57 protein-coding genes (2 of these 57 cut by a window edge) are annotated in these 56,140 nt (G+C 71.9%); 38 read left to right on the forward strand and 19 right to left on the reverse strand.

From position 1 onward, the window contains the following. Together O3597_RS02920 and O3597_RS02925 are read left to right on the forward strand one after the other, a co-directional pair. Window positions 1–1,254, forward strand: partial view of a cobyric acid synthase gene (locus O3597_RS02920; protein ID WP_164447467.1) — the 3' portion only. The gene continues 288 nt to the left of window position 1, outside the view; only the last 1,254 of its 1,542 coding nucleotides appear in the window; its start codon lies off the left edge, out of view; the stop codon is at window positions 1,252–1,254. A gap of 32 nt (window positions 1,255–1,286) precedes the next feature. Continuing rightward, complete coding sequence (locus O3597_RS02925; protein WP_281603187.1) at window positions 1,287–1,904, forward strand: hypothetical protein; 618 nt, start codon at window positions 1,287–1,289, stop codon at window positions 1,902–1,904. A 28-nt stretch (window positions 1,905–1,932) separates the two neighbouring features. Here O3597_RS02925 and O3597_RS02930 read toward each other — a convergent pair whose 3' ends face one another. Continuing rightward, window positions 1,933–2,334 carry a rhodanese-like domain-containing protein gene (locus O3597_RS02930; protein ID WP_164447898.1) on the reverse strand — a complete coding sequence of 134 codons (402 nt, stop codon included), beginning with the start codon at window positions 2,332–2,334 and terminating at the stop codon, window positions 1,933–1,935. Between O3597_RS02930 and O3597_RS02935 the strand changes: the two genes are divergently transcribed. The 4 genes from O3597_RS02935 to O3597_RS02950 all read left to right on the forward strand — a co-directional run bounded on the left by O3597_RS02935 (window position 2,269) and on the right by O3597_RS02950 (window position 6,542). Further along, window positions 2,269–3,051 carry a hypothetical protein gene (locus tag O3597_RS02935; RefSeq protein WP_348650355.1) on the forward strand — a complete coding sequence of 261 codons (783 nt, stop codon included), beginning with the start codon at window positions 2,269–2,271 and terminating at the stop codon, window positions 3,049–3,051. The two genes, O3597_RS02930 and O3597_RS02935, sit on opposite strands and share 66 nt — an antisense overlap. 166 nt (window positions 3,052–3,217) lie before the next feature. Beyond that, window positions 3,218–4,564, forward strand: a complete 1,347-nt coding sequence (locus O3597_RS02940; protein WP_281604456.1) for a dipeptidase — start codon at window positions 3,218–3,220, stop codon at window positions 4,562–4,564. A gap of 70 nt (window positions 4,565–4,634) precedes the next feature. Further along, window positions 4,635–4,841 carry a hypothetical protein gene (locus tag O3597_RS02945; RefSeq protein ID WP_093410448.1) on the forward strand — a complete coding sequence of 69 codons (207 nt, stop codon included), beginning with the start codon at window positions 4,635–4,637 and terminating at the stop codon, window positions 4,839–4,841. Between the two features lie 114 nt (window positions 4,842–4,955). Then, window positions 4,956–6,542, forward strand: coding sequence for an ATP-dependent DNA ligase (locus O3597_RS02950; protein ID WP_281603188.1), 1,587 nt, complete (start codon window positions 4,956–4,958; stop codon window positions 6,540–6,542). Between the two features lie 4 nt (window positions 6,543–6,546). On the opposite strand, the gene O3597_RS02955 is transcribed toward O3597_RS02950, so the two are convergent. Continuing rightward, window positions 6,547–7,365 (reverse strand): SURF1 family protein, encoded by an 819-nt coding sequence (locus tag O3597_RS02955; RefSeq protein ID WP_164447464.1) that lies wholly within the window; start codon window positions 7,363–7,365, stop codon window positions 6,547–6,549. A gap of 284 nt (window positions 7,366–7,649) precedes the next feature. On the opposite strand from O3597_RS02955, the gene O3597_RS02960 reads away from it, so the two are divergent. Continuing rightward, complete coding sequence (locus O3597_RS02960; RefSeq protein WP_281603189.1) at window positions 7,650–9,131, forward strand: cobyrinate a,c-diamide synthase; 1,482 nt, start codon at window positions 7,650–7,652, stop codon at window positions 9,129–9,131. Between the two features lie 3 nt (window positions 9,132–9,134). On the opposite strand, the gene O3597_RS02965 is transcribed toward O3597_RS02960, so the two are convergent. Next, window positions 9,135–11,267: a transglycosylase domain-containing protein gene (locus tag O3597_RS02965; RefSeq protein ID WP_164447462.1), complete on the reverse strand. Its 2,133-nt coding sequence runs from the start codon at window positions 11,265–11,267 to the stop codon at window positions 9,135–9,137. A gap of 31 nt (window positions 11,268–11,298) precedes the next feature. Here O3597_RS02965 and cobC point away from each other — a divergent pair, with 31 nt between their 5' ends. The 3 genes from cobC (at window position 11,299) to cobA (ending at window position 14,943) form a co-directional block, all read left to right on the forward strand. Further along, the gene (gene cobC, locus O3597_RS02970) at window positions 11,299–12,471 is read left to right on the forward strand and encodes an Rv2231c family pyridoxal phosphate-dependent protein CobC (RefSeq protein WP_281603190.1); all 1,173 of its coding nucleotides are present in this window, start codon (window positions 11,299–11,301) and stop codon (window positions 12,469–12,471) included. Beyond that, a complete protein-coding gene (gene cobT / locus O3597_RS02975; protein ID WP_281604457.1) occupies window positions 12,471–13,577 on the forward strand; it encodes a nicotinate-nucleotide--dimethylbenzimidazole phosphoribosyltransferase in 1,107 nt (368 codons plus the stop codon). The genes cobC and cobT overlap by 1 nt, the downstream gene beginning before the upstream one ends. 109 nt (window positions 13,578–13,686) lie before the next feature. Then, window positions 13,687–14,943 (forward strand): uroporphyrinogen-III C-methyltransferase, encoded by a 1,257-nt coding sequence (cobA, locus tag O3597_RS02980; protein ID WP_281603191.1) that lies wholly within the window; start codon window positions 13,687–13,689, stop codon window positions 14,941–14,943. 352 nt (window positions 14,944–15,295) lie between these two features. Here cobA and O3597_RS02985 read toward each other — a convergent pair whose 3' ends face one another. The 3 genes from O3597_RS02985 to O3597_RS02995 form a co-directional block, all read right to left on the reverse strand. After that, window positions 15,296–15,898: a hypothetical protein gene (locus O3597_RS02985; RefSeq protein WP_281603192.1), complete on the reverse strand. Its 603-nt coding sequence runs from the start codon at window positions 15,896–15,898 to the stop codon at window positions 15,296–15,298. 778 nt (window positions 15,899–16,676) lie between these two features. Continuing rightward, window positions 16,677–19,238, reverse strand: coding sequence for a trehalose-phosphatase (gene otsB, locus O3597_RS02990; protein ID WP_164447897.1), 2,562 nt, complete (start codon window positions 19,236–19,238; stop codon window positions 16,677–16,679). A 41-nt stretch (window positions 19,239–19,279) separates the two neighbouring features. Beyond that, the gene (locus tag O3597_RS02995) at window positions 19,280–20,680 is read right to left on the reverse strand and encodes a trehalose-6-phosphate synthase (RefSeq protein WP_119579773.1); all 1,401 of its coding nucleotides are present in this window, start codon (window positions 20,678–20,680) and stop codon (window positions 19,280–19,282) included. A gap of 343 nt (window positions 20,681–21,023) precedes the next feature. Between O3597_RS02995 and ettA the strand changes: the two genes are divergently transcribed. From ettA to O3597_RS03015, 4 genes are all read left to right on the forward strand, one after another. Then, window positions 21,024–22,700 (forward strand): energy-dependent translational throttle protein EttA, encoded by a 1,677-nt coding sequence (gene ettA, locus O3597_RS03000; RefSeq protein ID WP_164447461.1) that lies wholly within the window; start codon window positions 21,024–21,026, stop codon window positions 22,698–22,700. Window positions 22,701–22,714: 14 nt separating this feature from the next. Then, window positions 22,715–23,158: a thioesterase family protein gene (locus O3597_RS03005; protein WP_164447460.1), complete on the forward strand. Its 444-nt coding sequence runs from the start codon at window positions 22,715–22,717 to the stop codon at window positions 23,156–23,158. Continuing rightward, window positions 23,155–23,835 carry a hypothetical protein gene (locus O3597_RS03010; protein ID WP_281603193.1) on the forward strand — a complete coding sequence of 227 codons (681 nt, stop codon included), beginning with the start codon at window positions 23,155–23,157 and terminating at the stop codon, window positions 23,833–23,835. Before O3597_RS03005 ends, O3597_RS03010 begins: the two co-directional genes overlap by 4 nt. A 130-nt stretch (window positions 23,836–23,965) precedes the next feature. Continuing rightward, window positions 23,966–24,550, forward strand: coding sequence for a YbjN domain-containing protein (locus tag O3597_RS03015; RefSeq protein WP_164447459.1), 585 nt, complete (start codon window positions 23,966–23,968; stop codon window positions 24,548–24,550). A gap of 42 nt (window positions 24,551–24,592) precedes the next feature. Here O3597_RS03015 and O3597_RS03020 read toward each other — a convergent pair whose 3' ends face one another. The 3 genes from O3597_RS03020 to O3597_RS03030 all read right to left on the reverse strand — a co-directional run bounded on the left by O3597_RS03020 (window position 24,593) and on the right by O3597_RS03030 (window position 27,731). Then, a complete protein-coding gene (locus tag O3597_RS03020) occupies window positions 24,593–25,021 on the reverse strand; it encodes a globin (RefSeq protein WP_281603194.1) in 429 nt (142 codons plus the stop codon). A gap of 63 nt (window positions 25,022–25,084) precedes the next feature. Next, the gene (locus O3597_RS03025) at window positions 25,085–26,455 is read right to left on the reverse strand and encodes an MFS transporter (protein ID WP_281603195.1); all 1,371 of its coding nucleotides are present in this window, start codon (window positions 26,453–26,455) and stop codon (window positions 25,085–25,087) included. Window positions 26,456–26,678: 223 nt separating this feature from the next. Further along, complete coding sequence (locus O3597_RS03030) at window positions 26,679–27,731, reverse strand: mechanosensitive ion channel family protein (RefSeq protein WP_281603196.1); 1,053 nt, start codon at window positions 27,729–27,731, stop codon at window positions 26,679–26,681. Between the two features lie 250 nt (window positions 27,732–27,981). Between O3597_RS03030 and O3597_RS03035 the strand changes: the two genes are divergently transcribed. After that, window positions 27,982–28,515, forward strand: a complete 534-nt coding sequence (locus tag O3597_RS03035) for an HNH endonuclease (RefSeq protein WP_164447455.1) — start codon at window positions 27,982–27,984, stop codon at window positions 28,513–28,515. Window positions 28,516–28,709: 194 nt separating this feature from the next. Here the strand turns inward: O3597_RS03035 and O3597_RS03040 are convergent, their stop codons facing one another. The 3 genes from O3597_RS03040 to O3597_RS03050 form a co-directional block, all read right to left on the reverse strand. Beyond that, the gene (locus O3597_RS03040) at window positions 28,710–29,543 is read right to left on the reverse strand and encodes a class F sortase (protein WP_281603197.1); all 834 of its coding nucleotides are present in this window, start codon (window positions 29,541–29,543) and stop codon (window positions 28,710–28,712) included. A 12-nt stretch (window positions 29,544–29,555) separates the two neighbouring features. Continuing rightward, entirely contained in the window at window positions 29,556–30,101 is a 546-nt protein-coding gene (locus O3597_RS03045) for a hypothetical protein (RefSeq protein WP_281603198.1), read from the reverse strand. A 73-nt stretch (window positions 30,102–30,174) separates the two neighbouring features. Further along, window positions 30,175–30,654, reverse strand: coding sequence for an Lrp/AsnC family transcriptional regulator (locus tag O3597_RS03050; protein WP_164447453.1), 480 nt, complete (start codon window positions 30,652–30,654; stop codon window positions 30,175–30,177). A 148-nt stretch (window positions 30,655–30,802) separates the two neighbouring features. On the opposite strand from O3597_RS03050, the gene O3597_RS03055 reads away from it, so the two are divergent. From O3597_RS03055 to O3597_RS03130, 16 genes are all read left to right on the forward strand, one after another. Next, window positions 30,803–31,696 (forward strand): tryptophan 2,3-dioxygenase family protein, encoded by an 894-nt coding sequence (locus tag O3597_RS03055; RefSeq protein WP_281603199.1) that lies wholly within the window; start codon window positions 30,803–30,805, stop codon window positions 31,694–31,696. Window positions 31,697–31,712: 16 nt separating this feature from the next. Continuing rightward, window positions 31,713–32,996, forward strand: coding sequence for a kynureninase (gene kynU / locus O3597_RS03060; RefSeq protein WP_281603200.1), 1,284 nt, complete (start codon window positions 31,713–31,715; stop codon window positions 32,994–32,996). Next, the gene (locus tag O3597_RS03065) at window positions 32,993–34,324 is read left to right on the forward strand and encodes an NAD(P)/FAD-dependent oxidoreductase (RefSeq protein WP_281603201.1); all 1,332 of its coding nucleotides are present in this window, start codon (window positions 32,993–32,995) and stop codon (window positions 34,322–34,324) included. The genes kynU and O3597_RS03065 overlap by 4 nt, the downstream gene beginning before the upstream one ends. A gap of 20 nt (window positions 34,325–34,344) precedes the next feature. After that, a complete protein-coding gene (locus O3597_RS03070; RefSeq protein ID WP_281604458.1) occupies window positions 34,345–35,826 on the forward strand; it encodes a 2-hydroxymuconic semialdehyde dehydrogenase in 1,482 nt (493 codons plus the stop codon). Then, window positions 35,823–36,617, forward strand: a complete 795-nt coding sequence (locus O3597_RS03075) for a fumarylacetoacetate hydrolase family protein (protein WP_281603202.1) — start codon at window positions 35,823–35,825, stop codon at window positions 36,615–36,617. Before O3597_RS03070 ends, O3597_RS03075 begins: the two co-directional genes overlap by 4 nt. Next, a complete protein-coding gene (locus tag O3597_RS03080) occupies window positions 36,614–37,543 on the forward strand; it encodes an acetaldehyde dehydrogenase (acetylating) (protein WP_281603203.1) in 930 nt (309 codons plus the stop codon). The genes O3597_RS03075 and O3597_RS03080 overlap by 4 nt, the downstream gene beginning before the upstream one ends. After that, a complete protein-coding gene (dmpG, locus tag O3597_RS03085) occupies window positions 37,540–38,595 on the forward strand; it encodes a 4-hydroxy-2-oxovalerate aldolase (RefSeq protein ID WP_281603204.1) in 1,056 nt (351 codons plus the stop codon). The genes O3597_RS03080 and dmpG overlap by 4 nt, the downstream gene beginning before the upstream one ends. Next, complete coding sequence (locus O3597_RS03090; RefSeq protein WP_164447447.1) at window positions 38,592–39,365, forward strand: fumarylacetoacetate hydrolase family protein; 774 nt, start codon at window positions 38,592–38,594, stop codon at window positions 39,363–39,365. Before dmpG ends, O3597_RS03090 begins: the two co-directional genes overlap by 4 nt. A gap of 192 nt (window positions 39,366–39,557) precedes the next feature. Then, on the forward strand, window positions 39,558–39,989 hold the full coding sequence (locus tag O3597_RS03095; RefSeq protein ID WP_164447446.1) for a RidA family protein: 432 nt from the start codon (window positions 39,558–39,560) through the stop codon (window positions 39,987–39,989). Beyond that, the gene (locus O3597_RS03100) at window positions 39,986–40,510 is read left to right on the forward strand and encodes a 3-hydroxyanthranilate 3,4-dioxygenase (RefSeq protein WP_281603205.1); all 525 of its coding nucleotides are present in this window, start codon (window positions 39,986–39,988) and stop codon (window positions 40,508–40,510) included. Before O3597_RS03095 ends, O3597_RS03100 begins: the two co-directional genes overlap by 4 nt. Beyond that, entirely contained in the window at window positions 40,510–41,538 is a 1,029-nt protein-coding gene (locus O3597_RS03105; RefSeq protein ID WP_281603206.1) for an amidohydrolase family protein, read from the forward strand. The genes O3597_RS03100 and O3597_RS03105 overlap by 1 nt, the downstream gene beginning before the upstream one ends. 28 nt (window positions 41,539–41,566) lie before the next feature. Beyond that, window positions 41,567–41,785: a type II toxin-antitoxin system VapB family antitoxin gene (locus O3597_RS03110; RefSeq protein ID WP_164447443.1), complete on the forward strand. Its 219-nt coding sequence runs from the start codon at window positions 41,567–41,569 to the stop codon at window positions 41,783–41,785. Beyond that, window positions 41,782–42,210 carry a PIN domain-containing protein gene (locus O3597_RS03115; protein ID WP_164447442.1) on the forward strand — a complete coding sequence of 143 codons (429 nt, stop codon included), beginning with the start codon at window positions 41,782–41,784 and terminating at the stop codon, window positions 42,208–42,210. The genes O3597_RS03110 and O3597_RS03115 overlap by 4 nt, the downstream gene beginning before the upstream one ends. Window positions 42,211–42,267: 57 nt before the next feature. Beyond that, window positions 42,268–43,731, forward strand: coding sequence for an amidase (locus O3597_RS03120; RefSeq protein ID WP_281603207.1), 1,464 nt, complete (start codon window positions 42,268–42,270; stop codon window positions 43,729–43,731). A gap of 70 nt (window positions 43,732–43,801) precedes the next feature. Further along, window positions 43,802–44,086, forward strand: a complete 285-nt coding sequence (locus tag O3597_RS03125; protein WP_281604459.1) for a hypothetical protein — start codon at window positions 43,802–43,804, stop codon at window positions 44,084–44,086. Continuing rightward, window positions 44,073–44,486, forward strand: coding sequence for a DUF5130 family protein (locus O3597_RS03130; RefSeq protein WP_164447440.1), 414 nt, complete (start codon window positions 44,073–44,075; stop codon window positions 44,484–44,486). Before O3597_RS03125 ends, O3597_RS03130 begins: the two co-directional genes overlap by 14 nt. A 78-nt stretch (window positions 44,487–44,564) precedes the next feature. On the opposite strand, the gene O3597_RS03135 is transcribed toward O3597_RS03130, so the two are convergent. The 3 genes from O3597_RS03135 to pepN all read right to left on the reverse strand — a co-directional run bounded on the left by O3597_RS03135 (window position 44,565) and on the right by pepN (window position 47,756). Next, entirely contained in the window at window positions 44,565–44,933 is a 369-nt protein-coding gene (locus tag O3597_RS03135) for a Uma2 family endonuclease (protein ID WP_281603208.1), read from the reverse strand. Further along, entirely contained in the window at window positions 44,885–45,127 is a 243-nt protein-coding gene (locus O3597_RS03140; protein WP_281603209.1) for a hypothetical protein, read from the reverse strand. The genes O3597_RS03135 and O3597_RS03140 overlap by 49 nt, the downstream gene beginning before the upstream one ends. A gap of 79 nt (window positions 45,128–45,206) precedes the next feature. Continuing rightward, on the reverse strand, window positions 45,207–47,756 hold the full coding sequence (gene pepN / locus O3597_RS03145) for an aminopeptidase N (protein ID WP_164447438.1): 2,550 nt from the start codon (window positions 47,754–47,756) through the stop codon (window positions 45,207–45,209). Window positions 47,757–47,971: 215 nt separating this feature from the next. On the opposite strand from pepN, the gene O3597_RS03150 reads away from it, so the two are divergent. The 4 genes from O3597_RS03150 to O3597_RS03165 all read left to right on the forward strand — a co-directional run bounded on the left by O3597_RS03150 (window position 47,972) and on the right by O3597_RS03165 (window position 50,948). Continuing rightward, on the forward strand, window positions 47,972–48,595 hold the full coding sequence (locus tag O3597_RS03150; protein ID WP_281603210.1) for a disulfide bond formation protein DsbA: 624 nt from the start codon (window positions 47,972–47,974) through the stop codon (window positions 48,593–48,595). 168 nt (window positions 48,596–48,763) lie between these two features. Next, a complete protein-coding gene (locus O3597_RS03155; RefSeq protein ID WP_164447436.1) occupies window positions 48,764–49,102 on the forward strand; it encodes a hypothetical protein in 339 nt (112 codons plus the stop codon). A gap of 112 nt (window positions 49,103–49,214) precedes the next feature. Next, a complete protein-coding gene (locus tag O3597_RS03160) occupies window positions 49,215–50,411 on the forward strand; it encodes a DUF1015 family protein (protein ID WP_164447435.1) in 1,197 nt (398 codons plus the stop codon). A 69-nt stretch (window positions 50,412–50,480) separates the two neighbouring features. Further along, a complete protein-coding gene (locus O3597_RS03165; RefSeq protein WP_164447434.1) occupies window positions 50,481–50,948 on the forward strand; it encodes a ribose-5-phosphate isomerase in 468 nt (155 codons plus the stop codon). A 66-nt stretch (window positions 50,949–51,014) separates the two neighbouring features. Here O3597_RS03165 and O3597_RS03170 read toward each other — a convergent pair whose 3' ends face one another. Both O3597_RS03170 and O3597_RS03175 read right to left on the reverse strand, forming a co-directional pair. Next, the gene (locus O3597_RS03170; protein ID WP_164447433.1) at window positions 51,015–51,341 is read right to left on the reverse strand and encodes a hypothetical protein; all 327 of its coding nucleotides are present in this window, start codon (window positions 51,339–51,341) and stop codon (window positions 51,015–51,017) included. A gap of 28 nt (window positions 51,342–51,369) precedes the next feature. Further along, the gene (locus O3597_RS03175; RefSeq protein ID WP_281603211.1) at window positions 51,370–52,599 is read right to left on the reverse strand and encodes a GNAT family N-acetyltransferase; all 1,230 of its coding nucleotides are present in this window, start codon (window positions 52,597–52,599) and stop codon (window positions 51,370–51,372) included. A 110-nt stretch (window positions 52,600–52,709) separates the two neighbouring features. Between O3597_RS03175 and O3597_RS03180 the strand changes: the two genes are divergently transcribed. After that, on the forward strand, window positions 52,710–53,249 hold the full coding sequence (locus O3597_RS03180) for a hypothetical protein (RefSeq protein ID WP_281603212.1): 540 nt from the start codon (window positions 52,710–52,712) through the stop codon (window positions 53,247–53,249). Window positions 53,250–53,472: 223 nt separating this feature from the next. On the opposite strand, the gene O3597_RS03185 is transcribed toward O3597_RS03180, so the two are convergent. Continuing rightward, entirely contained in the window at window positions 53,473–54,147 is a 675-nt protein-coding gene (locus tag O3597_RS03185; protein WP_164447430.1) for a DUF1028 domain-containing protein, read from the reverse strand. A 122-nt stretch (window positions 54,148–54,269) separates the two neighbouring features. Here O3597_RS03185 and O3597_RS03190 point away from each other — a divergent pair, with 122 nt between their 5' ends. Continuing rightward, complete coding sequence (locus O3597_RS03190; RefSeq protein WP_164447892.1) at window positions 54,270–54,599, forward strand: PadR family transcriptional regulator; 330 nt, start codon at window positions 54,270–54,272, stop codon at window positions 54,597–54,599. Beyond that, the gene (locus tag O3597_RS03195) at window positions 54,596–55,654 is read left to right on the forward strand and encodes a hypothetical protein (RefSeq protein WP_281603213.1); all 1,059 of its coding nucleotides are present in this window, start codon (window positions 54,596–54,598) and stop codon (window positions 55,652–55,654) included. The genes O3597_RS03190 and O3597_RS03195 overlap by 4 nt, the downstream gene beginning before the upstream one ends. Window positions 55,655–55,677: 23 nt before the next feature. On the opposite strand, the gene O3597_RS03200 is transcribed toward O3597_RS03195, so the two are convergent. Then, window positions 55,678–56,140, reverse strand: the 3' portion of a protein-coding gene (locus O3597_RS03200) for a response regulator transcription factor (protein ID WP_164447428.1). Its footprint extends 173 nt past the window's final position; only the last 463 of its 636 coding nucleotides appear in the window; its start codon lies off the right edge, out of view; its stop codon occupies window positions 55,678–55,680.

Here is a 56,140-nt window from a genome sequence, read left to right on the forward strand (position 1 = left end):
GGTGAGGCGGTCGACACGATCACCGCCGGCACCTTCCGGACCCTGCGCCCCCGGCTTGCCGAGACCGCGTACGCGGCCCTGGCCGAGCTGCGCTCGGAGTACGACGTGGTGATCTGTGAGGGCGCCGGCAGCCCGGCGGAGATCAACTTGCGCGACGGCGACTACGTGAACATGGGGCTGGCCCGGCACGCGCGGTTGCCCACGATCGTCGTCGGTGACATCGACCGGGGCGGTGTGTTCGCCGCGATGTTCGGCACCCTCGCCCTGCTCGACCCCGCCGACCAGGCCCTCGTCGCCGGCTTCGTGGTCAACAAGTTCCGCGGCGACAGGGGTCTGCTCGCCCCCGGGCTGGAGATGCTGCGGCAGCTCACCGGACGCCCGACGTATGGGGTGCTGCCCTGGGCGCTGGACCTGTGGCTCGACGCGGAGGACTCCCTCGCCTACGGCCGGGTGCTCGGTCGCCCGGCCGCCCCGCACGGCACCGACTGGCTCGACGTGGCCGTGCTGCGGCTGCCCCGGATCAGCAACGCCACCGACGTCGAGGCGCTGGCGACCGAGCCAGGGGTGCGGGTACGCCTGACCGTCGAGCCGGCCGAACTCGCCGCCGCCGACCTGGTGGTGCTGCCCGGCTCGAAGTCGACAGTGGCGGATCTGGCCTGGCTGCGCGAGACGGGCCTCGCCGACGCCGTCACGGCGCACGTGGCGGCGAACCGTCCGGTGCTCGGCATCTGCGGCGGCTACCAGATGCTGGCCCGCGTCATCCACGACCCGGTGGAGAGCCGGCAGGGCACGGTGCCCGGTCTCGGCCTGCTCCCCATCGAGATCACCTTCGATCGCGGCAAGACGGTCCGGCCGGCGGTGGGCAGCGCCGAGGGCGACCTTCCGGTCCACGGCTACGAGATCCACCACGGTCACGTCTCGACCGCCGACCCCCGGTTGGTCCCGTTGCTGCGGTACACCGGTGGCGCCGACGAGGGTGCCATGCACGGCGTCGTGCACGGTACCCACTGGCACGGCACGTTCGAGTCCGACGAGTTCCGTCGCTGGTTCCTCACCCGGGCGGCCCGCCTCGCCGGACGTACCGGCTTCCGGGTCGCGCCGGACACCTCCTTCGCCGCCGCCCGGGAACGCAATCTCGACCTGCTCGGCGATCTGGTCGAGGAGCACCTGGACACCGACGCCCTGTGGCGACTCGTCGAGGACGGGCCCCCGACCGACCTACCGTTCGTCCCACCCGGCGCTCCGCCGGGCTGATCCGCACCGCGTAGTCATGGCAGGATCTCGCCGTGACGTTGCTCGTTCGTCGGCGCCGGCCCGCTGCGCTGCCGTCGGTGTTGCTTGCCGCTCTGCTGGCCGGTTGCGCCAGCTCGCCATCCGAACCGGTTGCCCCGCCAGCGCCGCAGACCGGGTACCACCTGGTCGAGGAGTTGTGCGCGCAACTGGACCCGCAGCCGTTGGTGGCTTTGAACGGCGGCACCCCGAAGACACGTGAGTGGCCGCCCCGGCCGGACCGGCGCATGAGCAAGTGCACGCTCGGGGCGAGCCGACGGGACCCGGTCTCCATGCACGTCCTCACCGTCTCCGTGTCGCTCGCCGAATCCCCGGAGCGAGCCCGGGAAGGACTGCCCCGGCAACCGAAGCCGCAGGCTCGTGGCACCTGGCACGAGGTGCCGCAACTCGGTGACGGCGCCTGGGTATGGATCCTGCCGGTCGACCAGGGGTTGGAGATTCTCGATCTTCGCGAACCGGTGGCGGCACGTCATGCGACGCTGCACGTGGCACGCGGCGAGGTGTCCGTGATGCTCGATCTAATGTCCACGGCAACCGAGGTGCCCGACGAGGCCGAGGCGGAAGCGTTGCTGGTCACCTACGCGGAGGAGGCGCTGTCGTTGATGGCGGCCTGAGCGCATCCTCGTGCGGGCCGCATCCGGCTCAGTAACGGACGTCGGCGGGTTGGTCGGAGAAGGGCAGGCCGGCCGACCGCCACGCCTCCACTCCGCCGATCATGTCGGTCGCCCGGTGCAGGCCCAGGGCGCGCAGGCTCGCGGCGGCGAGGCTGGAGCTGTACCCCTGCCGGCACATCACCACGATCTCAAGGTCGTACCCGGTGGCCTCGGGGATCCGCCAGTCGCTGGCCGGGTCGAGTCGCCACTCCAGCACCGTCCGGTCGATCACGATGACGCCGGGCAGGTCGCCCTGTTCCCGACGCTGCGCGTCGGTGCGCGTGTCGATCAGGAGTGCACCACGGCTCGCGGCCTGCACCGTCTCCTGCGGGGTCAACCGGGTCATGCCCGCGCGGGCCTGTTCCAGCAACGCCTCGACGCCGGGACTCATCACGGAATGGGACACGCCACGAGCATGCCGCCCGGCGCCCGGGCGTGCGATCCGAAGTGGCCCGGGACAACCCGATCGGTAACGTCGGTGTCCGTGGTGGTGGTCTTCGAGGCGTACGCCGGACTGGCCCGACGGGTGCTGGCGGGGCCGGCCCGGCTGGGGCGTACCCGGTTGGTGGCCGTCGACGGGCCCAGCGGCGCCGGCAAGACGGTCTTCGCGGCCCGTCTGGCCGATGCCCTCGCCGGTGCGACGCCCGAAGCGACCCGGCCACCGGTGGTGCACACCGACGACCTGCTCGACGGGTGGGACGACCAGCTCACCTTCTGGGAGCGGCTGGAGGAGCAGGTGCTGACGCCGGTACGCGCCGGGCGGCCTGGCGCCTACCGGCGGTACAGCTGGGTACGCCGGCGTTTCCTGCCCACGCCGGTGCCGGTGCCGGTCGCGCCGGTGCTGATCGTGGAGGGGGTCAGCGCGGCCCGGACGGCCGCCGTGGCGAGCCTGACCCTGGCGGTCTTCGTCACCGCCCCACAGCCGCTGCGGCTGGACCGGGCGGTGGCCCGCGACGGCCCGGCGATCCTGCCGGAGCTGCGTCGTTGGCACGTCACCGAACGCGCCCACTTCGCCGCCGACGGCACCGAGGCCCGCGCCGACCTGGTCGTCGAGGGCGCACCGGTCCTGCCGCACGCCGCCGAGCGCTACTACTGCCGACGCGGCTGACCACACCGACCGGACCGCCTGCTGACTCCGGTCGCGCCACGGTGCTCGGTCGCGCCGCGGTGCGCCGGCCTGTCGCTCCGGGTTTGCGATGGTGCTCCGAACCAGCCACGCCCGCAGCGCCGTCGGGTAAGGCCGGAATACGATGCCGGTCATGACCACACCGATCATGACCGAGTCCGACCTGCGGGAGGCCGTCGCGCGGGAGTTGCCCGGCGTACGGGCCGATCTGGAGCGCCTCGTCCGCATTCCCGGCATCGCCTTCGACGGCTTCGACCACGCGCACGTGGAGCGCTCCGCCGAGGCGGTGGCCGAGTTGCTGCGCGGCTGCGGCCTCGACGTGGAGGTGGCGCGGGCCGGTGGTCAGCCCGCCGTCATCGGCCGTCGGGCGGCGCCGCCCGGTGCCCCGACGGTGATGCTCTACGCCCACCACGACGTGCAGCCGATCGGCGACCCCACGTTGTGGGAGACCGACCCGTTCGAGCCGGTGGAGCGCGACGGCCGGCTGTACGGGCGGGGTGCCGCCGACGACAAGGCCGGCATCATGGCGCACGTCGCGGCGCTGCGCGCGTTCGGCGACCGGCTGCCGGTCGGCGTGGTCGTGTTCGTCGAGGGGGAGGAGGAGTACGGCTCCGACTCCCTGGAGCGGCTGCTCGCCGAGCACCGGGACAAGCTCACCGCCGACGTCATCGTGATCGCCGACTCGACCAACTGGGATGTCGGCGTACCAGCGCTGACCACGTCGTTGCGCGGCATCGTCAACTGCTTCGTGGAGGTGCGCACCCTGGACCACGCCGTGCACAGCGGCATGTTCGGCGGTGCCGTCCCGGACGCGCTCACCACCCTGGTCCGGCTGCTCGCCACGCTGCACGACGACGCCGGCAACGTGGCGGTGGCCGACCTGGTCGGCCGGGAGGCGGCCCGCGTCGACTACCCCGAGGACCGGTTCCGCGCCGAGGCCGGGCTGGCCGACGGCGTGCGGCTGTTCGGCACCGGCCGGATCACCGACCGGCTGTGGACCAAGCCGGCGCTCGCCGTGCTCGGCATCGACGCCCCGGCCACCGGCGAGGCGCCGAACGCGCTGGTTCCGGCGGCCAAGGCCAAGCTCAGCGTACGGCTGGCGCCGGGCGACGAACCGAAGCGCGCGTACGCGGCGCTCCGCGCCCACTTGGAGCGGCACGCACCGTGGGGCGCACAGGTCGAGGTGACCTTCGAGCACGACGGTGCCCCCTGCGTCATCGACGCCAGCGGCCCGATGTTCGACGCGGCCCGATCGGCCTTCCGGACCGCCTGGGACGGCACCGACGCGGTGGAGATCGGGGTCGGTGGCTCCATTCCGTTCATCGCCACCTTCCAGGAGATGTTCCCGCAGGCGGCGATCCTGGTGACGGGGGTGGAGGACCCGCACGCCCGTGCCCACGGACCGAACGAGAGTCTGCACCTCGGCGAGTTCGCCCGGGTCTGCCTCGCCGAGGCGTTGTTGCTGGCCGGAGTGGCTGAGGTGGGTCGCGGGTGAACCCGTAACTTCGCACCGCCGGTAGCCGTTTCCGGTGTGTCGGACGCGGGGCTGTTGTAGCCTCTCGAACATGCGTACGAACGAGGTTCTGGCCCGCCTGGAGGCCGCCGTCATCGCTCTGGGGGACGTCGACGTCTCCGCGTGGCCCGAGGACACGCTGAAGGAACAGCTCGGCGAACTGTCCGCCGCGCTGGTCGCCCTGGATGCGTCGCTGTCGCGCATCGCCGACGGTGTCCGCGCCCGGGGGCTGCGGATCGAGGAACCGGTGCCGGCCTGACGTCGGCGACCGCCGGGTGGTGGGGTGGCCGTCGGGACCACGGAGAAAGGTCGCGCCGGTCGGGTCCGTCCGCAGGTGGCGCCGGTTGTCGGTGGTGGCTGGCAGGATGAGGTCGTGCGGTTCCTGGACCTGGCTGCCACCTCCGCGGCCGTCGGCGCCACCAGCGGTCGGCGGGCCAAGGTGGAGCTGCTCGCCGATGCCCTGCGGCGGCTCGACCCGCCCGAGGTGGCGGCGGGCTCCGGTTGGCTCGCCGGCGAGCTGCGCCAGCGGCAGACCGGGGTCGGCTGGGCCAGCCTGCGCGACCTGCCACCGCCGGCGACCGAACCGACGCTCAGCGTGTCGGCGGTGGACGCCGCGATCGACGAGATCGCGGCCGTGCACGGCGCGGGCTCGCAGGCTCGCCGTCGGGCCCTGGTGCACGCCCTCTACGCGGCTGCCACCGCCGACGAGCAACGCCTGCTGACCGGCCTGTTCCTCGGCGAGCTGCGGCACGGTGCCCAGGCCGGGCTGCTCGCCGACGCGATCGCCCGGGCCGCCGAGGTGCCCGTCGCCGTCGTACGCCGGGCGCTGCTGCTCGCCGGCGACCTGCGGGCGGTGGCGGTGGCCGCTCTCGGCGGCGGGGCGAGCGCGCTTGCCGAGTTCGGTCTCCGGGTGGGCCGGCCCCTGGCGCCGATGCTGGCGCAGAGCGCGTCCACCGTCGACGAGGCGCTCGCCGCCACCGGGGTGCCCGCCGTGGTCGACGTGAAGCTCGACGGCATCCGCATCCAGGTGCACCGCAGTGGTTCCGACATCGCCGTCTTCTCCCGCAGCCTCGACGAGATCACCACCCGGGTGCCCGAGGTGGTCGCCGCCGTGCGTGCCCTGCCCGCCCGGGAGATCGTCCTCGACGGGGAGGCCATCGGGCTGGACGCCGCCGGCCGGCCGCTGCCGTTCCAGCAGACGTCCAGTGCCGCTGCGCGCCGGGCCGGGTCCGCCGGTCCCGCCGCCGGGGCACCGGTCGCACCGGCGGTGCGCGCCGCCGCCGAACGGACCGGTGCGACCGTGCTCACGCCGTACTTCTTCGACCTGCTGCACCTCGACGGGGTGGATCTGATCGACCTGCCGGGCCGGGAGCGGTGGGCGGCGCTGCGCGGCACGGCCGACGCGTCGCTGCTGGTCGGGCGGATGGAGGTGGACGACCCGGAGCAGGCCGGCGAAGCCTTCGCCGCCGCACTGGACGCAGGCCAGGAGGGCGTGGTGGTCAAGGCGCCCGGCGCGCCCTACGACGCCGGCCGGCGCGGCGCCGCCTGGGTCAAGGTGAAGCCCCGGCACACCCTCGACCTGGTCGTGCTCGCCGTGGAGTGGGGCAGTGGCCGACGCACCGGGTGGTTGTCGAACCTGCACCTGGGCGCCCGTGACCCGGGCACCGGCGGGTTCGTGATGCTCGGCAAGACCTTCAAGGGGCTCACCGACGAGCTGCTGCGCTGGCAGACCGAACGCTTCCTCGGGCTCGCCGTGGACCGTGGCGACTGGGTCGTCCGGGTCCGACCCGAGCAGGTCGTGGAGATCGCGTTCGACGGCGTGCAGAGCAGTTCGCGCTATCCCGGCGGGGTGGCCCTGCGGTTCGCCCGGGTGGTCCGCTACCGGGACGACAAGACCGCTGCCGAGGCCGACACCATCGACGCCGTCCGGGCGATCCACGCGGGCCGCCCACCCGGCTGAGTGGTCAGGTGACGGCGGGGGTGCCGGAGTCGGCGGCCCGGTCGCGGGGGCGTTCATCGACCACGCCGGCGAGCCGGCGGGCCTCGCGGCGAGCGATCCAGCCGTAGCCGACCAGGGTCATCGCCGCGAAGATCCACCACTGGACGACGTAGCCGAGGTTCTGCCAGTTGTTGGTGTGGCCGATCGACACCGCCCGGAACGTCGGGTCGGCGGCCGGAGTCTGCTCGTCGAGAAGGACGTACGCGCCGTGCACCGGGTAGGGCAGCTCGCCGGCGAGCTGAGGCACGGACACCCGACGACTCTCCAGGCGGCCCTCGCGGCGGGACACCTTGGCGTCGCCGCTCTCGCTCGCGTGCACCCGACCCTCGACGGTCACCTCACCCGCCGGCGTCGGTGGCACGTCCGGCTGTGCCACCGCCCCGCCGGGGGCGGGCGGGATCCAGCCTCGATCCACCAGGACGGCGGTGCCGTCGGCGAGCAGCAGCGGGGTGACCACCTCGAAGCCGACCCGGCCCTCAGCCGTGCGGCCCCGCACCAGGACGATGTTGTCGGTGTCGTACCGGCCGGTCACGGTGACCCGGGTGAAGGTTCGCTCCTCCGCCGGTGGGGCACCGACGGCGCCCGGGCCGCCAGTCGGCGCGGGCAGCGCCTCGCGCAGCGGCACGGGATCCATCCGCAGGCCGGCGTCGATGCGTTCGTTGATCGCGGTCCGGCCGTGGTAGCGGTCCAGCTGCCAGTTGCCGAGCAGCACCATCACCACGGCGGCGGCCAGGGCCAGCACGAGCAGGCCCAGCCAGCGCGGGGTCAGCAGGAACCGGTACACGCCACGAGGTTACCCGTGTGACCGCCGCCACTGTGCCGAGCCGTCGCGACGTCCGCGCGCCGTTGTCGGCACCGAGCCGCCGCAGGCAGCGGCCCCGACCGGAACCCGGCGCCGGGGACCTCGTCGTGGCGGAGCGTACCCGCGTCGGGGCGGTCCGCCACCGACCGGCTGACCTGGCCCGGACGGGATGGCGGAGGGTGCGTGTACGGCGTCCGGTTCAGCTATCGTCACGCGGGCGGAGCGCGCCGACGGTCGGCACGCCGACCGCTCGCGAGGAGTCGATGATGACCGTCGTGCCGCGTCTGGTGCTCAGTGCCCCCTCCTCGGGACACGGCAAGAACGCGCTGGCGATCGGTCTGCTCGCCGCGCTCGCCGACCGGGGCCTCGACGTGGCCGGCTTCAAGATCGGGCCCGATCAGGTGGATGCGGCGTACCTCGGGCTGGCCAGCGGCCGACCCGGGCGCACCCTGGACCCGCGGCTGGTCGGTGCCGAACGCCTCGCCCCGCTGCTGCTGCACGGTGCGCAGGGCACGGACCTCGCCGTGGTGCAGGGCAGCATGGGTCTGTACGACAGCCTGACCGGCCGGAGCGAGACCGAGTCGACCGCCGCCGTCGCCACCATGCTGCGCAGCCCGGTGGTGCTGGTGGTGGACGTCGCCGCGATGGGCCAGTCGGTGGCCGCCCTGGTGCACGGCTTCCGGGCGTACGACGAACAGTTGTGGATCGGTGGCGTGATCCTCAACCGGGTCGCCTCCGCCCGGCACGAGGCGCTGCTGCGTGAGGCGCTCGACGACATCGGCGTGCCGGTCTACGGGGCGCTGCGCCGTCAGGATCTGCCCTCGGTGCTGCCGTCGCGCCGGCACGGCGTGGTGCCGGTGCTCGAAGGCGCCGGTGAGGCCACCCGGGCGGTACGGCGGTTGGGTGAGGCGGTGACCGCCACGGTCGACCTGGAGCGGCTGCTCGGGCTGGCTCGCTCGGCACCGGCGCTGGGCGTGCCGCAATGGTCGCCGCCGGACACTACCGAGGCCGCCCCGGCCCGGCCCGGCGGCGCCGCTCCTCCGGTCGTGGCGCTGCTCGGCGGACCGGGCGGCAGCTTCAGTCACGCCGAGACGGCCGAGCTGTTGCGGGCCGCGGGTGCGCAGGTGATGACGCTCGACCCGTTCGCCGACGAGGCGCTGCCGGCCGGCACCCGTGCCCTGGTCGTCGGCGGAGCGCTGCCCGAGTCGTACGCGGAGCAGCTCTCCGCCAACCGGCGGCTCTGCATCGCGGTCGCCGAACTGGCTCGCACCGGCCGTCCGGTGGTCGCCGAGGGCGCCGGCCTGCTCTGGCTGGCCCGCGAACTCGACGGGCTGCCGATGTGCGGGGTGATCGACGCGATCGGCAGTCTGCGCGACGGGCTGGTGGTCGGCTACCGGGAGGCGACCGCTCAGGGGGACAGTGTGGTTGCCGCCCGTGGTGAGGTGGTGATCGGGCACAAGGAGCACCGGGCGGTCCTCACCCCCCGGGGCGGGCAACGCCCGGCGTGGAGCTGGCCGGGTGGCGCGCCGGAGGGGTTCATCTGGCGGGGGGTGCACGCCTCCCAACTCGTTCCGCACTGGGCGGCGTACCCACAGATCGCGACGCGGTTGGTGGCCGCCGCTGCGGCCGAGCCGGCCACGGTCCCGGTCGGGCCCGGCGGCGGTGCCCCGGCCGGGCCGGCGGGTGTCGCTCCGGGCGACCCGGCCGATGCGGTGGCGTCCGGGCCGGCCGCCGGGCCGTCGGCCTGAGCATCAGCCGACGATCCGGTCCGACGGTGGGACGAAGTCCCGGACGGGCTTGCCCTTCAGGGCGTCGCGAAGCGTGTTCGACACCGCGGCGATCGGGATCTGCGACTGGCCGTCGCCCACCGCGTTGAAGGGATTGTCGGGGTCGGAGATGAAACTGGCCGCCGCCAGTTCCGGCGTGTAGCCGACGAACCAGGCGGATCGGGTGCTGTCCGTCGTACCGGTCTTACCGGCCACCGGGCGGCCCACCGTGCCGCGCACGCTGTCGGCCGTGGACCAGCCGCCGCAACTGCCCTTGGCCGGAGTGTCGCCGGTGGGGCAACGGGCGGCGTCGGTGGCCGCGCGCGCCGCGTCGGCGCTGACCACCTGGCGGCAGCGTGGCTTGGCGACCTCCCGTTCGATACCGCCGGGTGTGGTGTAGGTGGTCGGGGTGCCATCCCGGTTGTAGATGGCGTTCACCGGCAGCGCCTCGCAGTAACGCCCGTCGGCGGCGACCGCCGCGTAGGCGTTGGCCATCTCCAGCGGAGTGGCGTCGGAGACGCCCAGGGTGAAGGCGCCCCACTTGTTGGCCTTCGCCGGGGAGGCGTGCTCCCGGTCCACGTCGGTACGCCAGCGCAGCCCCAGTTGCTCGGCGAGCCGGACGGCCCGTTCCGCCCCGACCTGCTCCTCCAGCCAGACGAAGTAGGTGTTCACCGACTTGCCGAAGCCGGACCACATGGTCTGCGTGCCGCTCATCGCGCCGCTGGCGTTCGAGGGCTGCCAGCCGTCGTAGACCTCGGAGCGGTAACTGTGCGGCGCGTTGAAGGTGGTGTTCAGTGGCATGCCGGCGTCGAGGGCGGCCAGCATGGGGAACATCTTGAACGTCGATCCGGCCTGGTAACCGGGCAGGTCACCACCGCCCATCAGGGGCGCCACGGTGTTCGGGTAGTTGGCCTTGACCTCCGGCCCGGCCTCCGGGTTGGAGCTGAGCGGATTCTCGTCCAGGTTGAGGGAGTAGGTGCGGTTCACCGCCATCGCCTTGACCCGCCCGGTGCCGGGTTCGGAGACCACGATGCCGTTGGCGAACGGACTGCCGGTGTTCGACTGGGTACCGACGTTCTTCTCCGCCGCCGTCTGGATCTTCGGGTCCATGCTCAGCACGATCCGATAGCCGCCCCGGCGTAGCTTGTCCAACCGCTGGAGCGGGTTCTCACCGAACGCCGGCTGGGCGCTCCACCAGTTCTTCAGGTAGTCGCAGAGGAACCCCCAGCTGTTCCACTTCTCGGGCACGGCCGCGCAGTCGTTGGGCGGATAGGTCAGTCGGAGCCGGATCGGCTCGCCCTTCGCCGCCTGGGCGGAATCCGGTGAGACGTAGCCGAGACGTGCCATGTTGTCCAGCACGTAGTTGCGTCGGGCGGTGGCCTCCTTCTGGTCCGAGCTGGCCGGGTCGTACTGGGAGGGTGACTTCACCAACCCGGCGAGGGTGGCCGCCTCGACGGCGGTCAGTTCCTTGGGGGTCTTCGAGAAGAAGATCTCGCTGGCGGCGTAGATGCCGTACGCGCGGTGCCCGAAGTACGCGGAGTTGAGGTACCGCTCCAGGATGTCCTCCTTGCTCAACTCCTTCTCCAGGTCGACCGCCATGCGCATCTCCTTGATCTTGCGCGTCGGGGTCTGCGCGGTGGCCTCCTGCACCTCCCTGGGGTTGGTGGCGCTGTCGCGCAGCGCCATCCGGACGTACTGCATGGTGAGCGTGGAGGCCCCCTGGGAGACGCCGCTGGAGCGGGCGTTGGCCACGAAGGCCCGGGCGACGCCCTTCGGGTCGACGCCGTGGTGCTGGTAGAAGCGGTTGTCCTCGGCGGCCACGATGGCCTGCTGCATGCTGGGCGAGATGTCCGACAGCTTGGTGTACTGCCGGTACTCCTCGAAGAACATGGTCAGCACGGTCTTGCCGTCGGGCGCGTACAGGTAGGAGGTCTCGGCGGGCAGGGCGGTGGTCAGCAGCCGGGTCTTGCTCTCCACGGCGTGCGCGGTGGCCTTGGCGCCGACGCCGGTCACCGCGACGACCGGGTACGCGGCGGCGGCGACGACGATGCCGGCGATCAGCCCGGCGCGGAGCAGTGGGACGAGACGACCAGCGGCAGCAAGGGGTCGGAAGCTCACACCGCCAAGTTATGACATTTCCGATTCATACATGAGAAATACTCATGAAGTGATGCGTGGTGATGCGGCCCACCCGCCGGGTTGCTGTCCCCCGCGCCGCCTTCCCGGCAGGATCGCGGTCATGCATGGGCAGCTGAGCGCGACACCCACGACGGCGGTCGAACCGGATCTGACCCACCACGGTGACGCCGAGGTCGCCACGGGCCTGGTCGACCTCGCCGTCAACGTGCGACGCGCCCCGCTGCCACCCTGGCTGGCCGGGCCGATCACCGCGTCGATGGCCGACCTCGCCGCGTACCCGGACCCACGCCCGGCCCGCGCCGCCGTCGCCGCCCGGCACCGTCGCCCACCGGAGGAGGTGCTGCTCACCGCCGGTGCCGCCGAAGGCTTCGTGCTGCTCGCCCAGGCGCTGCGCGGGCTACGCCGGCCGGTGGTGGTGCACCCGCAGTTCACCGAGCCGGAGGCCGCGTTGCGGGCAGCCGGACATCCGGTGCAGCGGGTGCTGCTCGACGCGGCGGACGGTTTCCGGCTCCACCCGGATCGGATACCCGCCGACGCCGACCTGGTGATGATCGGCAACCCGACGAATCCCACCTCCGTGCTGCATCCCGCCGCCGACCTCGCCGCGCTCGCCCGCCCCGGTCGGGTCCTCGTGGTCGACGAGGCGTTCGCGGACACCGCCGCCAGGCCCGGCGTGCCCGGCGAACCCGAATCGCTCGCCGCCCGCCGGGACCTGCCGGGACTGCTTGTCGTACGCAGCCTCACCAAGACGTGGGGGCTGGCCGGGCTGCGGATCGGTTACCTGCTCGGCGAGGCCGCGCTGCTGCGCCGACTGGCCGCCGTACAGCCGCTCTGGGCGGTCTCCACCCCGGCGCTGGCCGCCGCCGAGGCCTGTGCGGGCCCCGAGGCGGCCCAGGCCGAACGGGCCATCGCCGGGCAGCTCGCGGCCGACCGCGAACATTTGGTCGCCCGGCTGTCGGCCCTGCCCGGGGTACGCGTGGCCGGCCGTCCGGCCAGCGCCTTCGTGCTGGTGCGGATCTCCGGCGCTGACCGGATCCGGGAGCTGCTGCGGGCGCGTGGCTGGGCGGTGCGCCGGGGCGACACGTTTCCCGGACTCGGTCCGGACTGGCTGCGGATCGCAGTTCGGGATCGGGCGACCACCGATGCTTTCACCACGGTGCTGGCCGAGATCATGGAGGCATGATGCTGGAGAACACCATCGCGGCCGTCGGCCCGCTCGACGAGGCGGCGATGACCGCGGCGCGGCAGCTGCAGGCGCGCCTGACCAAGCCCGCCGGTTCGCTCGGCGCCTTGGAGGAGCTGTCCGTACGCCTCGCCGGCCTGGCCGGCAGCTGCCCGCCACCGGTGCCCGACCGGGCGGCGGTGGCGATCTTCGCCGGTGATCATGGCGTGCACGCCCAGCGGGTCAGTCCCTGGCCGCAGGAGGTCACCGGGCAGATGGTGGGTAACTTCCTGGCCGGTGGAGCGGTGGTCAACGCCTTCGCCCGGCAGGCGGGCGCCTCGGTGACCGTGATCGACGTCGGGGTGGCGGCCCCGCTGCCGGTGGCCGACGTCGACCGCCCGGACGGTGCCGGTGCCCTGCACGGCGCACCGGAACCGGTGGTGCCCCGGCTGGTGAACGCACCGGTCCGGCGCGGTACCCGGGACATGACCGTCACCGCCGCGATGACCCGGCAGGAGGCACGGGCGGCGGTCGAGGTCGGCATCGGCGTCGCCGGGGATTTGGTCGACGCCGGTGCCGGAATCCTGCTGACCGGTGACATGGGGATCGCCAACACCACCCCGGCCGCCGCCCTGATCGCCGCCTTCACCGGAGCCGACGCCGCCGAGGTCACCGGCCGGGGGACCGGCGTCGACGACCCGACCTACCAGCACAAGATCGAGGTGGTCCGGGCCGCGCTGCGCCGGCACGACCCCGACCCGGCGGATCCGCTCGGTGTGCTGGCCGCAGTCGGTGGGCTGGAACACGCCGCCCTGGCCGGGTTCGTGCTCGGTGCCGCCGCGCGCCGCGTACCGGTGCTGCTGGACGGGGTGATCGCGGTCTCCGCCGCGCTTGCCGCGGCGGCCTTCGCGCCGGACTCCGTGGCGGCCATGGTCGCCGGTCACCGTTCCGCCGAGCCCGGCGCGACCGTCGCGCTGCGCCAGCTCGGCCTCACCCCCCTGATCGACCTCGGACTGCGGCTCGGCGAGGGTACCGGTGCGTTGCTGGCTCTCCCCGTGGTCACCGGCGCGGTCCGGGTGCTGCACGAGGTGGCCACCTTCGACTCCGCCGGGGTGGCCGAGAAGTGAGCGAGCGAACCCTTCGAACTCGCCGCGAGATGCCGGGCACGTCCGGTGCGCGGAACGAGGCGGATCCAGCGACCGGCGCCCCGCGCCGCTCCGTCGGGCGGGCAGCAGCGTGAGCACCAACGCGTACCCCCTGGGGCTCCGGCTGGCCGGACTTCGCGTGGTGGTGGTGGGCGGGGGAGCGGTGGCCACGCGGCGGGTCCCGGCGCTGCTCGACGCGGGCGCGGACGTACTGCTGGTGACGCCGGAGATCACCCCGGCGCTGCGCGCGCACGTCGACGCCGGCCGGCTGCGCTGGGCGTCACGCCGGTTCGCCCCGGACGACCTCGACGGCGCCTGGCTGGTGCAGGTCGCCATCGACGATCCGATCGCCGCCGCGGAGGTCAGCGCCGCCGCCGCCCAACAGCGGATCTTCTGCGTACGCGCCGACGACCGGCACGCGGCGACGGCCTGGACCCCGGCCGTGACCCGGTACGGCCCGGTCACCGTCGCGGTGCACGGCGGCGGCGACCCCCATCGCGCGGTGAGCGTCCGCGACGCCATCCGTACCCTCCTGCAACACGAGAGGAAGCCGCTGGACCCGGCCGAGCCGGAGACCCCTGCGAACCGTCCCGCTGACGGGGGTGGCCGCACCGGCCGGGTCGCCCTGGTGGGCGCCGGACCCGGTGACCCGGAACTGATCACCCTCCGTGGGTGGCGGCTGCTCAACGAGGCCGACGTGGTGGTCGCCGACCGGCTGGTGCCCGGACTGCTCCTGGACGAGCTGCGCTCGGGCGTCGAACTGGTGGACGCCTCCAAGATCCCCTACGGCCCGTCCCGGACGCAGGAGGAGATCAACCGGATTCTGGTGGACCGGGCATCGGCGGGTGCCTTCGTGGTCCGGCTCAAGGGCGGTGACCCGTACGTCTTCGGCCGGGGTGGCGAGGAGCTGCTGGCCTGCGCGGCGGCCGGAGTACCGGTCACCGTGGTGCCCGGAGTGACCAGCTCGATCGCCGCACCGGCCGCGGCGGGCATTCCGGTCACCCACCGATCGGTGGCACACGAGTTCACCGTCGTGTCCGGGCACGTCGCGCCGGAATCGCCGGACTCACTGGTCCGCTGGGAGGCGCTGGCCGGTCTACGCGGCACGCTGGTGATCCTGATGGGCCTGAAGAACCTACCGTTGATCGCCAGCACGCTGCTGGCGCACGGACGGGCAACCGGTACGCCGGCCGCGGTGATCCAGGAGGCCACCACCGGCGGTCAGCGGATCGTCCGCTCGACGCTCGGCGAAGTGGCCGAGGCGGTGACCGCTGCGGGGTTGCGTCCGCCGGCGGTGGTCGTGGTCGGTGACGTGGTATCGGCGCTGGGGTCGGCTGGGCTGGACTGAGCGTTTGCTCTGGGTTTCCGACTTGTTGGGTGGTTGCGGTGGGGCTGACCGTGTCCGGCTCGTGGGTGGTTGCGGTGGGGCTGGGGGCGACCGTGCCCGGCTTCGGGCGGTCAGGCTTGATCCCTGCGCCGGGCACGGTAGCCCCCAGCCTGACCTGGTCGGCCCTCGTCCGGGCGGAGGCCAGCCCGGGGTGGGTCTGCTGCGGTGGGTCTGTGGTCTGTGGTCGGTTGCTTCGGTGTGCGGATACGCCGCTGGCCGGCACCCGGGTTCGGGTGCCGGCCAGCGGCTTTCTGCTCCCCCTGTGGAGGAATGTCTTCGGTTGTCGCCTGGTCGCTGAGGGGGTCAGCTGGTGTCAGCTGGTCCAGTGCTGGGCGACGAGGTCGGCGGCCTGCTGTTCCCACTGGGCGTAGTGGTCGGGGTACGCCGACACCTGCACCGTCTGCGCGGCCTGCGTGAGGGGCATGTCCTGCCAGCCGTCGACCTGCTTCAACCCCTTGAGGAAGGCCAGGGTCGAGTACTCGGGGTCGGTGATCTGCTCCACCGTGCCCCAACCGGAGGACGGGCGCTGCTGGAACAGGCCCTGCGAGTCGTGGTCGTTGCGGTCACCCAGGTGGCCCAGGTTCTCCAGCTTCGACTCCTGCAGCGCGGTCGCGATCGACACCACGGCGGCACGCTCGTCCATGCCGGCCTTCTTCGTCGCGGCGATGATCGCCTTGACGTTGTCGATCTGCTCGTCGTTCAGCTCGACGTGCGACTGGTTGGACGGGGCGCCGTGCGGCAGCAGCTTGCCCATGTCCGGCTTGTCGGCCCGCACCACGTCGGCCTGCACGGCCGCGACCGGGTTGGTCGTGACCGGGGTGGTGTCGGCGTGAGCGGCCACCGGACCGGCGAACAGACCACCGGTGAACGCCAGACCCGCGATACCCAGCACGCTCTTCCGCAGCATCGTGTTCATCACAGAAGCTCCATTCGGGGGTCGACGCACACCCACACCGAGGGGGATCGGTCAGGCGTACGCAAGCACCAGAAAGGCACCCAAAGAAAGGGGGGAAAGTCCTTCCGGCACGCGGGGCGTATCGCCGCTTCGCATCGCCGGGACCATGTCCAACGACCACCGGCCCGCCATCATTCCCGGGGGCCCACACCCACCCTCGCGGGCGGTGTCCTCCACGGTCGTTCGGGCATGTCCAACGACCACCGGCCCGCCATCATTCCCGGGGGCTCACACCCACCCTGGCGGGCGGTGTCTTCCTCGGCCGTTCACCCGTACACAACGCCCCCGGGCCCGCACCCATTCCACCCCGAGTTCCACCCCGAGCCATGCCCGGAACCCGACACCACCCCCAAACCCCGACAACCGCCCCCGACAACCCGCAATCTTGGTCCGACAACGCCCACCAAAGGGCACAACCGCACCAAGATCCACACCAAACGCTGACCCCTCCCGCACGACAAGGAAGGGTGTGACCCGCACCCGCCGCACCCGCCGCACCCGGCCCCGGGGCCAAGCCTGACCGCCCAAAGCCGGGCACAATAGCCAAACTTCCCCCCGGCAGCGCCCCACACCCCACAGCACCCACAGTGTTGACCATGAGGTTAGCGGCAGTTTTGGAGATCAATAACGCCGCCAACCTCATGATCAACGGGGAAAACCGGAGGTGAGGGGTGGGTAAGGGGGTGGGTGGAGGCGGCCGGAGAATGGGGTCTCCGGCCGCTTTGGTGTGGGTGATTTGTTACTGCTTGAGCATGTTGTCCAGGAGCAGCGCGCAGCGGACCACTCCGAGGTGGCTGTACGCCTGCGGGTGGTTGCCCAGGCCGCGCTCGGCCAGCGGGTCGTACTGCTCGGGCAGCAGGCCGGTCGGACCCGCCGTGTCGATCATCTGTAGGAACAGTTCCTCGGCGTCGGTCCGCCGGCCGGTGCGCAGGTACGCCTCGATCAGCCAGGCTGTGCAGATGTGGAAGCCGCCCTCGCGGCCGGGCAGCCCGTCGTCCCAGTGGTAGCGGTAGACGACCGGCCCACTGCGCAGATCCGCCTCGATCTTCAGCACGGTGGAGAGGAAGCGGGGATCGTCGCCGGCGAGCAGTCCGGAGATCCCGATCCACAGCGACGAGGCGTCCATGTCCTCGTCGCCGTACGCGACGCTGTACGCCTCGGCGTGCTCGTGCCAGCCGTACTCCAGCACGTTGGCGCCGATCCGGTCGCGCAGTTCCACCCACTCCGGGCGGTCCTCGCCGCCGTGCTGACGCATCACGTGCAGCGCCCGGTCGACGGTCATCCAGCACATGACCTTCGAGAAGACGTGGTGCCGTGGTGGTAGGCGGGCCTCCCAGATGCCGTGATCCGGCTCGTGCCAGCGACGGCGGACCGCCTCGACCATGTTCTCCAGCACCCGCCACTCCTCGGCGCGTACCGAGCCGCGCACGTCGGCGGTGGCGGCGATCAGGTCGGCGATCGGGCCGAAGACGTCGAGCTGGAGCTGGTGGTTGGCGAGGTTGCCGACGCGTACGGGGCGGGATCCGGCGTAGCCGGGCAGAGTGTCGATGACCGCCTCGGCACCCAGCTCGAAGCCGTCGACCGTGTAGAGCGGGTGCAGCCGTTCGGGGTGCCCACCGGTGCGCTCCACACAGCCGTCCACCCAGCGCAGGAATGCCTCGGCCTCGCTGATCGAGCCCAGGTCGACCAGGGCCCGGGCGGTCATCGCCGCGTCCCGCAGCCAGCAGTAGCGGTAGTCCCAGTTGCGTACTCCGCCCAGCTCCTCCGGCAGCGAGGTGGTCGCCGCCGCCAGGATCGAGCCGGTGGCCTCGTGGCAGAGGGCGCGCAGGGTCAGCGCGCTGCGGGCGACCAGGTCCCGGGCGGTGGTCGGCAGCCGCAGCGAGGCCACCCAGTCCTTCCAGGGGCGCTCGGCGGCGGCCTGCCGCTCGTGGATCGGTAGCCGGTGGTGTTCCAGGCTGTGCGTACCGAAACGCAGCTCCAGCACCACCTGGCCGCCGAGCGCGGCGAGGTCGACCACCGCCTTGGCGGTCTCGTACCCGCCGTCGTTGCCGACCTCCCACTGCACGCCGGGGGAGTAGAGCGCGACCGGCTCGTTGGAGCCGAGCACCAGCAGGCCGTCGCCGAGCGGCTGAAGCTGCACGGCCACCTGAGCGAACTCCGGCCTGGGGGCGAACTCGACCCGGACCCGCCCGGTGCCGGTCAGTACCCGGATCAGGGTCGAGTCGCCGGAGATGATCGCCGGGCCGTCCGGCGTCGCCTTGGGGTCCGGCTTGTCCAGCCAGTCGGTGACGGTGAGCCCGGACCAGCGGGTCTCCACGGTCATCGTGCCCGATCGGTAGCGCTGGCCCAGCGGAATGCCGCCCCGCTCCGGCGCGACGCTGAAGTGCCCGGCCGGACTGCCACCGACCAGATCCGCGAAGATCGCCGCCGAGTCGGGCTTGGGGTTGCACAGCCAGCTCACCTTGGCGTCCGGCGTGAGCAGCGCGACCGTCCGACCGTTGGCCAGCATCGAGTGTCGCTCGATCGGCACCGCCCGTTCACCGAACAACCAGTGCCGTCGGGTCTCCAGCAACAACCCCAGCGCCCGGGCGGCCTCGATCGGCTCGGCCACCCGGTAACCGGCCTTCGTCTCACCCGGGCCGATCTTGATGCCGACGTCCGGGCCGTGCAGGTTGCCGAAGGCGTTCTCGTCGGTCACGTCGTCGCCGATGAAGAGCACGGCGCTGGCCGAGAGCTGGGTGCGCAGCTGGTCGACGGCGGTGCCCTTGTGGGTGGCCACGACGGAGAGCTCGATGACCTCCTTGCCCTGGGTGACGGTGACGTCCGGCCAGGTCGCGGGGCCGTTGCGGACCGCGTCGATGGTGGCGGCGGCGACCTGGGGATCGACCCCACGGGTGTGTACGGCGACACTTGCCGGCTTGCGTTCCAGCCGGACACCGGGGTGAGCCGCCGCGATGTCCCGCAGGGCGTCGCGCAGCCGGGTGCGGACGGCGATCAGTTCGGGGGAGAGCCGCTCGACGAAGCCGATGTCGAATTCGGAGCCGTGGCTGCCGACCAGGTGGACCTCGCTCGGCAGCCGGGAGAGGGCGGCCAGGTCGCGCAGCGCGCGGCCGGAGACGACCGCCACGGTGGTCTGCGGCAGCGCCGCCAGGGCCCGCACGGCCGCCACCGACTCCGGCAGCGGTACGGCCTTGCTGGGGTCTTCCACGATCGGCGCGAGCGTGCCGTCGTAGTCGCAGGCGACCAGGAGCTGGGGTACCCGGGCGATGCGCCCGATGGCGGAGCGCAGTTCCGGGTCCATCGGGCCAGCGACGGGCGTGCTGTTCTCGTTGGACGCCGCGTTCACGCTGCCTCCATGTCGGGCACACCGAGTTCGGTGAGGAAGGACTTCGCCCAGTGCCCCACATCGTGGGTGCGCAGATGGCGTTGCATTGTCCGCATACGGCGACGAGCCTCCGGCTTCTCCACATGCACGGCCCGTAGCAGAGCGTCCTTGACCGCGTCGGGGTCGTGCGGGTTGCACAGGAACGCCTGACGCAGCTCGGTGGCGGCGCCGGCGAACTCACTGAGTACGAGTGCGCCCCCGTGGTCCGCCCTTGATGCGACGTACTCCTTGGCCACCAGGTTCATTCCGTCTCGCAGCGGAGTGACCATCATCACGTCGGCGGCGGCGTACATCGCAGCCAGTTCGGTCCGACTGTACGACTGATGCAGATAATGCACCGCCGGCACGCCAACCCGGCCGAATTCGCCATTAATCCGACCAACCTCGCGCTCAACCTTGACGCGAAGTGCCTGGTAGTGCTCCACCCGCTCGCGGCTCGGTGTGGCGACCTGCACCATAACCGCGTCGGGGACTGTCAACTTTCCGTCAGCAAGCAACTCGCGGAACGCCTTGAGGCGCAGTTCGATGCCCTTGGTGTAGTCGAGCCGGTCGACGCCGAGGATGATCGTCCGGGGATTGCCCAGCTCCTCGCGGATCTCCTTGGCCCGCGCCTGGATCGCCGGGTCGGCGGCCAACCGCTCCATCTCCTTTGTGTCGATGGAGATGGGGAACGCGCCGGCCTTGACCTGGCGGCCGTCCACCTGGATCATCTGGCCCTCGTACCGCAGCCCGAGCAGGTGCCGGGCGAGCCGGACGAAGTTCTGCGCGGCGAGCCGCTGCTGGAACCCGACCAGGTCGGCGCCGAGCAGGCCGCGCAGGATCTCGGTGCGGAACGGCATCTGCATGAACAGCTCGATCGGCGGGAACGGGATGTGCAGGAAGAAGCCGATCCGCAGGTCGGGGCGCAGCTCCCGGAGCATCGCCGGCACCAGTTGGAGCTGGTAGTCCTGGACCCAGACCGTGGCCCCCTCGGCGGCGACCTCCGCCGCGGCCTCCGCGAACCGGGCGTTGACCAGGCGGTACGCCTCACGCCAGCGGCGCTTGTAGGCGGGTGTCTCGACGGCGTCGTGGTAGAGCGGCCAGATCGTGGCGTTGGACTGCCCCTCGTAGTAGCGCTCCAACTCCTCGGCGCTCAGTGGCACCGGATGCAGCCGGATGCCCTCCAGGTCGAACGGCTCGGGGGCCGCGCCGGTGCCGCCTGCCCAGCCGACCCAGGTGCCCTGGTGCTCGGCGAGAACGGGATGCAACGCGGTGACCAGCCCGCCGGGGCTGCGTCGCCACTGCCGCCCCTCGGGTGTGCTCACCTCGTCGACCGGCAGTCGGTTCGCCACTACGACAAAGGAGCTACGGACGGTCACGATCGGCCACCTCCGGGTGCTGACGGGTCCACCGCGATGAGCGTACTGAGCGTAGCTGCGGTGTCTGTTCCCCTGTGCCGGACTCACCTACCCGTGCCGAACTCGGCGAACCCTGGACGTGATCATGTTTACAGGTGCGCTCTCCCCGGCCGTCGGTCGGGGCGCTGGCCGGACCCGGTGGACACCGTCTGGCGGGGCGATGTGGGCGCGGTCCGGCGTACCTGTCAGGATTGACGACGGCGTGCGCGCGGCCGGCTGCCGGCCGACGACGGCGGACGGCGGCCCTGGCCCGCGCCCGTGGCACGCGAAATCGGCGATCGACAGCGACGGAGGAGCCCGCACCGTGGCCCAGTTCATCTACGTCCTGGACAAGGCGCGCAAGGCGCACGGCGACAAGGTCGTGCTCGACAACGTGACGCTGAACTTCCTGCCGGGCGCCAAGATCGGGGTGGTCGGTCCGAACGGCGCCGGTAAGTCCAGCCTCCTCAAGATCATGGCGGGCTGGGACCAGCCGAGCAACGGCGAGGCCCGGCTGATGCCCGGCTTCACCGTGGGAATGCTCGCCCAGGAGCCGCCGCTCAACGACGCCAAGACCGTGCTCGGCAACGTCGAGGAGGCGGTGGCGGAGACGAAGGTCAAGCTGGAGCGGTTCAACAAGATCGCCGAGCAGATGGCCACCGACTACTCCGACGAGCTGATGGAGGAGATGGGCCGGCTCCAGGAGGAGCTGGACCACGCCGACGCGTGGGACATCGACTCCAAGCTCGAACTGGCCATGGACGCCTTGCGGTGCCCGCCGCCGGACGCCGACGTCACCCAGCTCTCCGGCGGTGAGCGCCGCCGGGTCGCGCTGTGCAAGCTGCTGCTGGAGGCGCCCGACCTGCTGCTGCTCGACGAGCCCACCAACCACCTGGACGCCGAGAGCGTGCAGTGGCTGGAGCAGCACCTGGCCAAGTACGCCGGCACGGTCGTCGCCATCACCCACGACCGCTACTTCCTGGACAACGTGGCCAACTGGATCCTGGAGCTGGACCGCGGCCGGGCCTACCCCTACGAGGGCAACTACTCCACCTACCTGGAGAAGAAGGCGGCCCGGCTGGCGGTCGAGGGGCGCCGCGACGCCAAGATGAAGAAGCGCCTGGCCGACGAGCTGGACTGGGTGCGCTCGAACGCCAAGGCGCGGCAGACCAAGTCCAAGGCCCGTCTCGACCGGTACGACGAGATGGCCGCCGAGGCGGAGAAGACCCGCAAGCTGGACTTCGAGGAGATCCAGATCCCGCCGGGCCCGCGCCTGGGCAACACGGTCATCGAGGCGAACGGCCTGACCAAGGGCTTCGGCGACCGGCTGCTGATCGACAACCTCTCCTTCTCGCTGCCCCGCAACGGCATCGTCGGCATCATCGGCCCGAACGGCGTCGGCAAGACCACCCTGTTCAAGACCATCGTCGGGCTGGAGGAGCCGACCGGCGGCCGGGTCCGGGTCGGCGAGACCGTGTCGCTGTCCTACGTCGACCAGAACCGGCAGGGCCTCGACGGTGACAAGACCGTCTGGGAGGTCGTCTCCGACGGGCTGGACCACCTCATGGTGGGCAAGGTCGAGATGCCCTCGCGGGCCTACATCGCCGCGTTCGGGTTCAAGGGCCCCGACCAGCAGAAGCCGACGAAGGTGCTCTCCGGCGGCGAGCGCAACCGGCTCAACCTGGCGTTGACGCTGAAGATCGGCGGCAACGTCATCCTGCTCGACGAGCCCACCAACGACCTGGACGTGGAGACCCTGTCCAGCCTGGAGAACGCGCTGCTGGAGTTCCCCGGCTGCGCCGTGGTGATCTCCCACGACCGGATGTTCCTGGACCGGGTCGCCACGCACATCCTGGCCTGGGAGGGCGACGACGAGGACCCGGCGAAGTGGTTCTGGTTCGAGGGCAACTTCGAGGCGTACGAGAAGAACAAGATCGACCGGCTCGGCGCCGAGGCGGCCCGTCCGCATCGGGTGACGTACCGCAAGCTGACCCGGGACTGACCGGGCGGTCTGTCGTGGCTGACCGGTTCGTCTACCACTGCACCCTGCGCTGGTCCGACCTGGACGCGTACGGCCACGTCAACAACGCCCGCTTCCTCACCCTCTACGAGGAGGCCCGGGTGGCGTTGATGTTCGTCGGTGCCCGGGCGTACGGGGTGGACTCGTTCGCCGAGGGCGTGGTGATCCGCCGGCACGAGGTCGACTACCTGCGGCCGGTGGACTACGCCCTCGACCGGGCCACCGTCGAGACCGCGCCCACCGTCCGGATCGAGCTGTGGGTGGAGGAGTTGCGGGCCGCCTCCTTCACCGTCGGTTACGAGATGTACGACGGCGAGCTGCTCATCAGCCGGGCCCGTTCGGTGCTGGTGCCGTTCGACCTGGCCGGGCAGGTACCCCGGCGACTGAGTGAGCCGGAGCGGACGTTCCTGCTCGGCTACGCGCCGCAGGCGGCGCCATGAGCGCCGGACACGGCATCGTCGACAGCGCCGACGCGGGGGCGTTCCTGGCCCGGCTGGTCCGGTTGGAGCGCGCCGCCCTGGTTCGGCTGAGGCCGGCCGCTGCCGGTGCGCGTACCGCCCTCTGGGCGCGGCTGCCGTGGGAGGTGCTGGCCGTGCGCACGGTGGCTGGGGCGTGCCCTGGCGACGTGACCGTCGCCGCCGGGCAGTTGCTCGCCGAACTCGCGGCCGGCGGCGCGAACCTGCCGGCCCGCCACGACGCGCAGTGGCGGTGGGCCCTGCCGCCGGCCGTCAGTCGTCGGGTCGAGACGCTGCCGGGCGGGGAACTGCGCCGGCTGGCCGAGGCGGCGGCGGGCACCCTGCGCGCGGCGGCCGAGCACGGCGTCGGTGGTCGGGCGGTGGGGCAGCGGGTGTTACGCGACGCCCTGCTGGACCACGTGGCGGTGGTGGTGACCCCCGACGACGAGCCTGACCGTCCGGTGGAGGTGACCCAGCGGATGGTGCAGGGTCTGGTTCGCATGGGTTTCCTCGCCGCCTCGGAGGACTCGTCAGACGCTGACGGCGTGCAGGTACGGGCGGCTGGCCGATGGGTCGGCCTGGTGGGACCGTACGGAGCCATCTGGTCGCAGAAGGCCACGGATCTTGTCGTACGGCCATCCGTGACTCATCCGAACGGCTGACCGCTACCCATCCTTCCGGTTTGGTGCTGGCGTTGGGGGGGTGCTTCGTTCCGGCTGTCCGGGTACCGTCCATCCTCGGATCCACCCACTGTAGGCGACCGGATCCGCTGGGGAGTGAGGTGCGCGAGCGATGCCGTGGTGGTCATGGCGTCCAGGTCCCGCCAGTGGCGGTGACCCGGAAACTCGAAGCAGGATCATGGTGGAAGGTACCGTCCGGGTCGGCCCGCCGGCGCCCCGCCAACCGGGCGACGACTGCCCGGCTGCGGAGCGTCCGTTGATCGCCGACATGCCAGCCACCGTCGAACAGGTCACCCTGCGCCGGATCTGCGACGCGCTCGACCTGCTCGACGTGCGTTACCTGGCCGACGGCGACGGCAACCTGCTGGCCATGTGGGAGCGGCACGCGGTGCTGGTCACCCTGGAAGGGCCGGAGGACGAGATCCTCGTGCTGCGGGCCCGGCCACACGCGACGGTGCCGCCGGACTGGGCGGACCGGGCCTACCGGGTGGTCAACGAGTGGAACCACACCAGACGCTTCTGCAAGGCGTACGTGGGTGACCCCACCGAACGTGGGCAGTTGCCGATCTACGCCGAGTTGCAGGTGCCGCTCGCGGCCGGTGCCCACGACGCGCTGCTGGTCGAGCTGCTCGACTGCGGTGCCGCCGTGGCCACCAGCTTCGTCGACTGGCTGCACGACGAGGGTGCCCTGCTCTGACCGGGGTTACGCCATCTACCCCGTCGGGTGGCGGGGTGCCGGTCAGCCGTGTGCGGCCGGGTCCGACATGTCGTTGACCATGAAGTACGCCGCCCGCTCCAGGTAGTTCCACAGTTCCGCGGCGAGCGCCGGAGGCAGGTCGAGGCGGTCGACCGCCCGGCGCATGTGACCCAGCCAGGCGTCGCGTTCGGCCGCGCCGATCCGGAACGGGGCGTGGCGCATCCGCAGCCGGGGATGCCCCCGCTGCGCCGAGTAGGTGTTCGGGCCACCCCAGTACTGCATGAGGAACAGCCGCATCCGGTCGGCCGCCGGGCCCAGATCCTCCTCCGGATACATCGGGCGCAGCAGCGGATCGGCGGCGATGCCGGCGTAGAACTCCTGGACCAGCCTGCGGAAGGTGGGCTCACCGCCGACGGCGTCGAAGAAGGTGACCGCCTCGCCGTGGCCTTCGGACTCACCTGCGGGATTCACCGTTCCATCCTGCCAGGCCCGCCCCGGCGCCCGCCCGTCCGGCACCGGGTGAACGAGGGTGGCTCAGGTCACCGCGTGCCGGGGCCGGCCCGGGCCCAGGTGCCCGGGACCGGGGTCGTCGGAGGAACCCTCCTGCGACGCTCGGGCGGTCCCGTCGGTCGCGGAGGAGGCGGCCCGGGCGGCCTCGACGGAGGCGGCCACGGTCTGCTGGTCGGGCCAGCGCAGGACGACGAGCGACATCAACATCACTCCGGCGACGCTCCAGACGCCCACCACGAGCGGAATCGGAAACCGCTCGGCGAGCAACCCGGTGGCCAGTACGGCCGTACCCTGGATGACCTGCACGCCGGTCGCCATGACACCGAACGCCCGGGCCCGGAAGCCGTCCGGGAGTGCCTGGACGAAGAGCCCGTTCGCCGTCGGGAGCAGCCCGGCCACCGCGAATCCGCAGACGGCGGCGAGCAGCGCCACCACCACCGGCGGCGGGTCCAGCAGTGCGGGCACCAGCGCCAGTGGGGCGATCACGGCCAATGGCCGGAGCAGGAGCAGCCGGCGGGCAGGTGCGACGGTACGGCCGATGATCAGCCCGCCGAGGATGAAGCCGGTCGGGGTGGCGGCCATGATCACCGCTTGGGCCAGCCCCGGGTCCATGCTCTCGCCGGCGTGTTCGTTGGCCCAGGCGGCGGCCAGTCCCTCGGGCACGATGGAGAAGAGCATGGCGCTGAAGACCAGGACGGCGATCGCCCGCAGCACCGGTGTCTTGAAGACCATCTGGAAGCCGGCGGCGGTCTCCCGGATCAGGTGACTGCGATGGGCGCTGGTCATCGCCGGTGGCCGGTCGCGCACCCCGAGTCGGACGAGCACCGCCGACAGTGCGAACGCACCCGCGTTCATCAGCAGTGCGGCGGTGGGGTTGACCGTCGCGATGGCGGCGCCGAGCAGGTAGCCGACCACCTGGGCGGCCTGTCCCACGCTGGCGTTGACGGACAGCCCGACGACGAGCCGGTCCCCGGGCAGGATCAACGGCAGCAGTGCCGACCGCGCGGCCTGGCTCGGTGGATTCGCCAGCGTGGTGGCGAACAGTAGCGCCAGGATCACCGGCACCGGCATCCCCGGGACGGCGACGAGCAGCATCAGCGCCATCCGGACGAGGTCGCAGACCACCATCACCTGACGGAACCGGTGCCGCTCGGCGATCGTGGCCAACAACGGGCCGCCGACCAGCCAGGGCAGGTAGCTGACCGCGAAGGCGGCCGCCGACAGCGCCACGGACTCGGTTTCCCGATAGACCAGGAGGGTGACGGCCGCCCGGGCTACGTAGTCACCGACCCAGGTCAGCGTGTTGGCCGCGAAGACGGCCCGATACTCACGCTGGGCGAAAACCTCCCGGAAGGTGGCCGGCCCTTCCGGAGAAGGTCGCTCGTCGGACACCATCGCCTCCATCGTCCCGGTGTCTGGCCACTCGTGATGGCGGCCCGGGACCATCGTCAGGTCTGCAGATCAGCGAGGACGTGACACCGCTCGGTAAGCGTGTGCACCGGATTCTGCCCGATCGTCTGACAACTGGCTAGGGCGAACGGTTGGTTGGTCGCATCTCCGACTGAACGAACGGACGATACCCGAGGGGGTCGCTCGGACGCGACCCCCGCCGGTCGGCTCAGGTGGCGCCGCCCTGACCGGTCTCGGAGTCCGTTCGAGTAGGTAGCCCGGGGTAGAGCCGGCCTGCCGCGATCCTCGCGGTGATACCGGAGTTCTCCAGCGCCTCGGCGAGTCGGCGACGCAGCTCGCGGCCCACCGCGAACTGACCGTCGGCGGTGGTCTTCACCACCGTACGGATCACCGTGCCCTCCACCGTGACCTGCTCGACGCCCAGCACCTCCGGCGGCTCGACGATCGACGGGGCCAGTTCCGGGTCCACCGCGATCGAGGCGGCGGCGGTACGCAGCACGGCCGTCGCCTCCTCGGTGCCGGCGAAACCGATCGGCAGGTCGACCACCACCAACGCCCACCCCTGGCTCTTGTTACCTACCCGGACGATCTCGCCGTTGCGGATGTACCAGAGCACCCCTCGGGCGTCCCGGACGGTGGTGACCCGTAGTCCGACCGCCTCGACCACGCCGGACGCCTCGCCGAGATCGACGTTGTCACCCACCCCGTACTGATCCTCGATCAGCATGAACAACCCGGCGATCAGGTCCTTGACCAGGCTCTGCGCGCCGAAGCCGAGCGCGACGCCGGCAATGCCCGCGCTGGCGAGCAACGGCGCCAGGTCGAAGCTGAACTCCTTGAGCACCATCAGTAGGGCGATGCCGAAGATGAACGCGGTGCTCAGGCTCCGCAGCACCGAGCCGATCGCCTCGGCGCGCTGCCGGCGACGCTCCGGGACGAACTCACCCGGCTCGGTGGCGGCGGTCGGGATGCGCTCGCGCAGCGGTCGGAGCATGGTCGGCACCCCGGCGTCGCTGGTGGTGCGTACCAGCCGGCGGATCGTGCGGTGCACCAGCCACCGGGCGGCCAACGCCAGCAGCAGGATCGTGATGATCCGTAGTGGCTTGACCAGGATCCAGAAGCTGCCCTCGGCGAACCACACCGAGTCGGTCCAGTTCCAGACGATCTTGCACAGGGCCTCGTCCAGGCATTCCGGACTGGGCGTCTCGACCGGCTCCGGGCGGGACGGGGCGGGGGTGGGGCTGAGGCTGCTGACGGTCACCCTGTTTTCGTACCCCAACCGGTCGGCGGGTCCGCCGTCGACCCACCGGCCGGCGCCGCCCGGCCGGTCGAGCGCGGCCGGGGGAAGGCACGGGGCTACCCAGGATTAGTACGTGCATTCCCGGTTCCGATCAGGGACTATTGGCGCAGCGGACGTCGGTGATCCGGCCGGCGTCGACGTGGTGTGGGGCTGTGCCCGGCGCCGGTCGGCGGTGGCGAGTGGTAAGCCGCTTGACCGGGAGGGTGACGCGATGCCTGACATACGACCCACGGTGGGCTCCGGCGCGCTGGTCCTCAACGCCACCTACGAGCCGCTGTGTGTCGTATCGGTACGTCGGGCCGCGATTCTCGTGCTCTCGGCCAAGGCGGTCTGCGTCGCCGACGGTGAGGGCATCCTGCACAGCGCCCGCAGTGCGCTGCCGGTGCCCTCGGTCGTCCGGCTCACCCGGTTCGTCCGGGTGCCCTACCGCACCCACGTGGGCCTGTCCCGCCGGGCGATCTTCGCCCGGGACGGCTGGCGTTGCGCCTACTGCCGTGGGCCGGCGGAGACCATCGACCACGTCTTCCCCCGCAGCCGCGGCGGCCGGCACGCCTGGGAGAACGTGGTCGCCGCCTGCGCCAGGTGCAACCACACCAAGGGCGACAAGACCCCCGCCGAGCTGGGCTGGCGACTGCACTCGTTGCCGACCGCCCCGAAGGGGATCGCCTGGCGCGTGCTCGGCCATCGCGCCCCCGACCCGCGTTGGGCCGATTGGTTGGACCTCCGCGAACCCGAAGCCGCCTGACCGGCGAGCACCCACCCTGGCACGGGAGCGCTCAATCCAGATCCTTCACCCAGCGGTGCTGCGGGGACGACATCCCCGCGCCCTCCGCGCGGGAAGTGCGCCGAACAGGTTTTCGGGGGAGCCCGACCCGCGCAGGGATCAAGCCTGACCGCCCGGAGCGGGTCGGGCTTCCCCGAAAACTCCCAGAGCGACCCCTACCGGGCCTCGACAAGCGAAGCGAACACCACGACGTTGTCCGCGTACCCGGTCTGCCCACCCACCCAGCGCCCGCCGCAGGTGATCAACCGGAGCTGCGGACGGCTGAAGTCACCGAAGACGTCGTCCGTGGGTAGTTGTTCCTTGTCGAACCGGTCGACCCGGTCGACCTCGAAGATCGCCACCGAGCCGTCCGAGCGGGCGACCTCGACCCGGTCGCCGGTGCGCAACTGGGGCAGCTGGTGGAAGACCGCCGGTCCGGTGGTGGTGTCGACGTGCCCCACGATGACAGCCGGACCGTACTGGCCGGGGGTGGGCCCCTGGTCGTACCAGCCGGCCTCCTGGGCCCGCTCGGCCGGCGGCGCGGCGATGCTGCCGTCGGGCGCGATGCCCACGTTGTGCACCGGGGCGGCCAGGTCGATCTTGTTGATCTCGATGCCGACCGGCTCGCTCGCCGCCAGCAGCGGGAACTTCTTGGACGGCGGTGCCAGCCCGGCGATGAACCGGTCCGGTAGCACGCTGAGCCCGGTCATCCGCTCGACACCGAGCATCGCGATGATCAGCAGCATCAGCGAGCCGATCACCAGTACCGGTAGTCCCGGACCGGAGTGACCGGAACGTCTGGTTCCCACCGACCGGTTCGGGCGTCGCCGGGGCGGTAGCGGTGCCGCCGCGGGATCGGGCGTGGCGACGCTCGCCGAACCGACCTGCGCGGCGACCCGGACCAGCCGGCCGGCCGCGGCGACCGTTCGCCGCCAGGCACGTCGGCCCCGGCGGTCGGTACGGCGTGGACCGGGGCCCGGTTCCGGCGCGGGTACGCGGAAGCCCGCCATGATGACGGTGGGTCAGGAACCGGCCCGGCGCCGGCTGCTGAACAGGCCGAAGATCACCATCGCGGTCACCGTGGCGACGCCACCGAGCAGCAGCATCGACCCGGTGCCCCGGTCGGCCGTACCGCCACCACCGGTGGCCGGGCCCTTGGTGGGCTGGTCCATGTTCAGCACGGTGAGGGTGGTGCTCGCGGTCCGGCCGTTGTCGCAGCGCAGGTGCACCGAATAGTCGCCGGCCGCCTTGTTGCCGGGCACGGTGACCGAGCCGGTGAGGAACCCGTTGTCCGGCCGGAGGTAGACCCGGTCGAACGCGTCCGAGGTCACCTCGGCCTGGCGGCCGTTGGCGTTGTCGCAGCTGGCCCGGATGTTCACCCGGGAGCCGGCCTGGACGCTGTTCGGCGTCACCTCGACGAAGGTGTTCTCACCCGCTCTGGCGGGTGCGGTGCCGGGCAGCAGCAGCCCGGCCAGAGCGAACGCCGCGATCAGGACGAACGCCCCGAACAGTCGGGCGATGGTCGACGGGGCGTGCTGGACGCCTCCGTACTGTCGCAGACCTCGCATGATCCTCCCTCCCGGCACCGGCGTACCGGTTCCTGCTGGGGCGACCCGCGTGGCTTTCCCCCTGCTCCGGTGGCTAACCCGGCTCCCGGCGACGGGGACGGCTGTCAGGAGGGCGCCCTTCCGTCGCGGTGACCGGCTGCCAGGCGAGTGGGGTGGAGAGCACCATCGTGCTCGACGGCTGTCCGTAGGGGGCGAGTCGGTCGATGACCGCCTCGAAGTCCCCGATCGAGCCGGCCGCGACCTTCAACACACTGCACGCGTCCCCGGTGATCCGGTGGATCTCCAGGATCTCCGGCCATCGCGCGACCTCGGGATCGTGCAGGATGCACCGGGCGCCGTAACAGGACATCCGGATCAGCGCCACCACGGTGCGGCCGGCCCGGGCCAGGTCGACGTGGGCGTGGTACCCGCTGATCACGCCGGTCTCCTCCAACCGGCGGACCCGCTCGGCGACCGCCGGTGGGGACAGGTGCACCCGCCGGGACAACTCGCTGAAGGACAACCGCGCGTCGGCCTGCAACTCGCGGAGCAGGGCCCAGTCCATCTCGTCCATGCCCGCGACCTTACGTCCGGCAGGTCATTACCGGCGAGCGGCTTCCGTTCCTTAGGTCGACCACCGAAAGCGCCGTTGAACAGGCATTCCATCTGGCCAACCGCACGGGAGATCATGACTGGACGGGCGAGCCGGGAGGAGCGGACGCATGGAGCAGACGGAGCTGCGGCCCCGGACGGAGGTGCGTCCGGTCACCGCACGGCAGCGGGTGGCGCGGGCCGCCCGCAACGGCGGCGAACCGACCTTGGAGTTCGCCGAGCGGGTGCCGTACGACGCGTACGTGCAGGCCAGCACGCTGCATCGGCTGCAACAGCCGCTCAGCGCCGACCCGGGCGAGATGTCGTTCCTGATGGTCAGCCAGATCATGGAGTTGTACTTCGGCCTGACCTGTCACGAACTGCGGGAGACGTCCCGGCTGCTGCGCGCCGACCGGGTGTGGGAGGCGTTGGCCCCGCTGCGCCGCGCCGCGCTGCACCTGGAAGGGCTCAACGCCGCCTGGCGGGGGCTGCGCTGGATGACCCCGGCCGACTTCAACCGCTTCCGCAACCTGCTCGGCGAGGGGTCGGGCTTCCAGTCGGCGATGTACCGCCAGCTGGAGTTCCTGCTCGGGCTGCGCGACCCGGCACTCATCCGCCCGTTCCGGCGGCAGACCGAGGTGTACGCCGAGCTCACCGACGCCCTGGCCACCCCGAGCGTCTGGGACGAGGTGGTCGCCCTGCTCGCCCGGCACGGTCACGACCTGCCGGCGGACCTGCTGGAGCGGGACGTGGCCACCGAACACGAGACGCACCCCGCCGTGGAGGCGGCCTGGGTGCGGATCTACGCCGATGCCGGGCCCGACAACCACCTGCGGATGCTCGGCGAGGCGCTGACCGAGGTGGCCGAGCAGTTCGGCGACTGGCGGCACCACCACATCAAGGCGGTGCAGCGGACGATGGGCGCCAAGGTGGGCAGCGGCGGCTCCGCCGGTCTGGCGTGGCTGCAACGCAGCATGGCCCGGGTGGTCTTCCCCGAACTGTGGTCGGCCCGGACGGCGATGTGAGGCGGTTGTGACGACGATGAGCAACGACACCGAGGCCGAAGCGTTCCGCCTCGACGCGGCCGAACCGGGGCACCGGCACCTGTTCCACGTGCCGCCGGCAGACGGTGGGCGCTATCCGGAGGCTGCCTACCTGGCAGGCAACTCGCTCGGCCTGCAACCGAGGGCCACCCGCGACGAACTCCTGGCCGACCTGGACGCCTGGAGCCGGCTCGGCGTGGAGGGGCATCTGGCCGCCGAACGGCCCTGGCTGCCGTACCACGAGCTGCTGACGGCGCCGGCCGCCCGACTGGTCGGCGCCCTGCCCACGGAGACCGTGGTGATGAACTCGCTGACGGTCAACCTGCACCTGCTGATGGTCAGCTTCTACCGGCCGGCAGGCGAGCGGACCCGGATCGTCATCGAGGACAGCGCCTTCCCGTCGGACAGCTACGCGGTGCGCAGCCAGGCACGCTTCCACGGTCTCGACCCCGACACCACGGTCGTCCGGCTCACGCCGCGCCCCGGTGAGGACACCCTGCGCACCGAGGACGTCACCGGGTACCTGGCGGCCGAGGGCCACGCCGTGGCGCTGGTCCTGCTCGGTGGCGTCAACTACCTCACCGGCGAGCTGATGGACATCCCGGCGATCACCGCGGCGGCCCGGGCCGCCGGTGCGGTCGTCGGGTGGGACCTGGCCCACGCGGCGGGCAACGTCCCGCTGTCGCTGCACGACTGGGACGTCGACTTCGCCGCCTGGTGCTCGTACAAGTACCTCAACTCGGGGCCTGGCGCGCTGGCCGGGGTCTTCGTCCACGAACGACACCACGGCGACGCGACGCTGCCCCGCTTCGAGGGCTGGTGGAGCACGGCGGCGGCGACCCGGTTCCAGATGGCTCCGGTCAGTCGACCACCGGCCACCGTGGAGGCGTGGCAGATCTCCAACCCGCCGATCTTCGCGATGGGGCCGGTCCGCACCTCGCTGGAACTGTTCGACTCGGTCGGCATGCCGGCGCTGCGGGCGCGTAGCCTGCGGCTCACCGGCTACCTTGAGCGGCTGCTGGACGAGGTCACCGCCGACCGGCCGCTGCGGGTGATCACCCCACGCGAGCCGCGCCGGCGCGGATGCCAGCTCTCGGTACGCATCGGCGCGGGCAGCGCCAACGAGCTGACCAGACGGTTGCGCCACGAGCACGGGGTGATCGCCGACGCCCGGGAGCCGGACGTGGTCAGGTTCGCCCCGGTGCCGCTGTACTCGACGTATCACGACTGCTGGCGGGTCGCCGAGGCGCTGGCCGCGACGGTTTCGGGGGTGGCCCGGTGACCGGGGAACGCGACGAGATCGCGGTGGTCGGCGCCGGGCTGGCCGGTTGCCTGCTGGCCTGCTTCCTGGCCCGCCGGGGCCATCCGGTGGCGCTCTACGAGCGCCGCCCGGACCCGCGCAGCGGCACCCCCGAACGGGGCCGCTCGATCAATCTGGCGCTCTCCGAGCGAGGGCTCGACGCGCTGCGTCGCATCGGACTGGCCGAGCAGGTGATGGCGGACGCGTTGCCGATGCGGGGCCGGATGATCCATCCGGTCGGCGGGCCAACCGGATTCCAGCCGTACAGCGTCTCCGGCGACCGGGCGATCAACTCGATCAGCCGGGGTGCGTTGAACAACGCCCTGCTGGCGGCCGCCGCCAAGCTGCCGGGGGTGCGGATCGCCTTCGAGCACCGGCTGGTCGGGCTCGACCCGGCGACCGGGACCATGACCTTCGAGACGCCGGGCGGCCCGGTGACCGAGGGCGCGCGGGTGGTGCTCGGCACCGACGGTGCCGGCTCGGCGGTACGCGGGCAGCTGCTCGCCCACGGCCTGGTCACCGAGAGCGTCGACTTTCTCGACTACGGCTACAAGGAACTGACGATCCCGCCGCTGGACGGCGACTTCGCCCTCGACCCGGGTGCGCTGCACATCTGGCCGCGCGGCACCTCGATGATGATCGCGCTGCCCAACCCGGACCGCTCGTTCACCTGCACCCTGTTCTGGCCCACCCACGGCACCGCGGGCTTCGCCTCGCTGGGCAGCCCGGCGGCGATCGAGCGGCACTTCGCGCAGCACTATCCGGACCTGCCGCCGATCGCCCCGAACCTGGTCGACGACTACCAGCACAACCCGGTCGGGGTGCTCGGCACGGTGCGGTGCGACCCGTGGCAGGTCGACGGGCGGGTCGCCCTGCTCGGCGACGCGGCGCACGCCATCGTGCCGTTCTACGGCCAGGGCGCGAACTGCGCCTTCGAGGACGTGGTGGAGCTGGACCGCTGCCTCGACGAGTGTGCCGGGGACTGGTCGGCGGCGCTGCCGCTGTTCCAGCACCGCCGGCAGGACAACGCCGAGGCGATCGCCCGGATGGCGCTGGCCAACTTCGTGGAGATGCGCGACAAGGTCGCCTCCCCGGTCTTCCGGGCCCGCAAGCAGGTCGAGCACGCCCTGGAGCGGGCGCTGCCCGGCCGGTACGTCTCCCAGTACGAGCTGGTGTCCTTCTCCACCGTCCCGTACGCGCAGGTGCGCCGTCGGGTCCGCCGGCAGTACCAGGTGGTCGGCCTGGCGGTGGCCGGCCTGGCGGCGGTGGTCGGCGCGGCGGTGGCACTCGGGCTCAGGGGGCGCGGATGACGCTCTGGGATCCCCGACTGATGGCCGGGCGGGCACCGGCCGGCCCCGGACTGCTGAGGAACTTCGTCGGCGGCGAGTTCGTCGACGCCGGAAACCGGTTCACCAAACGCAGCCCGGTGACCGGCGAGCCGGTGTTCGAGGTGGTCGAGGCGGACCGGTCCACTGTGGACGATGCGGTGGCGGCGGCGCGGACGGCGTTGCGGGGCCCGTGGGGTCGGGCGGGGGAGCGGGAACGTGCCGAGGTGCTGCGCCGGATCGCCGACGAGTTGGAGCGTCGTTTCGACGACCTGGTGTCCGCCGAGGTCGCCGACACCGGCAAGTCCATCTCCCAGGCCCGCACCCTGGACATCCCGCGCGGCGCGGCGAACTTCCGGGCCTTCGCGGAGATCGTGGCGACCGCGCCGACCGAGTCGTTCACCACGGTCACCCCGACCGGTGGGCGGGCGCTCAACTACGCGGTGCGCAAGCCGGTCGGCGTGGTCGCGGTCATCGTGCCGTGGAACCTGCCGCTGCTGCTGCTCACCTGGAAGGTCGCCCCCGCTCTGGCCTGCGGCAACGCGGTGGTGGTCAAGCCGAGCGAGGAGACGCCGGCGTCGGCCACGCTGCTCGCCGAGGTGATGGCGGCGGCCGGGGTGCCCGACGGCGTGTTCAACCTGGTGCACGGTTTCGGACCCGGCTCGGCCGGCGAGTTCCTCACCCGCCATCCGGACGTCGACGCGATCACCTTCACCGGCGAGTCGGCCACCGGCGGCGCCATCATGCGGGCCGCCGCCGACGGGGTGAAGGCGGTCAGCTTCGAGTTGGGTGGCAAGAACGCCGGACTGGTCTTCGCCGACGCGGACCTGGACGCGGCGGTGGCCGGTTCGGTCCGGTCGAGTTTCACCAACGGCGGTCAGGTGTGCCTCTGCACGGAGCGGATCTACGTGCAGCGGCCGGTGTTCGAGGAGTTCACCGCGCGGCTGGCCGAGCGCGCCGGCGAGCTGGCGTACGGCTGGCCGGCCGACGAGGCGACGGTGAACATGCCGCTGATCTCGCACGGCCACCGGGACAAGGTGCTCGGGCACTACGACCTGGCGCGGGCCGAGGGCGCCCGGGTGCTCGCCGGCGGCGGGGTGCCCCGGTTCGACGACGCCCGCGACGGTGGCGCGTACGTGCAGCCGACGGTGCTGACCGGGCTCGGCCCGGACGCGCGGACCAACCGCGAGGAGATCTTCGGGCCGGTGGTGCACGTGGCACCGTTCGACGACGAGGACGAGGCGTACGCGCTGGCCAACGGCACCGAGTACGGCCTGGCGGCGACGGTCTGGACCCGCGACGTGGGTCGGGCGCACCGGGCCGGTGCCCGGTTGGACGCCGGCATCGTCTGGGTCAACACGTGGTTCCTGCGCGACCTGCGGACCCCGTTCGGCGGGGTGAAGGCCTCGGGCATCGGTCGGGAGGGCGGCGTGCACTCGCTGAATTTCTACTCGGAGCTGACGAACGTCTGCGTGGAGCTGTCATGAACGACGTCGAGTCGGCGGCCCGGGAGCTCGCCGAGGCTCGCGCCGGCGGCAGACCGTGTCCGCCGTTGCGTGGGCGGCTGCTGCCGGAGGGGGACGTCCAGGCCGCGTACCGGGTGCAGCAGCGCCAGGTGGGCGAGTGGCTGGCGTCCGGGCAGCGCCGGGTGGGCGCGAAGATCGGGTTGACCTCCCGGGCGGTCCAGGAGAGCTTCGGGGTGTACGAGCCGGACTTCGGGGTGCTCACCGACGCGATGGCGGTGCCCGACGGTGCCGAGGTGGCGATCGGGCGCCTGCTGCAACCCCGGGTGGAGGCGGAGGTCGCCTTCGTGCTCGGTGCCGACCTGCCCGACGACCGGGTCACCACCGCCGACCTGCTGCGCGCCGTCGACCACCTGCTGCCGGCCATCGAGATCGTCGACTCGCGGGTCGCCGGTTGGGACATCTCCATCGTGGACACGGTGGCCGACAACGCCTCCAGCGGCCTGTTCGTGCTCGGCACCACGCCCCGCCGGCCGGCCGAGGTCGACCTGCGGCTGTGCGGGATGGTCCTGGAACACGCCGGAGAGCCGGTGTCGGTGGGCGCCGGGGTGGCCTGCCTGGGCAACCCGTGGCACGCGCTGGCCTGGCTGGCCGGCACGACGGCCCGCGCCGGTGATCCGCTGCGCGCCGGTGACGTGGTGCTCTCCGGCGCGCTCGGCCCGATGGTGGCGGTGACGCCGGGCGCGGCCTACGAGGCACGCATTTCCGGTCTCGGCTCGGTGCGGACCTGTTTCTCCAAGGAGGTGCACGGATGACGGGTGTGGCGGTGATCGGGTCGGGCAACATCGGCACCGACCTGATGATCAAAATACTGCGGCTGTCGGACTCGCTGCGGATGGTGGCGATGGCCGGTATCGACCCGGCCTCCGACGGGCTGGCCCGGGCCCGCCGGCTCGGCGTGGCGACCACCGCGCGGGGTGTCGAGGGACTTGTCGCGATGCCCGAGTTCGCCGACGTGGAACTGGTCTTCGACGCCACCTCGGCGGGTGCGCACCGGCACCACGACGCCGTCCTGCGGGCACAGGGGCGGACCGTGATCGACCTTACCCCGGCGGCGATCGGCCCGTACGTCGTGCCGCCGGTCAACCTGGAGGAGCATCTGGGCGAGACCAACCTGAACATGGTCACCTGCGGCGGGCAGGCGACCGTGCCGATCGTCGCCGCGGTGCGGCGGGTGACCCCGGTCGCGTACGGGGAGATCGTCGCGTCGATCGCCTCGCGGTCGGCCGGCCCGGGCACCCGGGCCAACATCGACGAGTTCACCGAGACCACGGCCCGGGCGATCGAGGTGGTCGGCGGCGCTGAGCGAGGCAAGGCGATCATCGTGCTCAACCCGGCCGACCCGCCGCTGCTGATGCGCGACACCGTCTACTGTCTCTGTCCGAATGCCGACGCCGACCGCGCCGCCATCGCCGCCTCCGTCGGCGACATGGTGGCCAGCGTGCAGGAGTACGTGCCCGGCTACCGGCTCAAGCAGGACGTGCAGTTCGACCGCGTCGACACCCACGTGCCGTCGTTGGGGCGGCAGCTCACCGGGTTGCAGGTCTCGGTCTTCCTGGAGGTCTCCGGCGCCGGGCACTATCTGCCCGCGTACGCCGGGAACCTGGACATCATGACCTCGGCCGCGCTGCGCACCGCGCAGCGGTTGGTCGCCCTGCGGAAGGAGGTGCTGGCCCAGTGACCGAGTTGTACATCCAGGACGTGACGTTGCGCGACGGCATGCACGCCATCGCCCACCGCTACACCGTCGACCAGGTCCGCACCATCGCCGCCGCACTGGACGCCGCCGGGGTCGCCGCGATCGAGGTGGCCCACGGTGACGGTCTGGCCGGGTCCAGCGTCAACTACGGCCACGGCGCGGCCAGCGACGCCGACTGGATCGCGGCGGCGGCCGAGGTGATGACGAGGGCGAAGCTCACCACCCTGCTGCTGCCCGGCATCGGCACCATCGCCGACCTGAAGGCCGCCCGGGCGCTGGGCGTGACGAGCGTGCGGATCGCCACCCACTGCACGGAGGCGGACATCTCCGCCCAGCACATCTCCTGGGCCCGGGAGAACGGCATGGACGTGGCCGGCTTCCTGATGATGTCGCACATGAACGACCCGGCCGGGCTGGCCGCCCAGGCGAAGCTGATGGAGTCGTACGGGGCGCACTGCGTCTACGTCACCGACTCCGGCGGCCGGCTGCTGATGTCCGATGTGGCGCAGCGCGTCGACGCGTACCGGCAGGTCCTCGAACCGAGCACGCAGATCGGCATCCACGCCCACCACAACCTCTCCCTGGGCGTGGCCAACAGCGTCGTCGCCGTCGAGCACGGCCGGGTCGTCGGCGCCGGCCCGGTCGGGTCGCCGGCCGGCCGGACGGTGCGGGTGGACGCCTCCCTGGCCGGCATGGGGGCCGGCGCCGGCAACGCGCCGCTGGAGGTCTTCGTCGCGGTCGCGGAACTGCACGGCTGGCGGCACGGCTGCGACGTCTTCGCGCTGATGGACGCCGCCGACGACATCGTCCGCCCGTTGCAGGACCGGCCCGTCCAGGTCGACCGGGAGACCCTGTCCCTGGGGTACGCGGGGGTCTACTCCAGCTTCCTCCGGCACGCCGAACGGGCCTCGGCCCGCTACGGCGTGGACGTCCGGTCGATCCTGGTGGAACTGGGCCGACGCCGAATGGTCGGCGGCCAGGAAGACATGATCGTCGACGTGGCGCTGGACCTGGCCGGCAAGGAGAAGTCATGATCGGGCCGGACATCGCGGGGATCGCCGAGACGCTCGGTACGGCCGCCGACACGGCCACCGCGACGGCGCAGCTCGCCGCCGAGACCGGGCTGGACGTCGACGCCGCGTACGCGGTGCAGACCGCGCTGGTGCAGCGCCGGCTGGATCGGGGGGAGCGGCTGGTCGGGCTGAAGATGGGGCTGACCAGCAAGGCGAAGATGGCCCAGGTCGGGGTGGACGAGGTGATCTGGGGCCGGCTCACCGACACCATGCGGATCCCCGACGGCGGCACGGTCGACATGGCCGCGTTCATCCATCCCCGGGTCGAGCCGGAGGTGGCGTTCCTGCTGGACCGCCTGCCCGAGCCCGGTGAACCGGTCGGTGACTTCACCGACGCGGTGCGGGCGGTCGCTCCGGCGATCGAGTTGATCGACTCCCGGTACGCGAACTTCACCTTCTCCCTGCCGGACGTCATCGCCGACAACACGTCGGCCGGCGCGTTCGTGATCGGGCCGTGGTCACCGGTGCCGGACGGGTTGGACAACCTGGGCGTGCTGTTGGAGATCGACGGACGGTTGGCCCAGGTCGGCTCGACGGCGGCCATCCTCGGCGATCCGCGACGGGCCCTGGACGAGGGAATCCGGCTGGCGGGGCGGCACGGGGTGCGGTTGCGCGAGGGCTGGGTGTTCCTGGCGGGCGCGGCGACGGCCGCTGTTCCGTTGCGTGCTGGTGCTCATGTGCGGGCGGTTGTCGAGAAGCTCGGTACGGCTTCGTTGCGGGCCTCGTCGTGATCGGCGTGGGGGTTCCGGGCAGCCCACCCGGCTCCGGGCGGTCAGGCTTGATCCCTGCGCCGGGCGGGCTGCCCGGAACCCCTGACGTGGTCGGGCTTCGCGCGCCGGTGTCAGGTGGGTTGGATCTGGGGTGGACCGCGCCGGTGTTGGGTGGGTCGGGTCTGCGGCGGACGGTGCCGGGGGTGGTCTGGCGTGAGTGGTGACGGAGCCCGGGTGGTTGCCGGGAAGGCGGTGCCTCGGGGGGCGTTTCCGCATGTGAAGGTGGCGGGTGGGTTCGTCTTCGTGTCGGGGACGTCGTCGCGGCGGGCCGACAACACGTTCGCGGGCGTGTCGGTGGACGAGTTCGGCACGACCGATCTGGACATCCGGGCGCAGACGCGGGCGGTGATCGAGAACATCGCGGACCTGCTGCGGTCGGTCGGTGCGGGGCTGGGCGACCTGGTCCAGGTGACCACCTATCTGGTCAACATGAACGACTTCGGGGGATACAACGAGGTGTGGGCGGAGTTCTTCGACGCGACCGGACCGACCCGGACCACGGTCGCCGTGCACCAGTTGCCGCATCCGCACCTGCTGATCGAGATGCAGGCCGTCGCCCTGCTCCCAGAAGGAGGCCAGTCATGAGTGAGATCGCCGAGCCGTTCAGCTTCCCCGGCTGGATCGCCGATCACCAGCACCTGCTGAAGCCGCCGGTGGGCAACAAGGAGATGCTGCCCGGCTCCGAGGACTTCATCGTGATGGTCGTCGGTGGGCCGAATCAGCGCACCGACTTTCACGTCGACCCGTACGAGGAGTTCTTCTACCAGGTCAAGGGCAACATGCACATCAACCTGATGCTCCCCGAGGGTCCGCGTACGGTGCACGTGCGCGAGGGGCAGATGTGGATGCTGCCCCGGAACACGCCGCACTCGCCGCAGCGGCCGGAGGCCGGCTCGATCGGCATGGTGATCGAGCGGGTACGCGAGGAGGGAACGCTGGAGAAGTTCCAGTGGTACTGCCCCGAGTGTTCCCACCGGGTGCACGAGGTCGAGTTGCAGGTCCGGGACATCGCTGCCGACCTGCCGCCGGTCTTCGCCGCCTTCTACGCCGACGAGTCGGCGCGTACCTGCGACAACTGCGGCACCCTGCACCCGGGCAAGGGCTGATGGCGGCTCCGGTGCCGTCGGCGTCTCCGGTGGTGGACGTGCACACGCACGTCGTACCGAAGGGTTGGCCGGACCTGGCCGTGGCGTGCGGCGGGTCCGGCTGGCCATGGCTGCGGATCGACTCGGAGCGCGCCGCCATGATCATGGTCGGCGACACGGCGTTCCGCCCGGTCGGCGCCGAGTGCTGGGACGCCGACACCCGGCTGGCCGACATGACGGCCGACGGGGTCGACGTGCAGGTGGTCTCGCCCACCCCGGTCTTCTTCTGCTACGACCGGCCGGCCGACCAGGCGGTGAAGGTGGCCCGGATCTTCAACGACCTGACCCTGGAGGTCACCGCCGCGGGCGGGGACCGGCTGCTGCCGTTCTGCCAGGTGCCGTTGCAGGACCCGGACGCGGCCTGCGCCGAGGTGGACCGCTGCCTCGCGGCCGGCCACGTCGGCGTGGAGATCGGCAATCACGTCGGCGACCGGGACCTGGACGACGCCGGCATCGTGACGTTCCTGACCCACTGCGCCGAGGTCGGTGCGCCGGTCTTCGTCCACCCGTGGGACATGGCCGGCAGTCCCCGGCTGGACCGTTGGATGGCCCGGTGGCTCACCGGCATGCCCGCCGAGACCCACCTGTCGGTGCTGGCGATGATCCTCGGCGGGGTGTTCGACCGGGTGCCGGAGACGTTGCGCATCTGCTTCGCCCACGGCGGCGGCAGCTTCCCGTTCTGGCTGGGGCGCGCCGACAACGCCTGGCACCGCCGTGGCGACCTGGTACGCGGTGCCTCCGCCGCCCCGCCCAGCTCCTATGTCGACCGGTTCTACGTCGACTCGGTGGTCTTCTCGACTCCGGCGCTGCGGCTGCTCGTGGACACCATGGGCGCCGAGCGGGTGCTGGTGGGCAGCGACTACCCGTACCCCCTGGGCGAACGGCCGGCCGGTGCGGTGGTCCGCCAGGCCGACTTCCTCACCGACGCCCAGCGCGCCGACCTGCTCTCCACCAACGCCCTCCGCTTTCTTGGCCGAGTCGATATATAGAGACGGAAGTCTCATATACACTTGGGCCGTGAAAACTGTTATTGATCTTGATGATGAGCTGCTCGAACGGGCGCGTCGCGAACTGGGCACCAAGAGCAAGAAGGACACCATTCACGCCGCGCTCCGGATGGTTGCCGAACGCAGCGAGCGGGTGGAGGCGATCCGGGAGTTGCTCGCCGTCGATCGGGACTGGACCGGCTTGCTGGAGGACGACAAAACACCCGGCGGCGAGCGGGACGCCGCGTGACCCCTCCACCAGGCCTGTACCTGATAGACACCTCGGCCTGGGGCCGCCTCCGCCAGCCGATCGTCGGAAAGCGGATCCTTGCCCTGCTGGAGGAGCGGCTGGTCGCGACCTGCCTCCCGTTGGACCTGGAGGACGGGCGTAGCGCCCGCGACTTCAGGGATGCGATGACGGTACGCGCCCGGCGTGCGGAGCTGATGATCGACCTTCCGATCTCTCCGGCTGTGGCCACGAGAGCGCGGGACCTGCAACTGGCGTTGACCGCCCGGGGACACCACCGGGCGGCGAGTCCGGTGGATCTCATGGTGGCGGCCTCCGCCGCCGAGTACGCGGCCACCGTGCTCCACTACGACCGGGACTTCGACCTGTTGGCGGAGGTGGGTGGTCCACGCTCGGAGTGGGTGTCCCCGCCGGGCACCCTTTCCTGAGGCCGTGACGCTCGTGTCGGCGCGGCGACGAGTGGCCTGAGCGGGCAGGATGGCGGCATGGCCGAGCCGCACGACCTGACCGCGCTGGAACAGGCCGCTGCGCTCGCCCGTGGTGAACTGTCCAGCCTGGAGCTCGTCGACCACCATCTGCACCGGGTCGACGCGCTCGGTGACACCGTCGGTGCCTTCGTCACCGTCACCGCAGAGCTGGCGCGCCAAGCCGCCCGCGTCGCCGACGCCACGCCGGCCGACCGGCGCGGGCCACTGCACGGGGTGCCGACCGCGATAAAGGACCTGACCCTGACCGCAGGTGTCCGCACCACCTTTGGTTCGACCGCCTTCGCGGACTTCGTACCGCCCGTCGACGCCGACGTGGTGCGCTTCATGCGGGCCGCCGGACTGGTCAGTCTCGGCAAGACCACCACCTCCGAGCTGGGCTGTTCGCTGTACTCCGAGACTTCGGTGGCACCACCGGCCCGCAATCCGTGGGCGTTGGCGTACACCGCCGGCGGTTCCAGCGGCGGCGCGGCCGCGGCCGTGGCGGCGGGCCTGGTGCCCGTGGCGCAGGGCTCGGACGGCGGTGGTTCGGTGCGGATCCCCGCGTCGCTGTGCGGGCTGATCGGCTACAAGCCAAGCCGTGGCCTGGTCTCCGGCGGTCCACTCGGTTTCGGCGCCTTCGGCCTGCCGACCAACGGTCCGCTCGGTCGGACCGTCTCCGACGTGGCCGCGTTGCTGGACGTGCTGGCCGAGCCGGTGCCCGGCGAGCCGTATCTGCCGCCGCCACCGCCGTCGGGCGGCTATCTCGCCGCCGCCCGGACCGCCGAGCCCGGCCCGTTACGGATCGGCCGGTTCACCACCCCGATGCTCGCCGACGAGCCGGTCCACCCGGACTGCGTCGCCGCGGTGGACCGGGCCGCCGCGTTGCTCGCCGCCGCCGGGCACGAGGTCGTCGAGGTGCCGGCGCCGCTCGGCCCGCAGGTCTGGCCGCTGTTCGAGATCGTCTGGTACGTCCTCGCGCTCGCCCCGGTGCCGCCGCAACGGGAATCCGAGCTGCTGCCGCTGACCCGCTTCCTGCGGACCCAGGCCGCCGGGATCTCCGCCGGTACGCTCACCGCGACCCTCGGCGAGATCCAGGCCCAGGTACGCCTCGGTGTCCGCCGTACCGCCGGTTGCGACCTGCTGCTCTGTCCCACCTTGGCGGCCCCGCAGGCGCCGGTCGGCTGGTTCTCCCTGGGGCGCACCCCGGCGGAGGATTTCGACCGGCAACGTCGCTTCTCGCCGTACTGTGCGGTCTTCAACGTCACCGGCCAACCGTCGGTTTCGCTGCCGGTCGGCGTGACCGCCGAGGGACTGCCGGTCGGCGTGCTGCTCACCGGCCGCTACGGCGACGACGCGAGGCTGATCGCGACCGCTGCGCAACTGGAGGCCTCCAGTGGCGGATGGGATCGGCACCCCGCAGTCTGGCGGAGCGTCGCCTCCGCTAACGTGAATGACAGCGGAGTCGGGAGGTCACCGCGGTGATCTGCCACTCGACCCGATCGAAGGTCTCTCTTTCCGCCTGGGGGCGTTGGGATTGTCTGTAACCGACACGTTGCTGGTCTTCGTCGGCATCCCGGCAGCCATCGTGCTGGTGATCGCCGGCCTCGTCTACGCGGGCAGCCAGGGCGGTGGTTTCGGTGCCAAGCGTTACCGGCCGGGCCGGCCGTTCACCTTCACGCCGGTGTGGTTCCTCGGCCGCCCCGAGGAACTGGCCGACTCCGCGGGCACCGCGCTGTCGGCGGGGGCACAGGCGCCCGCGCTGACCAGCCGCACGCAGGAACAGGCCGGCGTCGAGGCGCCGACCGGTGGAACCGGAGGCGCAAGTGACCGTTGGTGAGAAGCAGCACGCGGCCGGGACGGAGAACCCGCCCGACGTGCTCGACGGGCCGTTCTCGACCCGCCAGCTGCTGCGCATCGACGAGGCGCTGCGGGTGGCCGACCGGACGACCGGTCTGGTCTTCTCCGTCTTCGTCGGCGGACTCGACGAGCCGATCCGGGAGCACGCCGAGCGGCTGCACCGGCAGCTCGCCGAGCCCGACCGGTCGGTGCTGATCGCGATCTCACCCAACCAGCGTCAGCTGGAGATCGTCACCGGCCGGTACGCCCGCAAGCGCGTCCCGGACACGTACGCCAAGATCGCCGCCCTGTCGATGGTGGCCGCGTTCGGCGGCGGTGATCTCGCCGGCGGCATCATCCAAGGCCTCGACCAGCTCTCCCGCTACGCCGGTAAAGGCTGAGCCCGACCCGTACGACAAAGCCCGGCCCGCGTCACGCGCGGCCGGGCTTTTTCCTGAGCGGGATCATGGTTCCGCAGCTCACCGCGGCCAGGCGGACGGATCGAGCCGCATCGGCCACGGCTCGGTCACCTCGACCGGATCGTCCGGCCCGACCGTGCCGAGCAGGTTGTAGTGGACCTCTTTGACCAGTTCGTAGCGGTACACCACTGGGCCGAAGTCGCCCCGTTCCACCCGCCAGTAGTAGGGGATGCCGGCCTCGGCGTAGAGCGCGGGCTTGGCGAACCGGTCGTGTCGGCGGCTGTTGGGCGACTCGACCTCGACGACGAGCGCGACGTACGCCGGATCCGCCCACATGCCGTCGGGCGGCGCGCCCGGTTTGAGGACCGAGATGTCCGGAATCAGGTTGCCGCTCGGGGCGCGAACCCCGGCTCGCGGATGATCATCCACTCCGTTGGTGCCGACGCACGGATCGCCGACCGGATCTCGTCCGCCAGCCAGTGGTGTCCGTAGCCGGCCGGTGGCGTCACGTGGAGGCTTCCGTCGACGATCTCGTAGCGACTTCCATCCTCTGGCAGTTCGGCGAGATCCTGCTCCCGCCAGCCGAGTTCCGGTGGGCGCCACTCGTGAGCCGGTTGTGCCATCACCTCCACCTCCCTTGGCCACGATAACGGCCCGGGTGCGTCGGGTAACCACGACGCACCCGGGCCGGTGGAGTGTCTGTCAGGCCGTCCGGGCGTCCCGGGCCTGCGCGGCGAGCGCGCGGACCACGCCGTCGCGGCCCTCGGCGACCAGCCGCCGCAACGGCCCGGGGTGACCCTCCTGTGCCAGCCAGGCGTCGGTGGCCTCGACGGTGTCGTCCTGCACCAGGTACGCCGGGTACATGAGCATGGCGAACTCCTGCGCCGGCTCGCTGTCCCGGGTCGCCCAGACCTGCCCGACCGTGGCGAAAAACCGGTCCCGGTAGGGCGTGATCAGCTCCACCTGGGTGGGGTGGCTGAAGCCCTGCAACAGCGCCCGGTGCCGCCAGTTCGGCAGCGCCTCGGGGCCGGTCAACTGCGCCCAGACGGCGGCCTTGTTCGCCTCGGTCGGCACCAGCGCGTGCGCGTACGCGGCCTCCCGCTCACCGCTTGAGGTCTTGTCCCGGGACAGCTCCGTCTCGATCTCCGACGCTCCGGCCACGCCATTGGCCACCAGCGCCTGCAACACGCTCCACCGCAGCTCGGTGTCGATGGTCAGCCCGGGGGTCACCTGGGTGCCCTCCAACCAGCCGCGCAGCACGGCCAGGTCCTCGCCGGAGCGGGCCGCGGCGACGTACGCCCGGGCCCAGGCCAGCTGGAAACCGCTGCCCGGCTCCGCCGCCGCGAGCGCGGTCTTCGCGGTACGGGCCAGGTCGGCCCAGCCGGTCGGGGCCCAGGCCGGGTCGGCGTAGAAGGTGAGCGCGCTGCTGACCTGGCGCAGCGTCGCGGTGACCAGGTTGATGTCCGTCTCCGCCGGCAGCCCGGCCAGCACCAGGGCGACGTAGTCGCGGGTGGCCAGTTCGGCGTCGCGGGTCATGTCCCAGGCGGCGGTCCAGCACAGCGCCCGCGCCAGCGACGAGTCGAGACCGGCGATGTGCTGGACCACCGTCGCCATGGACCGCTCGTCCAGCCGCAGCTTGGTGTAGCTCAGGTCGTCGTCGTTGAGCAGCAGCACGTCGGCCGCGGGCACACCGGTGAGGTCGGTGAGTTCGGTCAGCTCGCCGTCGACGTCGACCTCGTACCGCTCGCGGCGCACCAACCGACCGTCGGTGAGGTCGTAGAGCCCCACCCCGATCCGGTGGGTACGCAGGGTCGGGTAGCCCTCCGGGGCCTCCTGACGGACCGCCACCCGCTGGTACGTGCCGTCCGCGTCGATGGTCAGCTCCGGGCGCAGCGTGTTGACCTGGGCGGTCTCCAGCCACTGGGAGGCGAAGGTGGTCAACTTGCGACCGGAGGCGGTCTCCAACTCGGACAGCAGGTCGTCGAAGGTGGCGTTGCCCCAGGCGTGCCGGCCGAAGTAGGCGCGCAGACCGGCCAGGAAGGACTCCTCGCCCACGTAGGCGACCAACTGCTTGAGCACGCTGGCGCCCTTGGCGTACGTGATGCCGTCGAAGTTGACCTCGACGGCCTCCAGGTCGGGCATCTCACAGTAGACCGGGTGGGTGGAGGAAAGCTGGTCCTGCCGGTAGCCCCAGTTCTTCCGGATGGACAGGAAGGTCGTCCACGCCTCGGTGAACCGGGTGGCGTGCGTGTTGCACCAGTGGCTGGCCCATTCGGCGAACGACTCGTTCAGCCACAGGTCGTTCCACCAGCGCATGGTGACCAGGTTGCCGAACCACATGTGCGCCAGCTCGTGCAGGACGGTGTTGGCCCGCTGCTCGTACTCGAAGTCGGTGACCTGCGAGCGGAACAGGTAGTGCGACTCGGCGTGGGTCACGCAGCCGAAGTTCTCCATCGCCCCGGCGTTGAAGTCCGGCACCCAGAGCTGGTCGTACTTGGGCAGCGGGTAGCGCACCCCGAACTGCTCGTGGAAGAAGTCGAAGCCCTGCGTGGTGACCAGGTTCAGGTCGTCGGAGTCCAGATACTGCGCCATGCTCGCCCGACAGAAGTAGCCCAGGTCGATGCCGTCGTGGGTGTACCTGACCTCGTGGTACGGCCCGGCGCACAGCGCGGTGATGTAGGTGCTCATCCGGGCGGAGGTGGCGAAGTGCACCGTCTTGTGGCCCTCGCCGGCGGCCTCCTCCCGCTCCACCGGCATGTTGGAGACCACCTTCCAGTGCTCCGGAACGGTGGCGTGCCAGGTGTAGACGCTCTTCAGGTCCGGCTGGTCGAAGCAGGCGAAGACCCGCTGCGCGTCGGCCGTCTCGAACTGGCTGTAGAGGTAGGTCTCACCGTCGACCGGGTCGACGGTCCGGTGCAACCCCTGCCCGGAGTTGGAGAAGGCGAAGTCGGCGTCGACGACGAGCGTGTTCTCGCTGGCCAGCCCGGTCAGCGTGAGCCCCTTCTCGGCGCTGAAGTCGGCCAGGTCGACCGGTTCGCCGTTGAGCGTCGCCGAGCGTACCGAGTCGGCCGCCACCTCGATGAACGTGCTCGCCCCCGGTTCGGTGCAGCGGAACCGCACCTCGGTGGTCGACCGGAAGGTCCGACCGTCGGCGGCGTGAACAGCACTGGACAGATCCAGACTGATGTCGTACCCGGTCACGTCGAGCAGGCGGGCCCGCTCGGTCGCCTCGACCTGTGTCAGGTTGCGCACTCCCGGCACTGTTCGTCTCCATCCCACTCTCGCCGTCCGTCACGGCCGCATGGTCCGTCGACCGCTCGTGACGGCCGGTCCGGCCTGAGTCTTCCATGTACGGGTATGCGGTGGTGGGCGAGGTCACGGGTCGATCCTCGCGTGAGTGCGGGCGGTCGAGGAAAGATCGGAGGTACGCCGGTGAGTCGGCGTCACCATCGCGAAGGGATCTCGTCGTGAACGAGCGCGCCAGCGTAGACATGTGGTTCGACCCGATCTGCCCGTGGGCGTGGCTCACGTCCAGGTGGCTGCTGGAGGTGGAGCGGGTCCGCCCGGTCGACGTCCGCTTCCACGTGATGAGCCTGTCGGTGCTCAACGAGGGTCGGGAACTGCCCGACGACTACCAGGAGCTGATGCGCAACGGGTGGGGGCCGGTGCGGGTCTGCGTCGCCGTGCAGCAGCGCCACGGCGCCGACGCCGTACGGGCGCTCTACACGGCCCTGGGTACGCGGATCCATCTCGGCAAGGAGCCGCTCGGAGCGGACCTGTACGTCGCCGCCCTGACCGACGCCGGACTCGACCCGGCGCTGGCCGAGGCGGCCGGCGACAGCGACCTCGACCCGCCGCTGCGGGCCAGCCACGAGGCGGGTATGCGGCCGGTCGGCACCGACGTCGGCACCCCGGTCATCCACGCCCCCGGCCCCGACGGTCGGCAGGTCGCCTTCTTCGGGCCGGTGATCACCCCGGCGCCCAGGGGCGAGGCCGCAGGTCGGCTCTGGGACGGTGTCCTGCTGGTCGCCGGTACCCCCGGCTTCTTCGAACTCAAGCGCAGCCGCGACCTCGACCCCATCTTCGACTGAGCCGGAAGCAAGGGCACCTTCTCAACGCCTCGTGGATGGCTGAGGTCCCTTCCTGACGCCGCCACGTCGAGGCCCGGCAGCCACGCCGCTGGCGGGCCCGGCGTCACCGGTGCGGTCGCGGACTCGTTTGTCCGGATGTCCGCAGCCCACCGCTCGTGGAGGTGCCTGGTGGCCAAGCATCGTGCCCCGGTCGACGATCGCTGGAGTCGGGAGGAGGGCGGCGGTGGGGGCGTGCTCGGGCCGGCGGCGGGCCGGACCGCGCCGACCCCGGGGAACGGCCGGGCCGGCAGGTGGTCCGCTCCCCGGCAGGATCGCAGCCCGAACGCGGCCGGCGGGTTCGGGCGCGACGGCGCGGTGGGCGTCGCCTCGGTTCCCGCCACCTCGCGGTTGACCCCTCCCGGTCGCGACATCCGCAACCACGGACCACGACCGGCCCCGACACGTCGTCCCGCCGTGGTGCCGGCGTCGACCGGCCGGCACCGACGGGCGGCGGAGGCGGAGTGCTGACGACGGACCCCGCCACACCTGAGGTGTCAGGGCGGTGACCCTGCTTTTATCTGGTGGGCTCGGGGCGGGTCCGGCGGCGGCACCCGACGCGCCGCCGGTAGCGTCAACGGTCATGACGGTCGTGCACCCGATCTCCCGCGCCTGGATCACCACCGGTGGTACCGGCGCCCAGAACTACGACGAGTTCGCCGACGACGCGGAGATCACCGCGATCATCGAGGCGAATCCGCACAGCGCCCTCGGCATCGAGATGCCGCACAAGGCCCCGGAGAGCCTCGGCAGGTCCTTCGTCGACGCCCTGCCGGACGCGGTGAGCCGGCTCGCGGAGGCGAAGGCCGACGGCAGTTACACCCCGGCCGAACAGGTGGTGGTGCTGTACCGGATCAGCGCGCCGGGCGAGGAGTCGGCCTACGGGCTGTTCGCCATGGTCGACACCGACCAGATCTCCACCCGGGCCGACGAACCCGGCCTGGTCATCCGCAACGAGGACGTCTTCATCGCGAAGGTGCGCGAACGGGTGGCGCTGGCCGAGGCGTTGGGGCACCTGCTCTCACCCGTACTGCTGCTGCAGACCGGATGTGGCGACGAGCTGCACGCCGCGCTCGCGGCGGCCACCGACACCGCCGGGGCGCCCGCCGCCACCGACACCGATCAGGCCGGACGTACCCACGCCATCTGGCTGGTCGGTCCCGGCCCGCAGCAGGACGAGCTGACCGCACTGGCCGGTGGTGGCGAGTTGGTCGTCGCCGACGGCAACCACCGCAGCCTGGCCGCGCAGACCGGCGGGATGCCCCGGTTCCTGGCGGTCGTCACCACCCCGGCGTCGGTTGCCATCCAGCCTTACAACCGCCTGGTCAGCGAGCTGACCACCACCCACGAGGAACTGCTGGAGCGGTTGACGGCGGCCGGGGCGCGGATCACCCCGGTCGACGGCCCGGCCGAGGTCCCCGCCACCGGCGGCACCGTCGTGCTCCAGCTTCCCGATCAGGCGTACGCGGTGACGCTGCCGCACACCGGCGCCGGTCGGCTGGAGAACCTCGACCACGCTCTGGTCGAGCGACTGCTGTTGCGCGACGCCCTCGGCCTGGATCCGGGCGACAAGCGGATCACCTACGTCGGCGGTGACTACCCGGCGAGCTGGCTCACCGGTGAGGTGCGGTCCGGTCGGGCCGAACTGGCCATCCTCATCGCGCCGGTGACCGTCGACGACTTCGTCGCGGTGAACCTGGCCCGGGAGAAGATGCCCCGCAAGAGCACCTGGTTCACCCCGAAGGCGCGCGGCGGCCTGGTGGTCGCCGAACTGGCCTGATCCGGTGCCCGTCCCACGGGGCACCGCCCCGGCGTCGCCTCGTGGGACGGGCCTGACAGACTGCCCGGTATGCGCGTCTACCTGGGATCCGATCACGCCGGTTTCGAGTTGAAGGTGCACCTGGCCAACCACCTGGCCAAGCAGGGCTACGAGGTGGTCGACATCGGCCCGCACGCCTACGACCCGGAGGACGACTACCCGGCCTTCTGCCTGCACGCCGGCACCCGCGTGGTGGCCGACCCGGGCAGCCTGGGTGTGGTCATCGGTGGCTCGGGCAACGGCGAGCAGATCGCCTCGAACAAGGTGGCGGGGGTGCGGTCGGCGCTGGCGTGGAACGTCGAGACCGCCCAGCTGGGCCGGCAGCACAACGACGCCAACGTGGTCGCCGTCGGTGCCCGCCAGCACACCCTCGACGAGGCCACCGCCATCGTCGAGGCGTTCCTGACCACGTCCTTCTCGGGCAGTGACCGGCACGCTCGGCGCATCGCCCAGGTCGCCGAGTACGAGCGCACCCGGCAGCTGCCCGACCTGCCCTGATCCACGACCCTTCGGACCGTCCTTCCTGATCCGGGTTCGGGAACACCGAACCCGGATCGGGACGGGTCAGCGGCGGGGCAGTTCGTCGCGCGGAGTCCAGTTACGGCGGACGATGACGACCCGGTCCGCCGCGGCGGCGAGATCCTCGTCGGAGGGCCGGGCCGCGTCCCGCGCCCGCATCGCCGCGGTCACGCTGACCTGTGACGAACCAGACCCGACTAGCCCGCGCAGCCCTCGCTCGCCCTCGTCGGAAGCGCCGTTGCGTCGCCCACGCGACGTCTCACCGCCGTCGTGCACCCCCGCCGTGCTGGCCGCCGCACCACCGTCGACTCCACCGCCGGGGCTGCCGTGCTGCCGGTGCCGCCGTCGCCGCCGTTCCCCGCCATCCGCCACCCCCCGACCGTACCCCCATCGCCGGCGGTCAGAAGATCTCCATGGCGGAGGGGGCTCGGTGCCAGGTGAAGGCGGGACCGGCGGCGGTGAGCGCGCCGGGGCGCAGCTCGCGGAGCCGACCGGCGTCGGCCAGCGCGGTCGGGTTCACGCCGCCGAGGTACAGCTCGCCGAGGCAGCGTACGTCGCAGGCCAGGTCGGCCGGTCCGGTCGCCGGTGTACAGGTCGCCTCGGCCGGCCCGCCGCGCAGCCGCCACCGGCCGGTGTTCTCCGGCAGCAGGTGGTCGGTCACCTCGATGACCACGTCGACGTCGGTGGCGTAGCGCCGGGCGGCGAGCGCGGCCGGCACGTCCACCACCCGTACCCACAGCGCGTCGACCAGCCGGCAGTTGAGTCGGCGCGGTTCGTTCAGCAGCCGCAGCAGCGGCTCGTCCACCGCCGCCCGCATCCACGCGACCCGTCGGGTCAGGTCGAGCGAGAGCAGCATCCGCCACATCGCCAGGTACCCCGCCGGGGTGCTCGCCACCACCTCGTCGACCGTGGTGAGACTGTTCGGGCCACCGTCGTCCCACTCGGCCTTGGTGCGGAACAGCCCGTAGCCGTCGACACCGTCGGGTCCCTCGTGCAACACCACCCGCCGCTCGGTGGCCCCACCACGGTGCGCCTGCGGGTCGACGAGCACGTACCGCCACCACCGGTCGTCGCGCACCGACCAGCCGGGGCGATCGGCGCGTACGTGCTCGTACACCCGGGCCAGGTCGGCCTGGCGGTCGGTCGGCCGGTCCAGGCGCAGCCGGCCCTCGCCCGGCGTCGGTGCCGGTAGCCGCAGTTCGGCGGTCTCGCCGGAGACGTGGAACCGCTGGGAGGCCAGGCCGTAGCCGAAGCGCGGATAGATCTGACCCTCGCTGGCCCAGAGCACCGCGACCGGCTCCCGGCGACTGTCGTGGATCTGACGCAGCTGGTGGTGCATCATGGCGGTGAGCAGGCCCCGCCGACGGTGGGTGGGCGCGACCCCGACCATGCTCACGTGTGCGGCGGCCAGGTCGCCACCGGGCACGCCGAGCTGCCGGGTGAACGCGATGGCGGTGGCGACCAGGTCGGATCCGTCGCGTATCTGCAGCGCGCGTTCCGGTTCGAAGATCGGACGTTCGGCTTCCTGGGCCTCGCTGTCGACCGGGTGGTGGAACAGGGAACCGAGGAACCCGTTCATCTCGTCGAAGTCGGCGTTGGCGATTTCGATCGGCAGAGTGGAGGTGGTCACCGCTCGTGTCTAGCCGATCGGTGTGGGTACGGCGACCGATTTGCGGGCTGGCTACCCTCGAAGTCTCCAGCGGCGTCCGGGGGCGCCGTCGGTGAAGGGGAGGGAACGACATGGCCGAGCAGACGCAACCGTGGGCGGAGCGGACCGTCGAGGTGCCACCGCAGCCCGGTGGCGGGGTGCCGCCGCAGCGCGACCCGTACCGCCGGGGCGTGGCCCAGGTCGGCGCCCGCGCGCCGCGTACCGAGCCGTTCCCGACGGTGGAGCACGCGCCGACCGGCACCGGCTGGCCGGGCGGACCGGTGCCGCGACAGCCGTTGAGCTGGCACGTGGCCCGACTGAAGCGTGGCGGCGAGTGGAGCTTCGCCGGGGCCCTGTTCGCGTTCGTCTGCTGGGGGATCTGGGCGATCTCCGGCGGCGGCGACCTCGTCGGACCGATCGTGATCTTCGTGCTGAGCCTGCTGGTCGCGGCCGGGTTGTTCACCCTGGCCCGACTGCTCGGCCGGGTGGTGCTGGAACGGCAGTTGGGTCGGGTACGACGCACCGCCCGGGGAGCGCACCTGGTCACGGCGGTCTTCCTGACCGGTCTCGGCGTCGCGTTCCTGCAACAGACTCAGTGGATCATGGACGCCTGGAACTGGCTGACCAACTAGACCCTGTCCGGCGGTGGGACACCCGCGTGAGGTTCCCGGCCGCCGGGCGGGCCGGTCCGTCGGCCGGCCCGCCCGGGAGGTGGCCGCGACACCGCGACCGAGGTCGTCACTCCACCAGGACGGCGGCCTGCTTACCCAGCCCGAAGCGATTCATCCCCAGCCGGTGGGGACTCCGGCCGCGCCGTCCGGGCCCGGAACGGCCGGTGAGCTCCCAGCCATCGCATCAGCCGAGCGCCCGTCGGGCCGCTTCGCCCATCGGGTCGTCCCGGGTGGGCAACTGCCGTACGGCGGTGGCCACCTCCTCGTGGAAGACGTCGTACAGCCGGCGTAGCTCCTTCGCCGGATGATCGTGGTCGTCGACCCGCAGGTCCCACAGCGGATACGGCTGCTCGCCGATCACCATGACGGTCGCCGAGCGCGCCCCGTGCCGGTCACCGCCGGCGTCCTCACCCAGTTCGATCGCGAGCAGCAGCCGTTCGGCCAGGTCGAGATCCTCGCCGCCTTGGTACGCCCGCACGATCTCGTCGAGAGGCTCCGCGCCCACCAGCCGGTTGCCCTGCACCGCATAGCCGGTGCCGGTGCGATGGCCCGACCAGTCCAGGGTGCGGGCACCGGTGAAGGCGTACGAGCGTCCGTCCCGGTCGACCATGCCAACCTGCCGTACGTCCCGACCCGGGTCGCGGTCGAGCAGCTCGGTCACCACGTCCTCCGGCGTACGGCCGTCGCCGAGCAGCGGCAGACCGTCGTAGGCGAGGAACGGGTTGGGCAGCGCCTGGGTGGCCACGGCGCCGTGGGGATGGACGTGCGCCACCAGCTTGCCGACACCCGGCTTCGCGGTCAGCGCCGCCACGCCCAACTGCCCGGAACGCCCACAGCGGGCGACGATCGAGAAGGTCACCGCCGCCGCCTACCCGGCAGCACACCGGGCATGCCGCCCATCCGGTGACGCTGGTTGTGCCAGCCGCGTGCTGGCCAAGATATCGTGTTGGCCATTATATTGGTCCGATGAGTTCCGGGGCGATGACCGAACCGACCTTCTTCGTCCTCACCGCGCTGCTCGACGGCCCGCGTCATGGCTACGGCATCGTCGCCGAGGTGACGGACCTGTCCCAGGGCCGGGTGCGGCTGAAAATCGGGTCACTGTACGGAGCGCTGGACCGGCTCGTCGGTGGCGGCCTGATCGAGCTGGACCGCGAGGAGGCCTGGCAGGGCCGGCTGCGCCGGTACTACCGGCTGACCGAACGGGGACGCCACGCCCTCGACGCGGAGGCCCGACGGTTGGCCGCCAACGCCCGGCTCGCCTCGATCCGGTTGCGCCGGCAGAACCCGATCGAGGGGACGTCCGCATGAGCCGGCTGGAGGAGCGTTACCGCCGGGTGCTGCGGCTGCTGCCCGCCGGATACCGGCGGCAGTGGGAGGACGACATGGTCGCCGCCTTCCTGGAGACCATGCAGACCGGCGACGCCGAGACCGACGAATACCTCGCGGACCACGGACGCCCCAGCCTGGCGGAGATGACCAGCATCCTGTCGCTCGCCGTCCGGTTACAGATCGGCGGGCCGGACGCGCCACCGCGCCCGTACGTCTGGGGGCAGGCGGTCCGCCTGGCGGTGCTGGCCGGCGTGCTTACCCAGGCGGCCATGGCCACCGTCGGCCTCGCCGTCACGCTGTGGCTCACCGGCGCGCTGAGCTGGTTGCCCGCCCCCGCGTCCGAATGGGCTCTCGTGCCGCCCATCGGCACTTGGCAGGCCACCTTGCACGTCGCGGGGTACGCCTGGTTGCCGGCCTTCCTCGCCCTGGTCCTCGGGCACCGGCGGGTGGCCCAGGCGGTGGCCGTGATCGCCATCGCGCCGCAGGCCGTCACCGTCGCCGTCGAGCAGGCCGCCGGCCCCGCACCGCTGACCGTGGCGGCGTGGGCGATGCTGGTCGTCGAGCTTCTCCTGCTGGTCGCGATGTCGGCCGTGCACCGCGACGGTGTGCCGGTGGCGCGCCGACGCTGGCTCCTGGCCTTACCGGTGGGCATCCTCGCGGTTCCCGTACCGCTGTTCGTCGCCCAGGCGAGCATGCCGGCGCTGCGGCTGCTGGACTGGCCGGGCCTGTGCTGCGTGCTGGTCGTCGTTGCGATGGTGGTCCACCTGGGCGTACGGGCCTTCCGCCCACCGTCTCGCACCCTGCCCTGGTCGCTGGCGCTGGTCATACTCGCCGCGACCGCGCTCGTCCAGCGCACCGCGACCCTGCCCGACCTCGTCGGTCAGGTGCAGCGCACGGCACTGCTGACGATCGCCTCGGTGCAGATCGTCGCCGTCCTGGCGGTCGGTGTACCCCTGGCCGTCCTGGCCTTCCGGCTGCTGCGCCACCTGCCGTCGGTGTCGGCTGCCGCGCAGCCACCCCACACCGCCGACTGATCGGAGCCGGTACGCGTGGCACCTCAGGCGTTGAGATAGGCCAGCACGGCCAGCACCCGGCGGTTGTGGTCGTCGGAGGGCGGCATGTCCAGCTTGGTGAGGATGTTGTTGATGTGCTTGCTCACCGCCTTCTCGGTGATGCGGAGCTTGGCGGCGATCGCCGCGTTGGAGCGCCCCTCGGCCATCGCGCCGAGCACCTCCCGTTCGCGGACCGTGAGGATCGCCAACGGCTCGCGGCGGGCGAGCAGCTGTGAGATCACCTCGGGGTCCATCGCGCTGCCGCCCGCGGCGACGCGGCGGACGGCGTCGACGAACTCGCCGATGTTGGAGACCCGATCCTTGAGCAGGTAGCCGACGCCGCCCTGGGGAGTGCTGAGCAGTTCCCGGGCGTACAGGGGCTCGACGTGCTGGGAGAGCACGAGGATCGGCAGGCCGGGTATCCGGCTGCGGGCCGCGATCGCGGCCTGCAGGCCCTCGTCGGTGAAC

It is taken from the genome of Verrucosispora sp. WMMA2044 (assembly GCF_027497155.1).
GTDB lineage: Bacteria > Actinomycetota > Actinomycetes > Mycobacteriales > Micromonosporaceae > Micromonospora > Micromonospora palythoicola.

What these genes read in the sequence shown, in the direction of transcription:
- O3597_RS03040 (WP_281603197.1), bottom strand. Translation starts at nt 29,543, where the DNA reads ATGGCGGGCTTCCGCGTACCCGCGCCGGAACCGGGCCCCGGTCCACGC.
- O3597_RS03080 (WP_281603203.1), top strand. Translation starts at nt 36,614, where the DNA reads ATGACGGGTGTGGCGGTGATCGGGTCGGGCAACATCGGCACCGACCTG.
- O3597_RS02930 (WP_164447898.1), bottom strand. Translation starts at nt 2,334, where the DNA reads ATGAGTCCCGGCGTCGAGGCGTTGCTGGAACAGGCCCGCGCGGGCATG.
- O3597_RS03140 (WP_281603209.1), bottom strand. Translation starts at nt 45,127, where the DNA reads ATGGCACAACCGGCTCACGAGTGGCGCCCACCGGAACTCGGCTGGCGG.
- cobC (WP_281603190.1), top strand. Translation starts at nt 11,299, where the DNA reads ATGAGAAATACTCATGAAGTGATGCGTGGTGATGCGGCCCACCCGCCG.
- O3597_RS03025 (WP_281603195.1), bottom strand. Translation starts at nt 26,455, where the DNA reads ATGGTGTCCGACGAGCGACCTTCTCCGGAAGGGCCGGCCACCTTCCGG.
- O3597_RS03050 (WP_164447453.1), bottom strand. Translation starts at nt 30,654, where the DNA reads ATGGACGAGATGGACTGGGCCCTGCTCCGCGAGTTGCAGGCCGACGCG.
- O3597_RS03190 (WP_164447892.1), top strand. Translation starts at nt 54,270, where the DNA reads ATGACCGAACCGACCTTCTTCGTCCTCACCGCGCTGCTCGACGGCCCG.
- O3597_RS03045 (WP_281603198.1), bottom strand. Translation starts at nt 30,101, where the DNA reads ATGCGAGGTCTGCGACAGTACGGAGGCGTCCAGCACGCCCCGTCGACC.
- otsB (WP_164447897.1), bottom strand. Translation starts at nt 19,238, where the DNA reads ATGGACCCGGAACTGCGCTCCGCCATCGGGCGCATCGCCCGGGTACCC.
- O3597_RS02940 (WP_281604456.1), top strand. Translation starts at nt 3,218, where the DNA reads ATGACCGAGTCCGACCTGCGGGAGGCCGTCGCGCGGGAGTTGCCCGGC.
- O3597_RS03195 (WP_281603213.1), top strand. Translation starts at nt 54,596, where the DNA reads ATGAGCCGGCTGGAGGAGCGTTACCGCCGGGTGCTGCGGCTGCTGCCC.
- O3597_RS03075 (WP_281603202.1), top strand. Translation starts at nt 35,823, where the DNA reads ATGAACGACGTCGAGTCGGCGGCCCGGGAGCTCGCCGAGGCTCGCGCC.
- O3597_RS03035 (WP_164447455.1), top strand. Translation starts at nt 27,982, where the DNA reads ATGCCTGACATACGACCCACGGTGGGCTCCGGCGCGCTGGTCCTCAAC.
- O3597_RS03165 (WP_164447434.1), top strand. Translation starts at nt 50,481, where the DNA reads ATGCGCGTCTACCTGGGATCCGATCACGCCGGTTTCGAGTTGAAGGTG.
- O3597_RS03105 (WP_281603206.1), top strand. Translation starts at nt 40,510, where the DNA reads ATGGCGGCTCCGGTGCCGTCGGCGTCTCCGGTGGTGGACGTGCACACG.
- O3597_RS03015 (WP_164447459.1), top strand. Translation starts at nt 23,966, where the DNA reads ATGCCGTGGTGGTCATGGCGTCCAGGTCCCGCCAGTGGCGGTGACCCG.
- O3597_RS02985 (WP_281603192.1), bottom strand. Translation starts at nt 15,898, where the DNA reads ATGAACACGATGCTGCGGAAGAGCGTGCTGGGTATCGCGGGTCTGGCG.
- O3597_RS03090 (WP_164447447.1), top strand. Translation starts at nt 38,592, where the DNA reads ATGATCGGGCCGGACATCGCGGGGATCGCCGAGACGCTCGGTACGGCC.
- O3597_RS03070 (WP_281604458.1), top strand. Translation starts at nt 34,345, where the DNA reads ATGGCCGGGCGGGCACCGGCCGGCCCCGGACTGCTGAGGAACTTCGTC.
- cobT (WP_281604457.1), top strand. Translation starts at nt 12,471, where the DNA reads ATGCTGGAGAACACCATCGCGGCCGTCGGCCCGCTCGACGAGGCGGCG.
- O3597_RS02960 (WP_281603189.1), top strand. Translation starts at nt 7,650, where the DNA reads ATGACCGTCGTGCCGCGTCTGGTGCTCAGTGCCCCCTCCTCGGGACAC.
- O3597_RS03055 (WP_281603199.1), top strand. Translation starts at nt 30,803, where the DNA reads ATGGAGCAGACGGAGCTGCGGCCCCGGACGGAGGTGCGTCCGGTCACC.
- O3597_RS02945 (WP_093410448.1), top strand. Translation starts at nt 4,635, where the DNA reads ATGCGTACGAACGAGGTTCTGGCCCGCCTGGAGGCCGCCGTCATCGCT.
- O3597_RS03180 (WP_281603212.1), top strand. Translation starts at nt 52,710, where the DNA reads ATGGCCGAGCAGACGCAACCGTGGGCGGAGCGGACCGTCGAGGTGCCA.
- kynU (WP_281603200.1), top strand. Translation starts at nt 31,713, where the DNA reads ATGAGCAACGACACCGAGGCCGAAGCGTTCCGCCTCGACGCGGCCGAA.
- O3597_RS03010 (WP_281603193.1), top strand. Translation starts at nt 23,155, where the DNA reads ATGAGCGCCGGACACGGCATCGTCGACAGCGCCGACGCGGGGGCGTTC.
- O3597_RS03120 (WP_281603207.1), top strand. Translation starts at nt 42,268, where the DNA reads ATGGCCGAGCCGCACGACCTGACCGCGCTGGAACAGGCCGCTGCGCTC.
- O3597_RS03160 (WP_164447435.1), top strand. Translation starts at nt 49,215, where the DNA reads ATGACGGTCGTGCACCCGATCTCCCGCGCCTGGATCACCACCGGTGGT.
- O3597_RS03100 (WP_281603205.1), top strand. Translation starts at nt 39,986, where the DNA reads ATGAGTGAGATCGCCGAGCCGTTCAGCTTCCCCGGCTGGATCGCCGAT.